We start from the raw sequence: 56,978 nt of genomic DNA, 5'->3' as shown, positions 1-56,978 counted from the left end.
CTGACCGGCGAGCTGCCCTCGATCTCCTGGACCCTGGTCCGCCTCGCGCGGGCCACCTCCTGATCGCTCCTGATCGCCGCCCGTCACCCTCACTGCCACGTCCACCTCGCCCCAGGAGATTCTCGTGACCACCCCCTCTCGTGACCTCGCCACCGGGCTGGTCTCCGCGCTGAGCGCGACCACCACCGGGACCAGCCCCGACACCTCGACCGGCCCCGGCAGTGCCCCGACCGACGGCCCCGCCCGCGTGGTGATCGACCTGGACCTGCCCGGAGCCACGATCAGCCGGCATCTCTACGGCCATTTCGCCGAGCACCTGGGCCGCTGCATCTACGAGGGGTTCTTCGTCGGCGAGGACTCGGCGCTCCCGAACACCCGCGGCATCCGAGATGACGTGGTCGCCGCGCTGCGTGCCCTGCGGATCCCCAACCTGCGCTGGCCCGGCGGCTGCTTCGCGGACGACTATCACTGGAAGGACGGCATCGGCCCCCGCGAGGAGCGCCCACGGATGGTGAACTCCCATTGGGGCGACATCGTCGAGGACAACTCCTTCGGCACCCATGAGTTCATGGACCTCGTGGAGCTGCTGGACACCGAGGCGTACGTCAACGGGAACGTCGGCTCCGGCACCGTGGCGGAGATGAGCGAGTGGATCGAGTACCTCACGCGCGCGGATGACTCGCCGATGGCCTCGCTGCGCCGCGAGAACGGACGTGACGAGCCGTGGAAGGTTCCGTTCTTCGGCATCGGCAACGAGGCCTGGGGCTGCGGCGGCAACATGCGCGCCGAGGACTACGCGGCCCTCGCCCGCCAGTACTCCACGTACGTGCGTGACCAGGGCGGTGACCCAGGAAATACAGTCACCCGGATCGCCGCCGGCGCGAGCGACGACGACTTCGCCTGGACCGAGGCGCTCATGCGTGCGGTGAAGAACCTCGAGGGTCGGGACGGCGAGGCCGGCCCCTACCAGGCGATCTCGATGCACTACTACACGATGTCCGGCCCGTGGGAGGACAAGGGGAGCGCCACCGAGTTCAGCCAGGAGGAGTGGTATCGCACGCTCTCCCGTGCCGCGCGCGCCGAGGAGCTCGTTGCGCGCCACTCCACCGTCATGGACCACTACGACCCGCACAAGAAGGTGGGTCTGGTGTTCGACGAGTGGGGCACCTGGTGGAACGTCGAGCCCGGCACGAATCCCGGTTTCCTGTACCAGCAGAACACCGTGCGCGACGCCCTGGTCGCCTCGATCCACTTCGATGGCTTCCATCGCCACGCGGATCGCCTGATCATGGCCAATATCGCCCAGACCGTGAACGTGCTGCAGGCGATGATCCTCACCGATCCTGAGTCGGGCGCTCTCGTGCTCACCCCGACGTACCACGTGTTCGCGATGAACGCCGGGCACCAGGACGCCCGCGCGCTCGACGCCCACGTGCTGCTGCCGGAGGAGCCCGCCGAGGTCGACGGGCGCGCCCTGCCGATGATCTCCGCCTCAGCGTCCACCACCGGCGCGACGGCCCTGGTCTCGCTGTCGAACCTCGATGCGGCCGAGCCCCGCACGCTCGTGCTCGACCTGCGCGGACGCTCGGTCACCGGCCACACCGCACGCGTCCTCACCGGCGCGAGCTCCGCTGCGCACAACACCCCCGAGCAGCCCGATGCGGTCGCCCCCGCCGAGCTCTCGGACGTGCGCGCGCATGAGCGCGGCCTCGAGGTCACGCTGCCGCCGCATTCCTTCGCGACCGTGGAGCTGCAGCTAGCTGACTGACCGGCGCTCGCCGCACCGCGTACTCGTACAACGAGGCCCGCCCGGGGCACTCCCGGGCGGGCCTCGTATCGCGGCCGACGACGGAAGGTCGGCGCAGCGCCCCGCTGATCCCAGCAGGTGGACGCTGTGTGCCGAATCACCACGTGGGAAGGAATCGCGAATAGGCTTTCCGGATGTTCTCGAATCTCTCGGCCGGCGCACTCGGCCTTCCCCTGGACCACACCACCTCGATCGACCTCGCGGCGAAGCACGGCTTCGGCGGCGTCGACCCGGACCTCGGATACTTCCGCTCGCTCGGCAGCACCACGGCGGTCGCCGAGCACGCCGCCGCCGTGCGCGATAAGGGCCTGGAATGGGGCATGACCGGACTGCCCGTCCCGCTGGACGGCTCCGCGGCCGAGTTCCGCCAGGCACTCGTCGACCTCCCGGAGGCCCTCGAGCTGCTCACCGCCGCGGGAGTCACCCGCGTGGGCACCTGGATGCGGCCGATGCACGACGACCTGGACTACCTGCGCAACTGGCGCCTGCACGTGGGGCGTCTGGCGCTGGTCGCCGAGCTGCTGGCCGACGCCGGCCTGCGCATCGGCCTGGAGTACATCGGGCCCAAGACCTTCTGGTCCACCGAGCGCTTCCCGTTCATCCACTCCCTGCGCGAGGCGCGCGAGCTGATCGCGGACTCCGGCGCCACCAACGTCGGGATCATCCTGGACAGCTACCACTGGTACACCGCCGAGGAGAGCGCCGCGGACCTCGCGGGCCTCACCGATACCGACATCGTCTCGGTGGACATCAACGACGCGCGCGCCGACCGCGAGCGCGATGAGCAGCAGGACCTCGACCGCCGCCTGCCCTACGACACCGGGGTCATCGACCTCGAGGGCTTCATGGGCGCCGTCCACGCGGCCGGCTACAGCGGTCCGGTGAAGGTCGAGCCGTTCATGAAGTCCCTCGCCGAGCAGCCGGTCGACGAGGTCCTCGCCGACATCTCAGCGCGGCTGGATCGCGCCGTCGCGGGAGCGTGATCCGTCCGGGGCGGGGCCCGGCGCGGCGAGGGCGCGCAGCACGGTCGGCGTGAGCAGCTCGGCGACGATCTCGGCGACGGTGATCGCACCGTCGACCGTGAAGTGCGTGTTGTCCTCGATCCCGTCGGGGTAGAGGGCGCTCGCGCCGGCGGGGAGCTGCGTGAACAGGCGCCGTGAGGGCTCCTCGCCGAGGGATTCGATGAGTTCGCGGGTCCGGGCGTTCAGGTCCAGCAGGGGCACGTCCCGGCGCTCCGCGAGGGCGATGACGGCCGCGGGATACTCGCCGTGGGTGTGCAGCAGCGCACCGTCGGCGTAGTGGCGACGAGCGACCGGGGTGCACAGCACCGGGAGCGCTCCGAGCGCTCGCACCTCGGCCACCATCCGGTCCAGCGCCGCGGTGTATCCGCCCCAGGGGTCGAGGAGCTCGCGCTTGGGATCGTTGTGGCCGAACTGGATCACGACGACGTCCCCGGTACCGGCCGCATCGAGCACCCCCGCCCACAGGCCGTCCTCGCGGTGGCTCTGCGTCGAGGCGCCGTTCTTGGCGAGGTCGACCACGTGCACCGGGCCGACGTCGGGTGCGGAGGCGACGACACGAGCTGTCAGCGCGGCCCCCAGATGCGCACCCCAACCGCACATCGGGTACGCGGTCGCCACATACGGCGCGACGGTCGAGTCCCCGGCGAGGACCACGCGCAGCGGTCGCGCCCGGGAACTCATGGGACTCATGGGGCTCACGGGGATCACGCGGGCATCGCCGCGATGATCCCGGCGACCTCGTCGGCGCTGACCAGATGATCCAGCACGGCGGCCCGGACCCTCACCTCGAGCGAGTCGTCGGCGGGGATGTCCCGCTGCTGCGACCACGCCAGGCTCGTGCCGACGCCGACGTAGTCCATGACCCGCACGAACCACGGATCGATCCGCCCCTGGATCGCCTCGTCCTGGACCAGCAGCAGGCTCGTCCAGTCCTCGCCGTGGCGTCGGCTGACCACGATGAACTCGCTGGTCGAGCCGTGGGCGATGGATTCTCCTCGGCCGCCCTCGACCACGATGCGGGTCTCGTCCGCAGTGGGCAGGCGCCAGAACAGACCGCCGTAGCCGGCGCCCAGCCGGCCGCGGGTGGCGGGGCTGTTCAGGTGCAGCGCCCCGGAATCCGCCTCGAGGCGGCTGTGCCACGACAGGCCCCATCCTCGGTGCTCGGGCAGCAGGAACGCGCCGGTCCGACGATGCTCGAGCAGCACGTCCGACCCGTCGTGAGTGCGCCACCGCACCTCGGCGTGCAGGTCACGGCCGTTCTCGGTGAGCTCCTCCGCGAGCGACTCCTGGCGGCCCTGGTTGGCCAGGAGCGTCGGCCCCTGGCCCTCGACATAGGTGCGGCCGCCCCAGTAGGTGGTGCCGTTGACGTCGGGGAGCGCGAGCGACACCCCGAAATGGTGGCGATGGTCGACCGGGTTGGTGACCGTCATCGCGTGGCCGGCGAGCGAGCGCACGGGGTGCAGGTGGGGTCTCGGGCTGTGCACCGGGGCCATCGACGCTCCGGTCAGCGCCGCGGAGAGCAGCACCCCTCCGTGCATCAGGGTCCAGTCGCGACCCTCCCGCACCCATCCCAGCGGCTTGTCCTCGAGCGCGACGGCGTCGGCCGCGGTGCGTGCGGGACGGGTCGACGCGGCCGGGATCCGCGACGGCGGCACCCTCCCGGTGCTGTCGCCCCGCAGGATCTGCGGCTCGAGCAGCACGCGGCGGGAGCTCTCCGCAGCGGACGAGCCCTCGGCGTCTGAGCCCTTGGAGCCCGAGCCCTCGATGCGGCTGCGCAGGAGGCCCCACGCGACCGCTCCGGCGTCGAGCTCCTCTTGGGCGACCGTGGTCAGGCTCGGCACCGCGAAGCGGGTCAGCGTGATGCCGTCGAAGCCGGTGACGGACAGATCGCCGGGCACGTCGACGCCGAACTCGTTCAGCCGCGCGAGCAGCCCGAAGGCCGCGAGATCGTTGAACGCCAGCGCCGCCGTGGCGCCGGAGTCGAGCACCTGCTCGGCCACCCGGTAGCCGTCGGCCATCGATGAGCCGCCGTGGATCGAACGCAGCGAGAGCGACGGGTCGGCGTCGGCTAGGGCGTTCAGCGCCCGGAGCCGCTCCCGGTTCGCGGAGCTGCGAGGCGGCCCGGCCACATACAGCAGGTCCCGGTGGCCGAAGCCCGCGAGATGGGCCACCAGCTGGCTCATGCCGGCCGCGTAGTCGATGCCGACCGACGCGATGCGCGGGTGGGCCGAGCGACGGTTGACGAGCACGACGGGCGAGATCTGCTCGACCAGGTCGTCCAGCGCGAGATCGTCCATGCGCGGCGAGACCAGCACCACCGCATCGCACCGTCGACGGGCATCCCGGGCGATGGCCGCCTCGCGCTCGGGCGAGGGGGCCTCGGCGACGAGCACGCTGTAGCCGTCGGCCTCGGCGGCGCGGGACAGGCTGCGCAGGATGGTCTGGAACATGGGATTGCCGAGATCGGGGATGACCAGGGCGATCGTGAGGGTGCGGCCGGTGGAGAGATAGCGGGCCGTGAGGTTCGGACGGTACTGCAGCCTGTCGGCGGCCTCCCTGACGCGCACCCCGATCGACGGGTCCACGCTGGGGCGGCCGTTGAGCACCCGGGACACGGTGGCGCGCGAGACCCCCGCGGCCTCCGCGACCTGCGTGATCGTCGGTCCTCCGCCGGCTCGAGCCATCAGGCCTCACGTCCCTCTCGTCGTACGGTCACCGGGCCGAAGTGTGCCCGGCGCTCGGAGAGATCATGACTCATCGGGGAGTCGACGGTCGCGAACAGCCCGATCTCGGCGCCGATCCAGTGCCCCTTGGTCGCCTGCCAGTCTGACAGCAGCACGTCCTGCTGCCCGATCTCCGCCCCGGATGCGGCGAAGGAGACCCGTCCTTCCGCGTCGACCGTGAGGTGCAGGCGCACCTCTGCCTCCGCCCCGGGATCCGCGCTGAGCAGGCGGTGCGTGGAGACGACCTCGTCGGCGCCGTCGGCCGCCATGGTGGCGTGCGCGAGCGCGATGCCGTCGGCGTCGCGCCGCAGTCCCGCCCAGGCGTAGGACGAGCCCAGGACGACGACTCCCGCCCGCTCGGTGCCGATCGCGGCGGAGGTCGCGACGCCGGGCAGGCTCAGCTCGACCGTCCAGTCCGAGGGCTGTCCCGGCAGCTGCTGGCAGAGGATCGCGCCCTGGTCCCGCAGGTCACCGCGGGGGCTGGGCGCGAAGGCGAGGTCCAGACGTCCGGTGCCGGTGCGCCACCAGTGCGGTTGCGGATTGGCCTGCCAGTGCCAGCGGGGGTGGAGCTGCGCGGAACGGAAGTCGTCGGAGCGCCGGGGTTCGCGGTAGAGGGCATCGGGGGCGTCCTCGTCGGCACCGGCACCGGCATCGCCCTCGAGCGGGGGCACGACGGCGACCGGCCTGCCCCGGACATCGTCGATGCGCTCGCCCAGGTGCGGCCAGCCCTCGGCGTCGAACTGCACCGGCTGCACATGGGTGACCCGGCCGAACACCCCGCGGTCCTGGAAGTGCACGAACCACCACCCGCCGGCGGGGTCGTCCACGAGCGCGCCCTGATGGGGACCGTTGACGGGGGTCGAATCCTGCTCGAGCACGATCCGATGCTCGTAGGGGCCGCGCAGGTCACGGGAGCGGAACACCACCTGATAGCCGTCGGCCACCCCGCCTGCGGGCGCGTAGATCCAGTACCAGCCGTCGTGCCGGTACGCCTTGGGGCCCTCGAGCGTGAGCATGTCGGGGATGGCCGCTCCGTCGATGATGATCTGCGAGGTCGACAGGGGAGCGGTGAGGTCGGGGGTGACCTCGAGCAGCGAGAGCCGGTTCTTGACGCGGGCTCGTGAGCGGGCCCAGCCGTGCACGAGATACGCCCGGCCGTCGTCGTCCCACAGCGGGCACGGATCGATCAGGCCGTGCCCGGGAAGCAGGAGCCGCGGCGCGCTCCACGGGCCGGCGGGATGCGGGGCGTCGAGCACGAAGATCCCGTGATCGGGGTCGGGGTAGACGAGGAAGAAGGTGCCCTCGTGCTCACGCAGCGATGGCGCCCAGACCCCGCTGCCGCGACGGGGGAGCGCGTAGTGCTCCGCCGGGACTAGGGCGGGCAGCGCGTTGGTGACGTGCTCCCAGTCCACCAGGTTCGTCGAGCGCAGCACCGGGAGCCCCGGGGCGCGCTGGAAGCTCGAGGCGATCATCCAGAACTCGTCGCCCACGCGGATCACGTCGGGGTCGGGCCAGTCCGCATCGAGGACGGGGTTCGCGCGATGCTCCACGAGGTCTCCTCCGGGTTGGGGTGCTGAGTGTCGGCGCGCCGGATCCGGAGACCGCGGAGCGACAGCGGGGAACCGGTTTCTCCCGGCCGAGATCAGACAGTACCAGGGGCTCCGACGGGGTGGTCCGGGACGACTGTGGACGACGGGCGCCGCGAGCGCTCCAGCGAGACCGAACTGTGATGTGGCTCTGACCTGCATGCATGAATGGGAGCGCGGCGTCCGTGGGTGTCTGGGCTGCGGCGGATCTCGACGAAGTCGTTGACAGCCGTCGGCGGCGACAGCACACTGGGCCTCAGTCGGGAACCGGTTTCCCGTGGAACGGTTTCTCGTCAGTGCCCGACGGTGCGAACGCCCAACGATGAGCAAGGATGGCCAATGGTGGCTGACCCCGCAGGTGACCCCCGGATGAGCTCCCCGGTGCTCGCGGCGACCGCGACCCCGGGCGCCGAGGCCTCGGCTCCGGCGCCGCTCCCCATGCCCCGGAAGCCGCTGGGCAGGACGCTCTGGCGCTACCGCTCGCTCTACCTGATGGCCCTGCCCGGGATCGTGTACTTCCTGGTGTTCAAGTACCTCCCGATGGGCGGCCTGATCATCGCCTTCCAGGACTACAAGCCGTTCCTGGGGATCCTGGACAGCCCATGGGTGGGCTTCGAGCACTTCGTGCGGCTGTTCACGCAGGACACCTTCTTCATGCTCCTGCGCAACACGCTGTTCCTGTCGTTCCTGCTGATGCTCATCTCGTTCCCGGTGCCGATCATCCTGGCCCTGCTGCTGAACGAGCTGCGCGGCATCGTCTTCAAGCGCAGCGTGCAGACCATCATCTACATCCCCCACTTCATGTCGTGGGTCATCGTGGTCTCGCTGTTCTACGTGATGCTCACGACCGACGGCGGCGCGATCAACAACCTCATCGTCTCCCTCGGCGGCGAGCCCGTCGGCTTCCTCACCGATCCCGACTGGCTGCGCCCGATGTACGTCTTCCAGCACGTGTGGCGCACCGCCGGCTGGGGCACGATCGTCTACCTGGCCGCGCTGACCGCGGTGGGCATGAGCCTGTACGAGGCCGCGGAGATCGACGGCGCGAACCGCTGGCAGCAGACCTGGCACATCACCCTGCCCGCCATCCGCGCGACCATCATCGTGCTGTTCATCCTCTCCATCGGCGACTTCCTCGAGCTCGGCTTCGAGCACATGTTCCTGCTGCTGAACTCGATGAATCGTGAGGTCGGCGAAATCTTCGACACCTTCGTCTACACGGCCGGCATCCAGAACGGGCAGCTCAGCTTCGCCACCGCCGTGGGGCTGTTCAAGGGCCTGGTGGGACTCGTCCTGGTGATGGGCGCGAACACCTTCGCCAAGAAGCTCGGCGAAGAGGGCGTGTACTGATGTTCGGATTCGAGCAGTTCGTGACGCTGAACCGGTGGCTCACCGGGTTCTGGCGCCTGGCCTGGCTGAACATCCTCTGGCTCGCGGTGACGGTGCTCGGACTCGGCGTGCTCGGCGCGGGTCCTGCCAGCTATGCCCTGGCGAAGTACCTCGACCGCTGGTTCCGCCACGGTGAGACCCCGCCCGCCGCCTCGACGTTCTTCCGGTACGCCCGGGAACTGCGCTGGCATCCGGTGCAGATGGGGCTGATCCTGCAGGCCGCCGGCGCCGTGATCCTGGTGAACCTGCTCGGCCTCACCGACTGGTACCTGCGGGCCGCGAACCTCCTGGCGCTCGCCGTGCTCTGGATCATCGCCGTGCACGTGTTCTTCGTGATGGCCGCGATGGACCTGCGCGGCCTGCGGGCGCAGCTCTCGGGCGCACTGCTGCTGGGCCTCGGCTCCCTGCACTGGACCATCCTTGGCACCACGGCGGTGCTCGCGGGCTACGGACTGATGATCCGCTTCGCCGTGCCGCTGCTGGCCCTGTTCGGCGTGGCCCTGCCCGCCGTCGTCTTCGCGGCGATCTGCCGTCGCATCCTGCGGGATCTCGAGGCCGATCCGGCTCCTTCCCGCACCGCTCGTCTCCCGCGCATCGCAGCGCGTTCCGCGGAGCGCACCGACGCGCTCCCGCGCCGCTCACCGTCGGCCTCCGACCGAGCGACCACCCTTCAGAAAGGAACCCCGGCATGATCTCTCGCAGGAATCTCCTCTCCTCCGTGCCCGTCGCCGCAGCAGGCGCCCTCGCCCTCTCCTCGTGCGGCAGCAGCTCGGGCAGTTCAGGCGGCGGCGACGACCCGCTCACCTGGATGGCGATGCTGCACACGCCGAGCACTCCGGATGCGAGCGGCCCGGTGCAGAAGGGGCTGACCGATCTCCTCGGCACCGACTTCACGATGCAGTGGGTGCCCGACGCCTCCAAGGAGGAGAAGATCAACGCGGCGCTCGCCTCCGGCTCCGTCGCGGACGTCACCTCGATCACGGAGCTGAACAACTCCTCCATCCGCAGCGGTGTGACGTCGGGGCTGTTCTGGGACGTCGAGCCGTTCCTGTCCGAGTTCGACCATCTCAAGGACATCGATTCGACGATCCTGGACGGCGCCCGCCTGGACGGTGTGCTGTACGGGGTGCCGTTCCAGAAGATCCTCGCGCGTTACGGAGTGCTGATCCGGCAGGACTGGCTGGACGAGCTGGGGCTCGAGGTGCCTCACACCATCGAGGATCTCGGCAAGGTCGCGAAGGCCTTCGCCGAGGGCGACCCGACGGGCACCGGGAAGTCCGTCACCGGGTTCATCGACCGCGAGGAGAGCTTCAAGGTCGGCTTCCGGTCGCTCGCCGGCTACTTCGGCGCCGGCGAGACCTTCCAGCTGGACGACTCCGGGACGATCATCCCCGCGATCATCAGCGATCCCTGGAAGGAGGCGATGGAGTGGTACCGCGGCGTGTTCGAGGCCGGCGGCGTGAACCAGGAGTTCATCACCACCCAGAAGGAGAATCAGCAGCAGGCGATCGCCCAGGACAAGGGCGGCATCGTCGTGACCGGTCTGTTCGAGGCGAAGAACTACGTGGCCCTCGCGGAGTCGATCAACCCCGACACGTCGGTCGAGTGGACCCTCATCAATGACATCACCTTCGAGGACGTGCCGCGCCGGATCGTCTCGGACACCGGCGGCGGCGTGGGCGGCCTGCTGGCCCTGTCCACCCAGACGGTGAAGACCGAGGAGGACGTGCGCCGGGTGCTCGGCTACGCGGATGCCCTGATGACCGAGGAGGCCCACGGACTGATGACCAACGGCATCGAGGGCACCCACTACGAGATCGACGGCGACGGCGCGGTCACGATCATCGACCAGGGGCTGTGGGAGCAGGAGGTGCAGCCGTACTCGAGCTCCCGCCTGGCGGAGAACGCGTTCACCTACAAGTCCTCGGACCCGTACGTGAACCTCGCCAACGAGATGATGGAAGAGAGCTCGCAGTACGCGATCACGAACCCGGTCCAGTCGCTGAACTCGGAGACCTTCAACTCCCAGTGGGCGACGATCGAGCAGACGATCCAGGACGCGTACAACAACTTCATGATGGGCCAGGCCTCGATGGCCGATTACGAGTCCGCCATCGAGACCGTCCGCTCGCAGGGCCTGGACGACATCATCTCGGAGTACACCGAGGCGTACGAGAAGTTCAACGACTGATCCCCTACCGCTCGCGAAAGGTCGCCTCCGTGCCCACCGTGGAGATCATCGAACACGCCCCAGCCCCCGAACTGGCGACGGCGTGGCTGCAGGACGCCATCGACGAGGCGGCCGGTCGCGGCGGCGGTCAGGTGCGGGTCCCCGCCGGGACCCACCGCACTGGGGCGCTGCGCCTGCGCTCCGGCATCGACCTGCATCTCGAGGCCGGCGCCGTGCTGCAGTTCGTGCCGGAGCCGGAGCTGTATCCCGCGGTCGAGGCGCGCTGGGAGGGCGCGGTGGGCACCGTGCACTCGCCGTGCCTGTACGCCCACGGTGCGACGGACGTGGCGATCACCGGCTTCGGCACGCTCGACGGGGGAGGGGCCGCCTGGTGGGACACGTTCCTGCACCGTCGTGGCGAGCTCGCGCATCCGCGGCCCACGCTGATCGGTCTGCACGAGTGCGAGCGGGTCACGATCCGTGACGTGGCGCTGCGCAACTCGCCGGCCTGGACGGTGCACCCGGCGCTGTGCGACGACGTGACGATCACGAACGTGCGCATCAGCAACCCGGCCGATTCCCCGAACACCGACGGCATCGATCCCGAGTCCTGCCGCAACGTGCGCATCAGCGACTGCCACATCGATGTGGGCGACGACTGCATCGCGATCAAGGCCGGCACGGAGCGCACCCCGAGCCGGGTGGCCAGCGAGAACATCGTGATCACGGGCTGCACGATGGTCCGTGGCCACGGCGGGGTGGTGATCGGCAGCGAGATGAGCGGCGGCGTGCGCAACGTCGTGATCAGCAACTGCGTCTTCCAGGGCACCGATCGCGGGATCCGGGTGAAGACCCGCCGGGACCGCGGCGGGACCGTCGAGGACGTGCGGGTGACGAACATCGTCATGGACGACGTGCTGTGCCCGATCACCGTGAATCCCTTCTACTTCTGCGGGCCCGACGGGAAGGACACCCATGTCGGGGACCGCTCCATGCGACCCGTCGACGCAGGGACCCCGCAGATCCGCGGCCTGCACCTGGCCCACCTCACCGCCCGCAACGTCCATGCCTCGGCCGGGCACCTCTACGGACTTCCCGAGGCTCCGTTGGCGGACCTCTCGATCCACGATCTGACCGTCTCCTTCGCCGCGGAGCCCCGGGCGGCCTCGCCCGAGATGGCCTCGGGCGTCGAGCCGCGCACCCGCTCGGGGATCGAGCTCGGATTCGTCCGGGGCGGGGAGCTCAGCCGCGTACGGGTCTCCGGGGCCGACGGCGAGGCCGTCACCGCGACCGCCTGCGAGGACCTCGAGCTCGACGTGAGGGGGAGTGATGAGCGTCATCGCTGAGACGCGTCGAAGGCCCGCGACCCGGATCCGCCGCACTGCGGAGCTGTGGCTGGTCGGGATCGCGATGGTGCTCTCCACCGTCGGCCTCGGCGGATTCTCCCTGGTGATGAACCAGGCCGATGCCCCCACCTTCGAGCGCGTCATCCTGCCGAGCCTGCTGGGCACCGAGTCCGGCATGGGCCTGGACCAGGCGTACGAGGCGGGCCGCACCCTCGGGGCGTGGTTCGGGGTGACCCTGATCGTCGTCCTGCTGCTGTCCGTGGTGGGCATCTTCTTCGCCCGTCGTCGGCCCTCGCGCCGCAGCACCGGCTGGTGGTTCCTCGCGGCAGGCCTCGCCTGCCTGCTGGGCAGCCAGCTGATCCTCTACCCGATCGCTTTCGTGTTCTTCGTCAGCGCCGGACTGTTCGCCCTGCGCACGGTCACCGATGGGAGCCCCTCATGACCACCACCTCCTCCAGCCCCGCGACCGACGACGCGGCCAAGGCCGTGCTCGGCAGCCCGCCGCCCGCGCCGGTGAGGCCCACAAAGCCCAAGAAGCCCACAGCGCGTCGGCTCACCCCGGGCGAGCAGGGGTTCCGGGTGGTCAACGTGATCATCCTCAGCGGCTTCTCGCTGATCTGCCTGATCCCGTTCGTCCACGTGTTCGCGAGCTCCTTCGCGACGCCGGGCGAGCTGGCCACCAGCAACTTCCTGCTGGTCCCGCGCGAGGTCACCCTTGATGCCTACCGCTACATCCTGTCCACGCCCACCATCTTCCGGGCGATGGGCGTCTCCACGATCGTCACCGTCGGCGGCACCCTGCTCAGCCTCGTGGTCACGGCCCTGATGGCCTACGCCCTGGCCAAGCCGTACCTGATGGGCCGACGGGTCATCAACTTCATGGTCATCTTCACCATGCTGTTCAGCGGCGGCATGATCCCCACGTTCATCGTGGTCTCGAAGCTGGGGCTGCTGGACTCCCTGTGGGCGCTGGTGCTGCCGGTGACCGTGAACGCCTTCAACTTCGTGATCATGCGGAACTTCTTCCAGGGCATCCCGGACAGCCTCGAGGAGGCCGCGCGCATCGACGGCTGCTCCGAGTTCGGCGTGTTCGTGCGGATCGTGCTGCCGCTGTCGGTCGCCTCGATCGCCACCATCGGCCTGTTCTACGGAGTCACCTACTGGAACACCTACATGCATGCGGTGCTCTACATCAACGACTCCTCGAAGTGGCCGATCCAGGTGCTGCTGCGCCAGATCGTCATCGTGGCCAGCGGCGTCAACGCCGACGCCTCGGCCGTGGACGTGGTGCCTCCGGCGCAGTCCGTGAAGATGGCCGTGATCACCGTGGCCACCCTGCCGATGCTCATGGTCTACCCGTTCATCCAGCGCTTCTTCGTCAAGGGCGCCCTCATCGGCTCCGTGAAGGGCTGACCACCGACCCGCCCACGCAGTTCGCCACGACAGATCGAGGATGATCATGCCTTCCGTGTCTCGCCGCCAGTTCGCCGCCGCCCTGGGAGTCGCCTCCGCGACGACGCTCGTCCCCCTCGCTCCTGCGACCGCCGCGCCGACCTCCCCGAGCACAGGGAGCGAGGTCCTGACGACGATGCGTGTCCCTCCGGGCAGAGGAACGGAGGATGGCCCCGTCTGGTCCCCGCAGGCCACGGGCTTCGCCGGCGTGAGCACTCCGGACGCACCGGACGGAGCGATCGGAGGTCTCGGCGGTGACGTCGTCGTGGTCCAGGATGCACAGGCGCTCGCCGAGGCGGTGCTCCGGGACGGGCCGACGGTCGTGCTCGTGGAGGGGACGGTCACCATCGAGCCGTTCGGGACCACCCTCAAGGTCTCCGCGGACACCAGCATCCTCGGCGTGAGCCGAGGCGCGGAGATCGTGGGCGGAGGATTCCACCTCGACCGTGTCGCGAACGTCGTGATCCGCAACCTCACCTTCCGTGATTCCTATGTGCCGGGGGACTGGGACGGGAAGAGCGACGACAACGACAACGACGGCGTCCGCGTGGACACCTCGCACCATGTCTGGATCGACCACTGCGAGTTCATGCGTCTGGGCGACGGGACGGTGGATGTCCGGAAGGACTCCACGAACGTCACGATCTCCTGGTGCGTGTTCCGCGACCACAACAAGACGGTGGGCGTCGGCTGGACGGAGAACGTCCTGACCACGATCACTTTGCACCACAACTGGTTCTCGAACACGTATCAGCGCAATGCGAGCATCGACAACGTCGCCGCCGGGCACCTCTACAGCTGCGTGTTCCAGGGGCAGGGCCAGTACGGGACCATGTCGCGCGGCGCCTCGCAGCTGGTCGTGGAGTCCTGCCTCTACGAGAACGGCGAGGATGCGATCGTCGCGAAGGATCCGCAGTCCCGGGTCGACTCCCGCGGCAATCGGTTCACCTCGATCCGCGGCCGGAAGGACCACACGGGCCCCACCTTCGAGCCGTCGGACCACTACTCGTACGCTGCCGAACCCCTCGACGACCTCACCGGGATCGTCACGAAGCACGCCGGGCCGCATGCACGACGCGAGCGGGCCGCGCGCCGGATCCGCGTCGCCCTGGACGGCACGGGTGATGTCGCCAGCATCGGGGCTGCGGTCGGGGCTGCATGGCGCTCCGCAGCCCCTGCCGAGATCGTCGTCGCTCCGGGCACGTACCGGGAGATCGTCCGGATCTGGCCGGGTGCCCCGGCGGGGCTCGTGCTGCGCGGGGAGACCGGCGTCGCGGAGGACGTCCGTCTGACCTACGACCTCTCCGCGGGCACCGAGAAGTTCTACGGCGGCGACTTCAGCGCGACAGGGGCGGCCACGCTCGCCGTGCTGGCCGACGACGTGACGCTCCGCGATCTGACGGTCGAGAACGGCTACGACGAAGCCGCCCACGGGGGAAGCCAGGCGCAGGCGCTCCGCACGGTCGGGGACCGGATCCTGCTCGACGGCGTACGACTGCTCGGCAACCAGGACACGTTCCTCGCCGAGACGCCCTCGAAGGACCATGCCGGCCGGGTCTATGTCACGGGATCGTTCCTCGAGGGCGATGTCGACTTCATCTACGGCCGGGCCACGATGGTGCTCGAGGACTGCGAGATCAGCTCGTTCGACCGCGGAGAGGAGAACAACGGGTACGTCTGCGCCCCGAGCACTGCAGGGGGCGAGCGGGGCCTGCTGTTCGTGAACTGCCGTTTCACCTCCGCTGCGGCTCCCGGGACCGTCCACCTCGGACGACCCTGGCATCCCAGCAGCGATCCCGAGGTCGAACCGGCGGCCGTCGTGCGCGACTCGCACCTCGGTGCGCACATACGGACCCCGGCATGGTCAGACATGGGCGGCTGGCCCTGGCAGGACGACTTCCTGCGCGAATACGGAAACACGGGCCCCGGCGCGGGGCCGGGCGATGCCGAGGGCCGCCCACAGCTCACCGAGCAGGAGGCCGCGAACCACACCCGCGAGACCTATCTGCTCGGCGCCGACGACTGGGCCCCCTGGGCCTGACCCCTCACAGATCAAGGACGATCATGCACTCCATCCCCCGTCGGGCTCTGCCGGCCCTCGCCGGTCTCACCCTCAGCGGTGCCGCTCTCCTCGGCGCCGCGAACCCCGCCATCGCGCGGCCCCGGGAGTCACGATCCCCGGCCGACGAGCTGCTGCGCCTCATGCGCGTCCCGGCAGGCCGCTCGACGGCGTCCGGACGCATCTGGTCCCCGCACGCGACGGGCTTCGCGGCCCTCCCCACCGACGAGCTGCCGCACGGCACCACCGGTGGTCTCGGTGGTCGCGTGGTCACCGTCGGCTCCGCCGAGGAGTTCGCCGGCGCCGTCGGCGCGGAGGAACCGACGATCGTCCTCGTCGAGGGCACGATCGCCTTCCCGGTGGGCACGATGACCGACGTCGCATCGAACACGAGCATCCTCGGGATCAGCCGTGGGGCAGAGCTCGTCGGCGGCGGTCTGCGCCTTCCCGAGGTGTCCAACGTCGTGATCCGCAACCTCACCGTCCGCGACTCCTTCGTCGCGGGCGACTGGGACGGGAAGTTCTATACCAACGACAATGACGGCATCCGCGTGGACACCTCGCACCATGTGTGGATCGATCACTGCGAGTTCGCTCGGCTGGGGGACGGCCAGGTCGACATCCGCAAGAACTCCACGAACGTCACCGTGTCGTGGTCCGTCTTCCGTGACCACAACAAGACACTCGGAGTGGGCTGGACCGATGACCTCGTCACCACCCTCACCCTGCACCACAACCGCTTCTCCAACGTGCATCAGCGCAACGGCAGCATCGACCAGGTGAAGATCGGGCACGTCTACAACTGCTGGCTGGAGGGTGCGAGCTCCTACGGCATGGCGTCGCGTGGGGCCACCCAGCTGCTCGTCGAGCACAGTGTCTTCGACTCCGTCCGCAACCCGATCGGAACGAGCGATGAACTCTCCCGGGTCGCCCAGAACGGCAACCTGAACGCGGGCTCCTGGGGCAGCTGGGAGGACACCGGCATCGAGGCGGACCCGGCTGATCACTACGACTACGAGCTCGATCCCGTCGACGCGGTACGAGACCTGCTGTCCCGCGATGCCGGGCCGCACGCCCGCAGAGAGCACATTCCGCGCACTCTCCATGTGGCCCAGGACGACAGCGGCGATCTCGCCTCGATCCACGCGGCGATCGGTGCCGCCTGGCGGAGCCCGCACGAGGTCGAGATCGTCGTCCATCCCGGCGTCTATCGGGAAGTCCTCTCGCTGTGGCCCGGCTGCGACGGTCTCGTGATCCGCGGGGCATCAGGGAACCCCGAGGACGTCGTGGTCACGTATGACAAACCCGCACACGACTGGGCGACGGTCACGGTGCTCGCCCAGGACGTCTCCCTCCGCGCCCTCACGCTGGAGAACGCGTACGACGAGGCGCAGGGAGGAGAGGCTCCGGCCTATCCGCTGCGGTCCCTCGACGACAGCCTCCTGCTCGCGGACGTGGTGATGCGCGGTGGGCCCCACGAGGTCTCCGACCCGCGCACATGAGTTCAGCCGCCTGTTCCCTGCCCCCTGACGACAGATCGAGGAAGATCATGATCATCCGCACGTCCCCGCGACCCCTGCACGGCCTGACCAGCCTGGCCAGCACAGGCCGACACCTCGCCTGCGTCGCCGCCGCGGCCGCCCTGGTAGCCACGGTGCCGGGCGTCGCTGCCGCAGCCCCCACCGCCGACGCCGCGCGGGCCACGGCGATCACGGAGCGTCAGGTGCTCGGCGACGGCGACGGCTGGGGGAGCGCGGACGGCGGCACCACGGGCGGCTCGGCCGCCTCCTCCGAGCACGTGTACGACGTCTCCACGCGCAGCGAGCTGCTCGCCGCCCTCGACAGCGCCGGCGACGAGCCCGCGATCGTCCGCGTGCACGGGAACATCCCGATGAACGCGGACGAGGACGGAGCTCCGATCACCTGCGAGGAGCTCGCCGCGGGCACCGGGTTCGACCTCGACGCCTATCTGGAGGCCTACGACCCCGAGACCTGGGGAACCGATCGTGAGCCCGAGGGCGCCCAGGAGGACAGCCGTCGGGCGGCGGCCGCGAAGCAGAGCGCCCTGATCGCCGTCCCCGTCCCGTCGAACACCACGATCATCGGCGCGACCGGCGGCGCGGGATTCACCGGGGCATCGCTCTCGGTGAAGGGCGTCGACAACGTCATCCTGCGCAACCTGGAGTTCGCCGACACCTACGACTGCTTCCCCTCCTGGGACCCGACCGACGGCGCCGACGGCAACTGGAACAGCGAGTACGACAGCGTGAGGATCGTGGACGGCTCCACGAACATCTGGGTGGACCACAACGCCTTCACCGACGAGCCGATGACGGACGACCAGCTGCCGAGCTACTTCGGGCGGATCTATCAGCGTCATGACGGAGCGCTGGACCTCACCAACGGCTCGGACCTGGTCACCGTCAGCTGGAACACCTTCCGAGACCACGACAAGCTGACCCTGGTCGGCTCGACCGACAGCCCTGATCGGGGCGACCCCGGCAGGCTCCGGGCGACCTTCCACCACAACCTGTACGAGGGCGTGGGCCAGCGCGCCCCGCGAGTGCGGTTCGGGCAGGTCGACGTCTACAACAACCACTACGCCATCAGCGAGGACCAGACCGTGGGCTACGGATACTCCCTCGGTGTCGGCTACGACTCGCACCTGTGGGTCGAGGCGAACAGCTTCACCACCGGCGGCGCGGCCGAGCCCGGCGACCTGATCTCGGTGCTCAAGGGCACGGAGATCGCCACCCATGGGAACCTCGTGGACCGCCGTGAGGTGGACCTGCGCGAGGCCTACAACGCCCAGGCCCCTGAGGACTCGCAGCTGGCGGAGGACACCTCCTGGGAGCCCGCTCTGCGCGCCTGCGTCGACGAGGTCACCCGCGTGGACGCCGCGGTCCAGTCATGGTCCGGTCCCCGCTTCGGGCCCGTGCGCGGCCGGATCGGGGCAGACTGCCGCTCATGATGATCACCCCCGAGAGCCGACGAGAACGGCTGCGCGGCCTGCTCGGCCTCGCGATGCCCACGCCCGGCGACGACAGCGCGCATCTGGTGGAGGAAGCGGACGGCGCCGCCCCGGCCGACGAGCACGGTGCGATCACGACGCGCCTGGTCACGGCCGACGGAGAGGCGATCCCCGCCTTCCTCCTGCGCCCGGCCCCGGAGGTCGCCACCGGCGCCGCGGTGGTGCTCGTGGCCGGACATGGCGGCGGCATCGACGATCTGGTGGCCACGGATCCGGCCGACGACTACCACGACGGCCTCGCCCACAAGCTGGTCCGGGCCGGGCTGACGGTGCTGTGCCCGGAGATGATCAGCTTCGGTCGTCGGCGCTTCCCACGGCCTGCCGGCGCGGTGCCCTACGAGCCGACGGAGAACTCCTGCGGCATCGACGCGGCGCGGTATCTGCTGCGCGGGCAGCCGCTGATGGGGGCTCGAGCGGCCGACGCCCAGGCCGCAGTGCACGCCCTGCGCCGACTGCCCGGCGTGGATCCGCAGCGGGTGGGCGTGGCCGGCGGATCCGGCGGCGGAGCGGTCTCCCTGCTCCTGGCGGCAGCGGATCCGACGATCGCGGGAGCCCTGGTCGCGAGCTATTTCTGCAGCTTCGAGGCGAGCCTGTGCTCGATCCGGCACTGCCCCTGCAACATCATCCCCGGAGTGCTTCCGGACCTCGAGATGGCGGACATCGCCGCTCTCATCGCCCCGCGTCCGCTGGTGCTGGAGGCGGGGGAGCGCGACCACATCTTCCCGATCGAGGCGACCCGACGCTCCTTCGCGCAGCTCGCCCCGGTCTGGGAGGCGATGGGGGCGCCCGCGCCGGAGCTCGTCGTCACCGACGCCGGGCATGCGTTCCGCGCCGAGCGGTCCCTCGAGGCGCTGGTGCAGCGACTGGGCTGAGCAGTCGTCGGCCGCGGGAGACCGTCGGCCGCAGGCGCGGATCGCCGTGACAAACGTGGCCTTTACGGCATGAGCGCGGTTCGGAGGCCTCTCCTGCCGTACCGTGAATGCTGTGAACGCTGCTGCGGCCCCTGCGCCGCGCGCGACACCCGACTCTTGAGACCCTGACCGTTCAACGATTGAGATTCCTCCATGCCCTCTCCCGCACGCAAGCTCACCGCACCCCCGCGCCTGGCCAAGCGAGGCATGCGCATCACCCCGCTCGGCGGCCTCGGCGAGGTCGGCCGCAACATGACGGTGTTCGAGCATGCCGGCAAGCTGATGATCGTCGACTGCGGCGTGCTCTTCCCCGAGGAGCACCAGCCCGGCATCGACGTGATCCTGCCGGACTTCACGTCCATCCGTGATCGCCTCGACGACATCGAGTGCATCGTCCTCACCCACGGCCACGAGGACCACATCGGCGGCGTCCCGTACCTGCTCAAGGAGCGGCCGGACATCCCCCTGATCGGCTCCGAGCTGACGCTCGCCTTCATCACGGCGAAGCTCAAGGAGCACCGCATCACGCCGAAGACCATCCAGGTCGAGGCCGGGGAGCACCGCAAGATGGGGTCGTTCGACCTCGAGTTCGTCGCGGTCAACCACTCGATCCCGGATGCCCTCGCGGTCATGATCCGCACCAAGGCCGGCTCCGTGCTGCACACCGGCGACTTCAAGATGGACCAGTTCCCGCTGGACAACCGCATCACCGACCTGCGCGCCTTCGCGCGGCTCGGCGAGGAGGGCGTGGACCTGTTCCTCACGGACTCCACCAACGCCGAGGTCCCCGGGTTCACGATGTCCGAGCAGGACCTCAACCCCGCGATCGACCGAGTGTTCACCACCTCCCCGCGACGGATCATCGTCTCCAGCTTCGCGAGCCACGTGCACCGCATCCAGCAGGTGCTCAACGCCGCCCACGCCAACGGTCGCAAGGTGGCCTTCGTGGGCCGCTCGATGGTGCGCAACATGGGGATCGCGCGCGACCTCGGCTACCTGGAGATCCCCAAGGGCCTCGTCGTCGACTTCCGCAAGATCCAGTCGATGCCGGACCACAAGATCACGCTGATCTGCACCGGTTCACAGGGTGAGCCGATGGCGGCGCTCGCGCGGATGGCCAACGGCGACCACCAGATCCAGGTCGGCGAGGGCGACACCGTGCTGATGGCGAGCTCGCTGATCCCCGGCAACGAGAACGCCATCTACGGGATCATCAACAAGCTCACCGACCTCGGCGCGAACATCGTCCACAAGGGCAACGCGAAGGTGCACGTCTCCGGCCACGCGAGCGCCGGCGAGCTCGTGTACTGCTACAACATCGTGCGCCCGAAGAACGTCATGCCGGTGCACGGCGAGTCCAAGCACCTGCACGCCAACGCCGAGCTGGCCCGTCGCACCGGTGTCCCGGAGAACCGCATCGTCGTGGGCCAGGACGGCGTCACCGTCGACCTGATCGACGGCCACGCGAAGATCTCGGGCAAGGTCGAGGCCGGACTGGTCTACGTCGACGGCCAGACCATCGGTGCGGCCACCGAGGACACGCTCGCAGAGCGTCGCCTGCTCAGCGGCGGGGGCGTGGTCACCGTCGTCGCGCTGATCGACCCCAAGACCAACCAGCCCACCGAGCCGCTGGAGTTCCTCACCAAGGGGTTCGTGCACGATGCACGCACCTTCGACGGTGCCGAGACCCAGGTGACCAAGGCGCTGGCCCGCGCGAAGCAGGACAAGATCGACGACATCGGCGAGATCGAGAACATCATCGTCGAGGCCGTCAGCAACTACCTGCGCCGCATCTACCGCCGCGAGCCCGCAGTGATGGCTGTGGTCGTCGACGCCTGATCGCGTCCGCCGGCAAGGCCCCTCCTGTCCCGCTGAGAGGTGAGACAGGAGGGGCCTTCGTCGTCAGCGGTGCTGGGCCCGATAGGCCGACGGGCTGGCGCCGTGCCGGCTGCGGAAGCGGCGCGAGAAGTACAGCGCGTCCTGGTAGCCGACGCGCCGGGCCACCTCCGCGACCGGTTCGCCCGTCATCTCCAGCAGCCGCGCCGCGAGCTCCATCCGCTGGTCCTGCACGTAGCGGGTGATGGACGTGCCCACCTGCTCGGTGAACAGGTGGGAGAGGCGTGAGGGCGAGAGGTGGGCGACGGCGGCGAGCTGCCTGACCTCGAGCTCCTCGGTGAGGTGCGCGTCGAGGTGCTCGAGGACCCGCAGCACCCGGTCGTCGAGCTGCTGTTGGCGCTGCCGCGGGTTCTGCGTGTCGTACCAGAGCAGAGCCGCCTCGATCCCGTTGAGGGCGAACAGCTCGGGGCGGCCGACGGCGAGGCGCGTGGCGCGGGCTGCGCTGCGCAGATGCTCCTGGACGCGGCCGGCCACCCCCGCCCCGAGCCGGATGCGGCCGACGCCGGGTGCCGCCTCGGGCCAGTCCAGCAGGGCGAGCCAGGTCGCGGGCGGGTGGACATGGCAGTACTGCAGGTGCCAGGTCCCGACGGTGGGATCGGTGCCGTAGTCGTGCAGCGCTCCGGGCCGCAGCAGCACGGCGTCGCCAGGGGCGGTGACCAGTGCCGTGCCGTCGGACGCGTGCACGATCCCGCCGCCGCCGACGGTGTGCAGCAGCAGCCAGTCCTCGGTGCCCCGGGAACGACGCACGCGATATGCGCTGTCCTGCTCGAACTCGCCGGCGAGCACCCGGCCCGTCCGGGGAGCAGGGACCTCGACCGCCGCCGCCTGGCGGGGCACAGCAGGATCGTCCATGTGCCCGCCCTCCGATCACCTGGTCCGTAGAGGTCCAGGGAACCAGACTGACAGCATGACCACCACCCAGCACACCACCCAGAACACACCCGTGGGCCCTCCGGACGTCTCCGAGGTGACCGGGCTCCAGCTGCTCGACGGAGCGGGCCCGGATGCTCGACAGCTCGCAGACGCCTATGAGCGCAACGGCGCCGTCCACCTGCGCGGAGTGCTCAGCGACGAGGAGGTCCGCGAGCTCCGCGACGTCTTCACCGGCCATATCGAGACCGACGGCAGCGGCGGGGCGTTCGACGAGACCGGCGAGGACGACCCGCTGCACGCCTACCCGCGGATGATCCAGCCCCACCGCGACGATCACCAGCCGGGTCGGCTCGCCCGCCGGTGGCTGCTCGAGCAGCGTGTGATGGGACGCGTGATCGAGGCGGTGGGCCCGGTGTGGGCGGCGCAGTCGATGTTCTACTTCAAGCCGGCCGGCGCCCGCGGCCAGGCGATGCACCAGGACAACTACTTCCTGCAGTCCCATCCCGAGACGTGCGTGGCGGCGTGGATCGCGGTCGATGACTGCGATGCCGAGAACGGTGCGCTGGGCGTTGTGCCCGGCACTCATCGCTATGAGATCGAGTGCCCCGAGGAGGCCGATGCGAGCGAGTCGTTCACGTCGATCACCGTGCGCATCCCCGAGCACCTCGGCGTCGTCCAGACCGACATGAAGGCGGGCGACATGCTCATCTTCCACGGCAGCCTGGTCCATGGGTCCCGGCCCAACACCAGCGCCGACCGCTTCCGGCGGTCGCTGATCTTCCACTACATCCCCGAGGGGAGCCACGAGGTGGCCGCCAGCTACCAGCCCCTGCTCGACGCTGCAGGTGACGAGGTCACGATCGAGAACTCCGAGTACGGCGGTCAGTGCGGCGAGGGCTGGGTGCCGCTGAACCACTGAGCTGCTGAACCACTGAGCTGCTGAATCACGGCGGCTTGCGGCGATGCGGCTCAGTACGTCGGGTCGGGGTATGACTCCGGGTCGAAGGGCGGTGCAGCGTCGACGGGCGCTGCTGCCTCGACGGGCGGGGCTGGATCAGCGTCCTGGAGCAGGCCTCGGGTCCGGGCGCTGTCCCACATCATCATCTCGTCGTAGAACTCCCACGAACGTTGCAGGGCATCGGCGAGCTCAGGCGTCAGCAGGTCCCGGTTCGGGTGCGTGGTGAGGCGTGCTTGCCCGCCGATGTACCAGGTAGTGGTTCCATCGGGCTCGCGGACGGGATCGAGCAGTCCCCGGGTCTTCATGTCATGGTGAGTCCAGCACAATCGGTGGAGATTCTCTATCGAGGTCTGTCCGCCTTGTTCCGGATATCGATGATTATATTCTTCGATGTGGTCGGCTTCGCCGACGGTGCATACATTTCGTGTACAGCCCGGAACAGCACATACCGGATCGAGAAGGCGAAGATGCTCTCTCATCGTGGCTGTCGGAGAGTATCGCGAGGGCGGTAAGGGGAGGAAAGCCCCGCTGGTGGGATCGGTGAGGATCCGGTACCAGGTGGATTCGTCGGCCGCGAGATGCCGAGCCAGACGGGCCGGCAGCGGGATCGTGCCGTCGATGGTGCCGGGGGCATCGGTCTCCCCGAGCAGGGTCAGCGCGGGGACGACCACCTGCAGCCGGAGGCGGCTCTGCGGCACCTCGATGCCGCCGGTATCGAGCATCGTGCGGGACACGATGGCGTAGCGCAGGGCGGCGAGCGTCATCTGGCGGCCGTCCCGAGCGACGTCTCCGTCGATGTCGAAGGGGGCGGGCCGGTTCTCCTCGAGGGCTCTGCGCTGCTGGCTCTGGACCTCGCGGGCGGCGAGATCCAGTCGGCGCGTGAAGCCGAGGATCTCGTGGATCGGGCCGGTGATGACGACGCGTGCGGTGCCGTCATGGTCCGGATTCAGCTGGAGTGCGACGTCCCTCTGCTCCGCCGGGGTGGCGTGCACGGCGGCAGCGCCGAACCAGGCGACCAGCTTCCCCAGCTCGCGCGTGAACCGGTCGCAGGGGATGTTCGCCAGGTCCCACCGGGAGACCCGGTCGTCGACCTGTATGCACTGGTCAGGGGTCAGTCGGCGGACTCGACGAAGGAGCAGCTCGAACCAGGTGACCGGGAGATCGCCCACTTCGAGGCGGGCAAGCGTCATCGGAAGGGCGGTGACCGCGGTGCAGGCGTCGTGCAGCAGGGCCCGGGCCTGGTGGAGGGTGATGCGGCGTGCGTCGGCGATGAGGATCACGTAGAGCTCGCCGCCGTCGGGGTCTTCGTCGGAGTCATCCCAGAGGGCTGCGAGCTTCCGCAGACGCTCCGCATAGGCGCGGGCCTCGTCACGAAGCGTGGAGAAGAGGTCGTGGGCGATGAGGACCTCGGTGCATCCGGGCTCGACATAAGAACGGGCGGCGAAGTCTTTCGGGTCCAGTGGCTTGCGCGCGAGGACCTCCTTGCGGGGAGGTTCGATGCCGCGTGCAGGCCCGGGCGCGGGGACGGGTGCCTGTGCCGATTCGGGGGCGCGGCTGAGGGCGGGGTCAGGGGCGGCGACGTCGGTCGCGGAACTCGTCTCCACCGGCGGACGGAATGCAGAATACGTTGACATTTCTCCACCCCGTTTCGCGTGATAGTGCAGTTTTTGATGTGGTCGTTGTCAGTCTTCCTTCAGTATATGAGCCGACACGGCGTAACGCGAGGGTAAGAACGCAAGGGAGCGAAAATGTGGATAACTCTGGGCGGTGGAGGAAGGGTGGTTGAGCTGAGTGTGGATAACTGCCCGCGGTGGAGGAAAGGTTCATGACGAAATAGTGGATAACCGTCTGCTGTGGAGGAGAGGTGCGCCGGAAACGGGCGCGGCGGCCTCTGCCTGCAGCCGCCCGCCGGGTCGGGTCGGGTCGGGCTGAGCCCGCCCGCCCGGGGTCCTCCGCGTCGTGCCTCCTCGGTCTCAGTTGCCCGCTGGGGCTCCCGAGCGCGATCACGGCACGGAAGAATGATGGGCATGCCTCACGCTCTCGACTCCCCTCGCGTTCCCGGAGCACTCGCGAAGGAAGCTCTGCCCTTCCGCGGGGTCGCCCTGGCCTGGGTGATCACCGGAGGTCTGGTCGCCGCGGTGACGGGCCCGCTGGGTCTTGACCACGGCTCCTGGTGCGCTGCATTCCAGGTGCTGGTCGGAGGAGTGCTGCAGGCTGGGCTCGGGGTGGCGCAGAGTGCGCTCGCTGGGCGGCCGATCTCGCGCCGAGTGCTCGCCGCCGAGCTGCTGACCTGGAACCTGGGCTGCCTGGCGGTCATCGCCGGCACGGTGCTCGCCGCGCCGCTGATCGTCGACGCCGGCGGGCTGCTGCTGGTGGTCGCGATGGCCTTCATGATCCGGGCGGTGGGCCGAGGGGCGAAGGGGCCCGCCTGGGCGCTGTGGACCTACCGCGCGTTCCTGGTGCTGGCGTTCGTGAGCATCCCGATCGGGCTGTTCCTGGCCCACACTCGGGCCGGCTGACTCCCAGCTCAGGAGGGACGCCGAGCTAGCTGGGCTCCCAGTCCAGCACGTCCTGGACGAGCAGCCCGCTGGGACGCGCGCTGTCCAGACGCAGGACGGGCTTCCCGAGAGCGCCGAGCCATGTCTCGTGGGCGGACCGGCTGCGACCGGTGAACGTCGGATCGTCATATCCGAGCGCCCATCGACGGAACTTCTCCCATGCGGCCACGTCGACCGGCTGTCCTTCTCGTCGGACGCTCTCCCGGTTCTCGAGGCGCCGCAGCCGTTCCGTCGGATCCAGCGTCAGGAACACGACCGCATCGCACCGCTCGATGACGCTCTCTCCCCAGCCGAGCATCGACCCGGACAGCACCCATGCTTCGCGTGGCGCGAACACGTCGTGCATGAGCGCGAGGCGCTCCGGAGCAGGACGCTTGTCGGTATACGGAGGGGACGTCGGCACCCAGAAGTAATCGTCCGCATCGGCGTGCGGCACCGACCAGTGATCGGCCAGAGCGCGGGCGAGCGTCGTCGTCCCGGAGCCGCTGGCCCCCATGACATGGATGCGGGAGCGCTGCATGGCTCTAGTGTCGCTTCGCTGCTCGGTCTCTGACACCGAGGCGACCCGAGTGCCCGCGCGCACTCACTGGTACGACACGAACCATGGGCGCGGCTCGACCTCGTAGGTCTGCTCCGGGGAGAACGTCGGGGTGTCCTCGTCGTAGAAGTTCTTCCACGCCATGAAGACCCCGTCGGGCAGATCGGTCTGCAGGGCGTTCCAGGTCTCGAGCTTGGCGTCGGGAGTGCCATGCCCGTCGGCGTGCACCGTGACGGCGAGCTCCGGATGCGAGGCGTCGATGTCCTGCCGGTCCGTGATCATCGAGAGGCTGAACTGGTGGAGGATGAACGCCTTCTGCGGGAGGTCGTTCTCCGTGGTGAGGTCCGCGAGCCACTGGGCGGTCTCGTCGACCTCCTCGGCGGAGACCGAGCCGATCTGGGCCAGATGCTTCTGGCCGGGCTCCAGCCGCCATTCGGCATCGAGCGCGAGGCCCACGTGCGGCTCCTTGAGCAGGTCCTCGTACTGCTTGGCCTGCGTGAGGAAGTCCGTGGTGCCGGGCTGGAGGTCCAGGACGACGTACACCCCGGCCTCGCCCGCCGCGTCGACCCATTCGCGGATCGTCTCGGGGTCGAGCTCGCTCGAATAGTTCCCGTCGGCCCCCGGTTCGGAGGAGGCGACCGTGGTGATGATCTCGAACGCCGGGACGACGGGCTCGTCGGTCAGCGGCGCGTAGTCCTCGGCGAGGCCCTTCACCCGCTCGATGGAGGCGTCGAGGTCCTGCTCACCGAGGATCCCGAGCGAAGGAATCCCGGGGGAGCCGTACGCCGCGATCATGCGCCGGCCCGGGAAGACCGTCTGGCCGCCGCCGGGCAGCTCGGGGGCCGTCACGGCCGTGTGCAGGGTGGGGGCCCACTGGTCGGCCGGCCCGAAGGTGCCGCCGAGGGCGAGCATGCCGGCCGACGGATCGTCCCCGACGGCCTCCTTCGTCGCCGCGACGCTGTCGCTGCTGCGGCCGGGATCACCACCGGGGATCTCGGTGACGGTGCCGCCGGCTGCGGCGATCTCCGCGCGGGCGACCGTCTGGGCGGTGCCCTCCTGCGAGGGGTCGACGAACATCGAGACCGCGAAGGCGTCCTCGTCCTCGTCGGCCGACGGGACCTCCTTCTGCGCGTCCTCGTCGGCGGGATCGATCTCGACCACGTCGAGGTCGTCCCCGAGGGCCGAGAGGTCGGTGCCCTCCGCTGTGACGACGGTGGTCGCGCCGAGACGCTGGAGCTCGTCGGCGACCGCCTGGTCGGTGCCGATCAGCAGCGGGAGGCCGGCGGCGGAGGCCACGGCCGCGAGGGGCTCGGCGGTGTCCTCGGTGGCGATCACGGCACCCTCGGCCGAGGTGAACAGGGTCGAGCTCAGGGCGAGGGCGGTCTCCGCGCCGTCCCCGTCAGGCACCACGGTCGATGCGGGTGCCGTGTCGACGATGTCCACCGTGAGGCCGTCCTCCCCGAAGACGCAGGCCCCGAGGCCCACGACCAGCGCCGCGACCGCAGTCACCGAGGCAGACGTCCGCACGAAGGTGGCGCGTCGGCCCGGGCCCATGCTCGTGCGGTCGGGGGAGGGGAGGGTCTGGTGAGCTCGCATGTTCTGGTTCGGTGCCACGGACCCAGACTGCCGTGCCGGGGCCCCATCGGGCGAATGACGTGGCCGCGGGCGGACACCTTCCCTTCCGCAGGGCGCCGGGGATACTGGGCGGATGACGGAGACTGATCTGCACCTGATGCTCGGCGGACGCTCCCGGGACGAGCTGCGATCGATGCTGGCGGCCCAGGGGGTCAAGCTGAACGGGTACGCGGAGGAGCTGCTCACGCACAGCAGCGTCGATGCCCACGCCCCGCAGGCTGTCGTGCTCACGCAGCGCACCGTGGCCGAGCTCGGGCTGCCCCGCGGAGGGACCCTGCCGCAGATCTTCACCGCCTGTGAGGAGAGGGGCCTCCTGCCGTGCCCGCTGGAGACAGGCCCCTACCTGCGGCTCGCGCTGAGCGATCAGGAGCAGGCGCCTGACTCCGTGCTGTCCGCCGGCCGGGTCCCGACCGGATCGCTCCACGTCCTCTCGGCACCGCTCAGCGAGGATCACGAGGTGCCCAAGGGCTTCTATCTCCGGGTCGTCGACGGGGTCGGGTGGCTGCGGGGGTATCGCTGCGACGACGAGTACGTGCTGCCGCCCGAGAGCGCACTGGCGCTTCGTCGGCCGACGACGGAGGAGCTGTGAGCGACGGTCGACCCGCCAGAATTCTTGCCCGGGCCGTGGTGGTGGACCTCGACGACACCCTGTTTGACCATCGGGAGTCGGCTCGACGTGGCCTGGCGCGGCTGATCCACGAGCTCGGCGGGACGGCCACGGCGGAGATCATCGATACCGCAGAGATGACAGCGGAGCGGCTCATGGGCCGCCGTCGCGCAGGCGAGATCGGCCGGGCCGACTACCGACGGCTACGGATCCGGCATCTCCTGGCCGATATCGATCAGCGCCTCGAGGCGGGGCGCCTGGAGGACGAGCAGTGCGATCTGCTCTACGAGAGGTTCCTCGAGGTGTACGAGGAGGAATGGGTGGGCTTCGCCGATGCCGTCCCCATGCTGCGAGGTCTGCACGACCGGCGCATCCCGGTCGCAGTTCTCACCAACGGACCCGAAGAACGACAGCAGCGTAAAGCCCGTGTGCTCGACCTCGAGCCCTGGGCGCTCGGCGTCTGGACGAGTGAGCGTCTTGCGGCGAAGAAACCTGAGGCGAGCACGTACCTGACGGTGTGCGGGGCACTCGGCATCGAACCCGGTGCGGTTCTCCATATCGGCGACAACGTGGAGCATGACCTGCACGGAGCCCGGGCTGCTGGATTGCAGGCCCTGCACCTCGATCGGGGGCAGGCGTTCGCGGAGTCATCGCAGCGGATCACGACCCTGGACGCCGTGCTCGGCATGCTCTGACGATTCAGACGGCCGCCAGGGCCTCGAGCGCCGCGATGAGCTCGACGCGCAGGCCGTCGTGCTGCCTGGAGAGCTGCGTGGTGGGATCCGACCACCGCTCGCGAGGATGGAGCCAAACGGGCTTGGTGACGATGTCGGCGGGTTCCCAGTCGTAGCGGGGCCAGACGTGGGCGTGGAGGAAGGCGTCCGTGTTCCCGAGGATCTCCAGGTTGACACGGCGGAACGCCGCATCGCGCGCAGAGCACACCCGTTCCACGGCCTCGCCGAGCAGGTCCATGCTCGTCAGGAACTCGGCGCGTTCCGATCGAGGCAGGTCGGAGAGACGATCCGCACCGGGCCGATCGGTGAGCAGCACGCTGTATCCGGGGAGGAACTGCACGTCACCGATGACGGCGAAGCCACCGGACAGGCGAGTGAGCACCGTCGGGTTCTCTCCGGCCAGGGCGCTGCCGACCCGGTCCTGGCGCCACTGGGACCCTGGGCCCGGCACTACGCCCACGGCTCCAGCTCGTCCGCACGGAAGTACATCTGCTGCGCACCGCCGAACCGCACCAGGTAGGTGCCATCGTCCTCGCGGAGGAAGACGACCGTTCCGTACTGATGCGTCATCGGCCCGTCCTTCGCTCGGACGCCGTCCCCGATCGCGTACTCGTCCATGGTTCTCCTCCGTCGACTCGTCATGGCCGGAATCGACCGCTGACACCAGGATCCCGCAGAGGAGGCCGGTTCGGGCGGGAGAGGTGCCTCCGGATCCGATTCAGGGCAAGTCCTCATCCGAGACATAGGAACGGCATAGCTTCCGTTCCTAGTGCCCTCGGCATGAGCACCGGAACCACGTCCGGGAGAGCCCACCCGCAGCGGTGGGTCCCGCTCTCCATCTCCACCCTCGCACCGTCTCGAGAGGACCCGATCATGCCCCGTCCCGACCTGCACCGCACCGATCTGCACCGCACCGATCTGCACCCCACCGACCCGCACGACACCCGCCGTCGCGCCTTCCCCGCCGCCTCCGAGGGCGACGACTCTCCGCATGCCGCGAACAGATCGAGCACCTGGCATGGGCGGCCGCTGGACCGGCCCGGGGAGGACGTCGAGGACCAGGGGCTCGCCTTCGATCTGGGCACGCTCGTCACGCGGCGCCGCACCTTCGGCGCGCTCGGGACCGGCGCCGCGGCGATGGTGCTCGCGGCCTGCGGCACGGGATCCGAGGACTCCGCGAGCGGTGGCACCACGTCCGCGTCCGACGGCGGCGGCGACACCGCCAGCTCCGGGGAGGAGATGCCCACCGAGACCGCCGGCCCGTATCCCGGTGACGGCTCCAACGGGGCCGACGTGCTGGAGATCAGCGGCGTCGAGCGCAGCGACATCACGTCCAGCATCGATACGGACACGACCGCCGAGGGCACGCCGATCACCCTGACGATGACCGTCACGGACCTCGCCGAGGACGGTGCCGCGATGACCGGCGCTGCCGTGTACGTGTGGCACTGCGACGCCGAGGGCGAGTACTCGATGTACGGCGACGGGCTCGAGGACGAGACCTATCTGCGTGGCGTGCAGGTGGTGGGCGACGACGGCACCGTCACCTTCACCTCGATCTTCCCGGGCTGCTACTCGGGCAGGTGGCCTCACATCCACTTCGAGGTGTTCCCGGACATCGACTCGATCACCGACGCGGGCAACGCGGTCCTCACCTCTCAACTGGCCCTGCCGGAGGACGTCAGCACCGACGTCTACTCGTCATCTCTCTACGACGGCTCCGCGCAGAACCTGGACGCCATCACGCTCGAGAGCGACAACGTCTTCTCCGACGGCTGGGACCTGCAGCTCGCGACCGTCACCGGCGACGTCGACGCCGGCTACCAGGTGAGCATCGACGTCCCGATCGACACGAGCACGGAGCAGGAGGCGCCGGAGCAGCCCGGCGGTGAGGGACCGGGCGGCCCCGGCGCGTCGGATGGCGGCGGCGCACCTCCCGCAGGGGGAGCGGGTGAGCCACCGGAGGGCGCGCCCGACATGCCGTCCGACGGGGGCTCCGACCAGGGGTGACCCCATATCGATCCGGCTGCCGACGGGCGACGCGTCCGGGCCGATGCGGTAGACCGGCCGGTCGGACTCAGGCGAGCTGTTCGAGAGCGAACTCAGCGCAGTGCCGCGACGTCGACCTCCACCGTCTGCGTGTCGGGCAGGTCGATGGTCATCGCACGTTCCCCGAGACGTATCCGGTGCGTGCCCAGCGCGCCCGGGCCGACGGCGCGCAGGCTCAGGGCGGTGAGCGCGCCATCGCTCCAGGCCATGTCGACCTCCACGCCGGGTCGGGCACGCAGGGCGCGCACGGAGCCGGTCGCCAGGATCGGAGCCGGGGCCGGCAGCAGCTCGATCTCCCTGCGATGGCTCTGGATCAGGCATTCGGCGATCGCCGCGACGATGCCGATGTTGCCGTCGATCTGGAACGGGGGATGGGCCGAGAACAGGTTCGGGTAGAGCCCGCTGCGCTCGCCGGCCTCGGTCTCGGCGGGCCGCAGGAACAGCTGCAGCAGGTCCTGGACCTTGTCGGGGCGATGCAGGCGCGCCCACAGCGAGGTCTTCCAGGCGAGGGACCAGCCGGTGGCCTCGTCGCCACGGGCCTCCATCGACGCGGTCACCGCCTCCGACAGCTCCGGGGCGAGGTGCTGTGCGCCGGGGTACTCGAATCCCAGGTGGGAGACATGGCGATGGGCTGGCTCGACCTCGTCCGCACCGTCCCGGTGCCACTCCAGGATGCGGCCGTCGGCCCCGATCCGCGGGCCGGGGATCCGCGTGAGCGCGGCGGCCGCTCGGCGCACCACGTCGTCATCCGTGACGCCCAGCAGCTCGGCCTTTGCGACGAGGGACTCGAAGACCTCGCGCAGCAGCCACCGGTCCATCCCGGAGCTCTCGGTGAGTGCGACGGGGGCCCCGTCGGTCGTGATCCACTCGTTCTCCGGCGAGGTGGAGGGGAAGGTGACCAGCGTGCCGTCCGGCCCCTCGTGCAGCAGGTCCAGGGCGAAGGTCGCAGCCTCCCGCAGGGCCGGCAGACGGTGCTCGGCGAGCACGGCAGGGTCCTCGCCGCTGAAGGAGGCGAGCGAGTCGAGCTCGCGCTCGAGCCACAGCCCGCCCATCGGCCAGGTCGCCCACTTCGGGTCGCCCGCGACCGGATCGGTGTACCCCCAGGGGTCGGAGTTGTGGTGCACGGTCCAGCCGCGTGCCCCGTACAGGCGCCGGGCGGTCTCCCGGCCGGCCTGCCGGAGCATCGCGACGTAGCCCTCGAGCGCCTCGGCGGCCCCGGGGACGTGCGCGACGCCTGCGGCCCAGTGGTTCATCTCCAGGTTGATGTTCACCGTGTAGTTCGAGTTCCACGGCGCGAGCACCTGCTGGTTCCAGATGCCCTGCAGGTTCGCGGGCGGCAGCCCCGCTCGGGACGAGGCCGCGAGCAGATGGCGACCGTAGGCGAACATGGTGGACAGCAGCTCGGACTTGGCGGAGCCGGTCAGCTCGAGGCCGACGGCGTCCGCTCCCGGCAGCGGGGTTCCCTCGTGCCGCTGACGCAGCTCGCGCTCGCCGCGGACCAGCGCGGCCTCCGCCTGCGCGGTCGCGTCCGTGAGCGCCTCGGCGACGGGACGGTCCGGCTGCTCGCCGAGCCCCTGCCAGGTGGTGGCGATCGCGCAGACGACGAGCAGCCGTCCGTGCTCGACGCGCGTGCGCACGACGACCGCGGCGCGGCTCGCGCCCGCGGGATCCCAGGCGAGCTCGGCCATGTCGTCGTGGCGGGTGGGGACGCCGTCCGACGGGGCGCGCAGCACCGTGGTGAGCCCGTGCTCATCGACCTGCCGCCGCTCCTCCACCAGGGGCGAGGTGAACTCGAGCGCCGTCGGGGCGCCCGGGGCGACGGGCGCCGCGTGCACCAGGACGTCGTCGGCCACGCTCACGAAGGTCAGGTGCTCGCCGGCCTCCGTGCGGACCGAGTGCTCCGCACGGGCGAGATCGAGGGCGCGTTCGCCGCCGTCGCCGACGTCGCCGGTGGTCGCCACGACTAGCTCTCCGACCGGCTGGTAGGCCTGTGACCAGGAGGAGCCGAGCCCCTCGAGCGTCGCCTGCGCCTCGGCGACCTGCCCGGCGAGGAACTGCGCCCGAGCCCGCTCGCGGATCCCCGTCGCGTCCTCGGCGGAGGTGTTCCAGTGCTGCGTGGTGGTGGGGGAGCCGGACCACAGCGTGGACTCGTTGAGGCTGAAGCGAGCCCGTTCGGGATCGCCCCAGACCATCGCACCGATCCGACCATTGCCGAGCGGGAGCGCCTCGAGCCAGCGGGTGGCGGGGCAGGAACGGCGGATGAGCGTGCTCGATGACATGGGGGCGTCCTTGCGGGAGCGGGAGCGGTAGGGGTGCGGTGCTCGCAGAGCGGGGAGGACTGCTCGCCGCTGCGAATCATCCTAGGTCTGAGGGTGGGAGGTGTCGAGGGTGTGTCCGCTCCGACAAGCGCTTGCCCGCACGCGCCGAACATGCTTGACTGGATCCCAGGAAAGCGGTTGCCTCAGGATGGCAGCGGTCGACGCAGACCGCGTGCGCCGCCGAGCCGCCGCCCGGGACCCGGGCGACCCACACGAACCACAGGAGCACGGACACATGGCAGAACGCAGGATCGGGATCATCGTCAACGGGGCCACCGGCCGCATGGGGTATCGCCAGCACCTGGTGCGCTCCCTGCTCGCGATCCAGGAGCAGGGCGGCGTGGAGCTCGCCGACGGTGACCGGCTGGTCCCCGATCTGCTGCTGGTGGGCCGCAACGAGGAGAAGCTGGCCGCGGTCGCCGAGCGCCACGGCCTGGCGAACTGGACCACCGACGTGGAGGAGGCGCTGGACAACGACGACTACGAGGTCTACTTCGACGCGCTGGTGACGAACCTGCGCGTGGAGAACCTCAAGAAGGCCATCGCTGCCGGCAAGGCCATCTACACCGAGAAGCCCACCGCCGAATCCTTCGAGGACGCGCTCGAGCTGGCGCGCCTGGCCAGGGAGCACGGCACCGTCAACGGCGTCGTGCACGACAAGCTCTACCTCCCCGGCCTGCTCAAGCTGCGCCGCCTCATCGACTCCGGCTTCTTCGGCGAGATCCTCTCCGTGCGCGGCGAGTTCGGGTACTGGGTCTACGAGGGCGACTGGCAGGAGGCCCAGCGCCCCTCCTGGAACTACCGCACCGAGGACGGAGGCGGCATCGTCGCAGACATGTTCCCGCACTGGAACTACGTCATCGAGGAGCTGTTCGGCCGCATCGAGGACGTCTACGCCCAGACCGCCACCCACATCGGGCGGCGCTGGGACGAGAAGGGCGAGCAGTACACGGCGACCGCCGATGACGCGGCCTACGGGGTGTTCCGTCTCGAGGGCGGCACCGTCGTGCAGATGAACTCCAGCTGGGACGTGCGCGTGCACCGCGACGAGCTGGTCGAGTTCCAGGTCGACGGCACCAAGGGCTCGGCCGTCGTGGGGCTGCACGGCGCACACATCCAGCCGCGTGAGGCGACCCCGAAGCCGGTGTGGAACCCCGACGTCAAGGATCCGCACAACTACTACGACGACTGGATCGAGGTACCCGACAACGAGCAGTTCGACAACGGCTTCAAGGTGCAGTGGGAGGACTTCCTGCGCCACCTGGCGGAGGGGGTCGAGCGGTCCTCGTATCCCTTCGACTTCCTCTCCGGCGCACGCGGAGTCCGCCTCGCCGAAGCCGGTCTCACCAGCTCGGCCGAGGGCCGCCGCATCTCGCTCGACCCGCTGACGGAGGCCTGAGCATGACCGACGCACTGCAGCTCACCCTGCTGGACGAGGACGGCTCGCTGCGCCGGATCGCCGTGGACGAGGCGGCCGCCTTCGCGCGTCCCACCTCCCCGCTGCGCTCTCGCGTGGTCTACGCCGCCGTGCACGTCGTGCCGCAGGCGCACGGCGACAACACCCCCGGCGCCCCGGCGGACATCGACTGGGACGCGACGCTCGCCTTCCGGCGCACCATGTGGTCGCGCGGCCTCGGGGTGGCCGACGCGATGGACACCGCCCAGCGCAACATGGGCCTGGACCCGGCCGCGACCCGCGAGCTGATCGCCCGCACGGCCGACGCCGCCCGCGAGGCGCTGGAGGACCCGCAGATCGCGGCGGTCTTCCCCGACGGGGCGGGCGTGCGCGATCTCGTCGTCGCCGGGGTCTCCACCGACCAGCGCAGCGAGCACGAGCTCAGCCTGGACCAGATCGTCGAGGCCTACCGCGAGCAGCTCGAGGCCACCGAGGCCACGGGCGCGGGCGCGGTGCTGATGGCCAGCCGCCATCTGGCCCGCGTCGCGACCAGCGCCGCCGAGTACGAGGACGTCTACCGCCGCGTGCTGGACGCCGCCACCGAGCCCGTCGTGCTGCACTGGCTGGGCACCGCCTTCGATCCTCAGCTGGAGGGTTATTTCGGAGACGCCGACACGAGCGTCGCCGCGAAGACCCTGCTCCGGATCATCGAGGCGGACCCGGCGAAGATCCGCGGCGTGAAGATGAGCCTGCTGGACGACGCCGCCGAGATCGCCGTGCGCGAAAAGCTCCCGGCCGGCGTGCGGATGCTCACCGGCGACGACTTCCACTTCTCCCATCTCATCGTGGGCGACGGCACCGGCACCACCGAACCCGGCGCGGCGCAGGTGCCCGGCGAGTACTCCGACGCCCTGCTCGGCGCCTTCGCGGCGACCGCCCCGGCGGCGTCGGCCGCGGTGCAGGCGCTGGACGCCGGCGACCCCGAGGAGGCACGACGCATCCTGGATGCCTCCGAGGAGCTGGGCCGGCACGTGTTCTCCACGCCCACCTTCCACTACAAGACCGGCGTCGCCTTCCTGGCCTGGCTCAACGGTCACCAGAGGGCGTTCACGATGGTGGGCGGCATGCATTCCGCCCGCAGCCTCCCGCACCTCTCGCGCGCCATCGAGCTCGCCGCCACCACCGGCAACCTCGAGGACCCGGCGCTGGCCGCCGAGCGCTGGCACGCGATGCTGCGTCTGGCCGGCTATGACATCCCGATCCTGGACGGAGCCACCGCATGAACACCCCGCACACCCCCCATGCCTCGCTGGCGGCCCCGCGCCTGTCGATCAACCGCTGGACCTGCCGCAGCACCCCGATCCAGGAGTTCCTCGAGGCCACCGCAGCGCGCGACATCGAGGCCGTGGGCCTGTGGCGCCAGGACGTCGAGGAGATCGGGGTCGACGCCCTGAAGCGACGGGCGGACGACGCGGGCCTGCGCGTGAGCAGCCTGTGCCGCGGCGGCTTCCTCACGGCGGCCGACGAGTCCGCACGCGCCGCGTCCCTGGAAGAGAACCGTCGGGCGATCGACGAGACCGCGGCACTCGGTGCGCCGACGCTCGTGATGGTCGTCGGCGGGATCACGCAGGAGGACAAGGACATAGCCGGCGCCCGCGCCCGGGTCGCCGAGAACATCGCGACGCTGGCCCCCTATGCGGAATCCGCCGGGGTGACCCTCTCGCTCGAGCCGATGCACCCGATGTTCACCGCGGACCGCGCCGTGATCGCCACCCTCGACCAGGCGCTCGACATCGCCGAGGGCACCGGCAGCGACGCCGTCGGCGTCATCGTGGACACCTATCACGTGTGGTGGGACCCGACGCTCGAGCAGGCCATCTCCCGGGCCGGGCGGAGCGGGCGGCTCTTCAGCTACCAGGTGTGCGACTGGAACCTGCCGCTCGCCGCCGAGCCGCTGTTCTCCCGCGGCTACATGGGGGACGGCTACATCGACTTCCCCGCGATCACCCGGATGGTCGAGGCCGCCGGGTACACCGGCGACATCGAGGTCGAGATCTTCAACGAGGACGTGTGGGCGACGCCCGCGCATGAGGCGATCGGCATCGTGAGGCAGCGGTACGAGGAACTCGTGCTGCCGTACGCGTGAGCGGAGGTCAGCTCTTCTTCCAGTAGGCCAGGGAGTGGATCCGCTCCTTGGGGACGGCCAGCTGCCTGCGCAGGCCGGACGTCAGCGCACGGGTGGGCGCTCCCTCGAGGGCGACGAAGAACGTCGACCCCGTGGGGGCCGCCCCGGCGGTCGCCAGCGCCGTGTGCACGAGGGATCCGTCGCGGTCGATCCAGCGCATGCTGAGCCCCTCGCGCGCGGGGAGCGTGAGCACCTGCTCGTCGTCGGCGTATCCGCGCTCCAGGAGCACGGTCGCGGGAACCTCGGGAAGGCGGCGCAGGGTGTCCGCGATCGCCGGGTAGGAGGCGCCGTCGCCCACCATGACCAGATGTGTCGGAGTCTCCGCGACCGGGTTCCGGCCGTTCAGCACGGTCGCGTCGATCTCGTCGCCCGCCGTGGCGCCGCGCGCCCAGTCCGAGGCGATGCCGGGGTGGAGATAGAACTCGATACAGGCCGTGCCCTCGGCCGGGTCGGGGTCCACGAGCGTGTAGCCGCGCTGGTGGCCCTTGCCGGCAGGCGTCGTGAACCACAGACGCAGCCAGTAGGTCGGGTAGACGGCGTCGCGGGCCAGGAGCCCGTCGAGATCGACCTTCAGTCGCACGAAGTTCTCTGCGACCTCCTCGCGGTCGATCACCCGCAACCGCAGATCCTTGCCGCCCCACATCCTGATCAGGGCGCCGTCGACGCCGCGTCGGGGTGAACTGGTGCGCGTCGGGTTCGACGAGTCGGTGGTCACGAGGCTCTCCACGGGCAGGCGGTATGAGGTGAGCCTTACCTTAGTGTCTCGCCGTCGGGTAGCGCCAGGGGGATCGGTCGTGCATTCGCGGAACGTCGGGGCGGTCAGGCCTTCGCGGCCACGGCAGTGGATTCGCGCAGCAGCACGTCGCCGCGCACGTGCACCTCGGTGATGGCGTCGTCGGCCGCGTTCTCATGCTGCCCGCCCTGCTCGTCGCCCCCGCCCTGCTCGTCCTGGACGGGGTGCTCCAGCACCCACTCCACGGCCTGGCGGGCCATGTCGTGCAACGGCAGCGCGATCGTGGTCAGGGTGGGGTGGGAGTCGGCGCCGTCGGGCACCCCGCCGAAGCCCGCCACGGCCACTTGGCCGGGCACGGAGATCCCGCGGCGGCGCAGCTCGCCGAGCGCGCCGAGGGCCATGACGTCCGCTGGGGCGAACACGCACAGCGGTGCGTCGTCGGCGGCGGCGGTCTCGAGGTGCTCCTCGATCCGCTCGGCCAGCTCGTAGCCGCCGTCGCGGGTCAGGCCCGCCTCGATGCTCAGCTCGGGCTCGATGCCCGCCTCGGTGAGGGCGGCGACGAAGCCGCCGGTGCGCGAGCCGGCCGACGGGATCCCGGCGATGCCCTGGACCACGGCGAAGCGCCGGTGACCCTCGACGATCAGCGCGGTGGCGAGCTCATGGGCCGCGGCGGCGTTGTCCGGCACGATGGTGCGGCCCACGCCCACCGACTGGCCCATGCCGACCACCTTGCCGCCGTTGCGGGCGAAGCCCTCCAGCAGCGTGCTGATCGCGGCGTCGGAGTCGTTGCCGTAGCGATGCGAGCCCACCAGCACGAGGGCATCGACCTGCTGGGCGATGAGGGAACGCAGTGCACGCACCTCGGTGTCGATCTCGCGATCGGTCTGGGTGAGCAGCACCTGCGACTGCGAGGCGAAGACCTGCTGCTGGACCTCGCGGGCGATGGTCGCGAAGTACGGGTCGGCGATGTCGTGCACGACCAGACCGATCAGGCCCGAGCGGGAACGGGCCAGCGCCTGTGCCTGGGCGTTGGGCACGTAGCCGAGCCGCGCGGCGGAGGCCTCCACCTTCTCGGCGACGGCCTTGCCGGGCACCCGGGCCGAGCCGTTGAGCACGCGGGACGCGGTGGCCAGGGAGACCCCGGCATCCTGGGCGACATCGCTGAGACGCACTGCGGGCATCGGGGCTCCTACGTGGCGGGGGACTGCGGCGGTCGTGCAGGCCGAACGGATCATGCGGGGTGTGCGGACCATGCGGGACGGGGAAACGCTGTCCCGTCCCCGTCAGCATAACCAGGACGGCGCCGCCCGACCGGGGAATCGGCCCGTCCGGACGCGTGATCTTCCTCCTGGGTGACGGGCGACGCTCGGCTCAGGCGGAGATGTCGAGCCGGGCGGGGTCCACTGGGAAGCGCGCAGGCTCCCCGGCGGCGAGCCGGCGCACCTCCTCCAGGGCGTGCTCGCCCATCCGGCGCAGCTCGTTGCCCTGGGAGCCGGCGATGTGCGGGGTGAGCGAGACGTTCGGCAGGTCCCAGATCGGGTCGTCGTCGGCCAGGTCGTCGTGGACGTCGAGCACGGCGGAGAGTCGCCCGGAGACCAGCTCGTCGCGCAGCGCGTCCGGCTCCACGAGCGCCGGGCGGGCGGTGTTGAGGAAGGTGGTCCCGTCCCGCATCAGGGCGAGCAGGTCGCGGCTGACCATCCCGCGCGTGGAGGGGACATCGGGCGCATGCAGGCTCACCACGTCGCTGCGGGAGTACAGCTCCTCGGCCTCGACCTTCGTCGCGCCCAGTGCGGCGACCTGCTCGGTGCTCGCGTACGGGTCGGTGATCAGCACGTCGAGGTCGAAACGCCGCAGATGCTCCGCCACCAGGACGCCGATGCGGGAGGCCCCGATGAGGCCGACGACGCCGCCGTAGTTGCCGATCCCCGGATCCGCCGCCGTGCCGCCGTGCACCGTGTGGTCCGTGCGGTAGCGCGCCTCGCGGGCAAGGCTGCGCTTGCCGGCCAGCAGGAGGTGGGCGAGGGTGAACTCCGCGACCGGCACCGCGTTCGCCTCGGTCGCCGACGTCACCGTGATGTCGCCGCGGGCCCACACCGCGTCGGAGACCACGAAGCGCACCGTGCCCGCGGTGTGGACGATCCCTCGCAGGCGGGGCAGCCGCACGAGGGCCGCAGCGTCGAGGAGGGGTGATCCCCACCCGGTGACCAGCACCTCCGCTGCGGCGAGCTCCGCGTCCGAGGCGGCGTTGAGGTCCGGCAGCGTGCGCCCTGTGTCGATCTCGGCCAGTCGGGCCAACCGCTCGAGCTGGGTGGGGTCGAACAGGTGGTGCTGGAGCCCCTGGGGCATCGCCAGCAGCGCCCTCATCGCGCGGCGTCCTCTCCAGCGGCGATCAGGGAGCGCAAGGTCTGCGCCTCGCGGGACAGGAGAGCGGGGTCGTCGCCGGGGATGAACTCGAGCAGTGCGTCGCGGTCCGAGCCCTCGGCGGCGAGCACCGTGAACACCTCGCGCCAGAGATCCTCCCGCGCGGAGAGCGGATGACGCTGATGATCCGGCCACCAGGAGAAGACATGGATGGTCGACAGGAACGGGAGCGCCTGGCGCAGGGTGCCCACCGCGTCGGCCGCGGGCATGTCCTGGTGGGGCTGCCAGTAGCTGAGCACGGTGCCGCGGCCCACCTCCTCGAGCAGGCGCAGGGTCGAGCCGATCTCGTCGGTCAGGGTGCCGCCGTGGAACTCGAGGCCCACCTCGAGACCGTGCTCGGCCGCGCGGTCGGCGAAGTCCTGGACACGGCCGACGAGACGCGCACGGTGCGGCTCCGCGACCTCGGCCGACCCCCGACTGCCCGCCCACACCCGGATCCTCGGCGCGCCGAGCATCCGGGCGGAGGCGATCACCGCATCACCCTCGGTGCGGTTCTCGTCGTCGGCCCCCTCGAAGCGCAGGTAGGAGCCGTAGGAGGCGACGGACAGGCCCGCGCTCTCGGTCAGCTCGCGCGCGCGAGCTGCGGCGACGGCGTCCCCGGGCGGCACATGCGCGTCCCCGGCCCATTCGATGCATGCGAGGCCCGCATGGTCCGCGAGGGCGACGACGTCCTCGATGTCGAGCCCGCGGAAGGTGACGGAGCAGAGGCCGGGCCGGATCATCGGGAGTCCTTTCGGAGGGAGGTCGGGGAAAACGGTTCCCCGGAGGCTACTCTAGAAGCTCTCGACGCCACGTTCGCCGTCGACCCGCTCGACCCGCTCGACCCGCCCGCACAGGAGGCGCCCGATGCCCGCTCCGGAGCTCGCACCGCCCGGCGACCCGGCACACGACGATCCCGCACGGCCCAACGTCCTGCTCCTGGTCACCGACGACCAGGGCGCCTGGGCGATGGGGTCGCGCACGCCCGAGATCCGCACGCCGACGCTGGACCGGCTCCAGCGGGAGGGCACCACGCTGTCGCAGTTCTTCTGCGCCTCGCCGGTCTGCTCGCCGGCCCGGGCGAGCATCATGACCGGCCGCATGCCGTCGGCCCACGGGGTGCACGACTGGATCGCACCCGAGGCGCTGGCCCGCGCCGAGCAGCCCCGTCGGCAGCAGGATCCCGACTTCCTCGAGGACCTGCCCGGTGCGGACACCCTCGGTGCCCTGCTCGCACGCAACGGCTACCGCTGCGGCATGGTGGGCAAATGGCACGTGGGCTCCTCCGAGCGGGCCGCGGAGGGATTCGAGTACTGGTATGCCCACCAGCTCGGCGGCGGTCCGTACTACGGCGCGCCGATCTGGGAGCAGGATCCGGCGACCGGACGGCCGACGAGCCCGCCGACCCCGGCCACCGAACCCGGCTACCTCACCGACGCGATCACCGAGCACGGGCTCGACTTCCTGGACCGGGGAGCGGACGACGACCGGCCGTTCTTCCTGCAGGTCACCTGGACCGCCCCGCACGACCCCTGGTTGGGCGACGAGCACCCCGCCGAGCTGCGCGACCTCTACCGGGACACCGACTTCCCCTCGATCCCCGAGCCTCCCGCGCATCCCTGGTTTCGGCGCGAGCACTTCGCCGGTGCCGTCGCGCACCGGCAGGAGGCGCTGACCGGATACTGCGCCGCCGTCAGCGGGGTGGACCGCAGCGTCGAGGCCCTCCTGGCCCACCTCGAGGAGCGCGGCGAGCTCGAGGACACGCTGGTCATCTTCACCTCGGACAACGGGTTCTCCTGCGGCCACCACGGCTACTGGGGCAAGGGCAACGGGACCTGGCCGCTGAACTTCTGGGAGCCGTCGATCACCGTCCCCTTCATCGCCGCGTGGCCAGGGCGGATCCCCGCCGGGCAGGTCGACGAGCGGCCCGCGTCGGCGACCAGCATCTACGAGACGATCGCCGAGCTCACCGGATCCCCGCCCGCGCTGGACCCGCTGCGCGCCGGCCGGTCGCTCGCGCCGCGCCTGCTCGGGAGCGAGGCCGATGGCGGCGAGGATCGGGCGGACGCGGCCGACGACCCGATCGTGATCCACGACGAGTACGGTGCCGCGCGCATGATCCGCACCGGCGGCTGGAAGCTCGTGCTGCGGCGCGAGGGCCCCACGGAGCTCTATGACCTCGTCGCGGACCCCCTCGAGGAGACCGACCGCTCCGCGGACCCGTCGTGCGCCGTGCGGCTGCGCGAGCTGACCGACATGATGTCCACCTGGTTCGCGCGCCACGAGAGGGAGGGGCTGAGCGGCTGGGAGACCGAGGTCGACGGCCTCGGGCAGCGCGCACCTCTGCACCCCCGCCCGGAGAAAGGCCCCTGATGACCGCCACGACCGACCGCCCGAACATCCTGCTGATCGTCTCCGACGACCACGGGTACGCCGACCGCTCCGCCCGCAGCAGCGCGGACGCCCGCACCCCGCACCTCGACCGGCTCGCCGACAGCGGGACGACCTTCGACAACGGATACGTCACCGCTCCGATCTGCTCGCCCTCCCGCGCCGGCCTCATCGCCGGTGCGCACCAGCAGCGATGGGGTGCCCGGTGGTTCGACTCCTCGGCGTTCCCGCCCGCAGAGCGCCAGGTCATGCCCGAGATCCTGGCGGGCGCCGGCTATCGCACGGGCTACTTCGGGAAGGTGCACTACGGCCCCGAGCAGCCCGGGGACCGGGCCTGCCCCGACCGCCACGGCTTCGGCAGCAGCCTGTACGGCCTGGCCGGCCTCAGCATGGGGCGCCTGCACTACCTGCACCACTCCGAGCAGGCGCGCGAGGAGTACGGGGAGGCGGCGTCGCGCCACGGGGTGAGCCCGCTGTTCGAGAACGGGGTCGAGGTGGACTGCGAGCAGCACCTGACCGTGGAGTTCACCGATCGCGCGATCGACTTCATGGGCGAGGCCGCGGACGCCGCCGCCGAGACAGAGGCAGAGGCAGAGGCCCCGTTCTTCTGCATGGTCGCCTACAACGCGGTGCACAACTTCGCCTGGCAGCTGCCGGAGGACGAGCTCGCCGCGCGCGCCCTGCCCCACCACGACGACTTCGACCCCGAGGCCGCGGACTACGTCGACTGGTACGACGGAGCGATCTCCCCGCACCTCGAGCACGGCCGGGACTACTACCTCGCCCAGCTCGAAATCATGGACCGGGAGATCGGGCGGATGCTCGACCACCTCGAGGCCACCGGTCGGCGCGAACGCACCCTGGTCGTCTACCTCACCGACAACGGCGGCTCCACCTGCAACTACGGGGACAATGCACCGCTCGTGGGCACCAAGTACAGCCTCTTCGAGGGCGGGGTGAGGGTGCCGTTCCTGGTCTCCTGGCCCGGCACCGTCCCGGCGGGCGAGCGCTCGCAGGCCCTGGTCTCCGCTCTCGACCTGCTGCCCACCTTCGCGGCGGCGGCCGGCGCGGACCTCTCGCAGGCCGCGCCGCTGGACGGGCGCGATCTGCGCGCGGCGTGGGAGGTTGCGGCGTCAGCCCCGGCAGGAGCGCCGGGCGGGGCCGACGGCGGGGGCCACGACGTGCTGCACTTCGACACCGGCTTCCAGTGGGCGGTGCGCACACCGGAGTGGAAGCTGCGCTGGGTCGACGCGAGCACGGGGCATCGCGAGCAGCTGCTCGCGGTCGAGCACACCGACATCGGCGACGGGCTCACCCTGGTGCCGCTCGGCCCCGGGGAGCATGACGAATCCGCCGCGGCCGATGTCTCCGCGCAGCACCCCGAGGTGGTCGCCGAGCTCACCGCCCTGCACGAGCAGTGGGCGGGGCAGCTCGCGTCGGCGTGAGGCGAGGCCCGATCGCTCACGCGGAGCGGCGCCGCCGAGGATGCGTGCGCTCAGTCGCGACCGAGCAGCTTGCCCATCGGCACGAAGTCGGAGAACTCCGCGTCCAGGGTCGAGGCCGGCTCCTCAGGAGTCCCGTCGGCTGCACTCTCGGAGGTCTCCGCGGTGACGGCCGAGCTGCCGATCCCGGCGCTCAGCATCGTGGCGAGCTCCGTCGCGGCCCGGCGCACGCGCGCCGCGAGCGGCTGCTCGTCGGCCTGGCCGTCGGTGTCGGCACCGAAATCGGCCGACGCCGCGAACACGACCGTGGGGACGACCTCCGCCTTCAGGTACCCGAACAGGGGACGGATCGCGTAGTCGATCGCCAGGGAGTGCCGTGCGGTGCCGGCGGTCGCGCCCAGCAGCACCGGCTTGTTCCTCCAGACCTCGACGTCGACCGCGTCGAAGAAGGTCTTGAACAGGCCCGAGGGGCCGACGTTGAACACCGGGGTCACGGCGATGACCGCGTCGGCCGCGCGGACGGACTCGATCACCATGGACAGCCGCTCGTCGGGGAAGCGGGTGAGCAGGGCATCGGTGATGGCGTGGGCGTACTCGCGCAGCTCCACCGTGGTGACGTCCACCTCGGCGCCGTCACGGCCGAGGGCGGTGGCGGCGGCTCGGGAGAGCTGGTCGGTGAGCATGCGCGTCGAGCTGGGGGTGGACAGTCCGGCGGACAGGGCGACGAGGCGAACGGTGTCGGTCATGGGGCGAGCCTCTCAGAGTGCGGGGTGAGCGGTGGCGGCTGAGCGGTGGCTGGCGCCGGCCGCGCGGCCGGTCAGCGGGTGCGGTTCTCGGCATCCTCGGCGCGCAGACCGGTCCAGTTGTCGCCGGTCTCGAACTTGTAGGCGTCGTCGAACGCGCCACGTCGTGATTCTGACTCGGCGACCCGGGCGGCGTGGGTCGGCGCCTCGGGGACGTCGGCCGGCTTGCGGGCCTCGAGCTCGCGGCGCAGCACCGGGACCACCTCGGTGCCCAGCAGCTCGATCTGCTCCAGGACCGTCTTCTGCGGGAGGCCCGCATGGTCCATGAGGAACATCTGGCGCTGGTAGTCGCCGACGCCGTCGGCCATGGTCAGGTAGCGCTCGACGACCTGTTCGGGGGAGCCGACGGTCAGCGGCGTGGCCCGGGTGAAGTCCTCCATCGAGGGGCCGCCGCCGTACACCGGGGCGTTGTCGAAGTAGGGGCGGAACTCGTTCCAGGCGTCCTGGGAGTTCTTGCGCATGAAGGCCTGACCGCCCAGGCCCACATAGGCCTGACGGGCCGTGCCGTGGCCGTAGTGCTCATAGCGCTCGCGGTACAGCTGGACCATCTGCTGGGTGTGGCTCATGGGCCAGAAGATGTTGTTGTGCAGGAAGCCGTCGCCGTAGTACGCGGCCTGCTCGGCGATCTGCGGGGAGCGGATCGAGCCGTGCCACACGAACGGGGCGACGCCGTCCAGCGGGCGCGGGGTCGAGGTGAACTGCTGCAGCGGCGTGCGGAAGCTGCCCTCCCAGTCCACGACGTCCTCGGTCCACAGGCGGCGCAGCAGATCGTAGTTCTCGATCGCGATCTCGACGCCCTTGCGGATGTCCTGCCCGAACCACGGGTAGACGGGGCCGGTGTTGCCGCGGCCCATCACGAGGTCCACCCGACCGCCGGTGAGGTGCTGCAGCATCGCGTAGTCCTCGGCGATCTTCACCGGGTCGTTCGTGGTGATCAGCGTGGTCGCGGTGGACAGGATCAGGTCCGTGGTCCGCGCACCGATGTAGGCGAGCGTGGTGGTGGGCGAGGAGGTCACGAACGGCGGGTTGTGGTGCTCCCCGACGGCGAACACGTCCAGGCCCACCTGTTCGGCGAGCGTGGCCTGCTCCACCATCGAGCGCAGGCGCTCGTTCTCGGTGGGCACCCTGCCGGTGGTGGGGTCCGGCGTGATGTCGGCGATGGTGAAGATTCCGAACTGCATGATCGCTCCTCGCGGTAGGTCTCGTGGATCGGGAGGTGCCCGGCGTCCTGACGGGATGCCGGAGTGCGTCTCGATCGATAGTTCAAAAGTAAACTAGATTGGGCGCGGACGCAAGGCAGGGGTGACCGCCGTCCCGTCGGCCGTGCTGTCGGCCGTGCTGTCGGACGCTCTGTCGTGACCCCGTCGAGACCTCGTCGAGACCTCGTTGGGGCGCCTCCCGTGCGCGGGGGTGACAGGATGGTGAACCATGACACTCGAGAGCATCGAAGCCCTGTTGGACGCGACCCGATTGGCGGGTTTGGAGACCACGGATGGGGGCAGGATCCTCGCGAAGGTGTCGTCACCGAACGCGAAGGGCACCGCGTACCGCAGCTCCCTCGTGGAGCTCGACGGTGGGCGGACCGTTCCCCTGACCAGGGGAGAGGCCTCCATCGGAGCGGTCGTCGCCGCCGAGGATGGCACCACCTGCTTTACCTCCCAGCGCGTGGGCGAGGACGGCGAGGAGGCCGAGGACGCCCAGCTCTGGGCGCTGCCCGTGCGCGGCGAGGCCCGCGAACTCGCCTCCCGGCCCGGCGGATTCGGCGGCCTCCACCTGGCCGGTTCCCATCTCGTCGCGGAGCTCGAGGTGCACTCCCAGGCGGCCGACGAGACCGAGCACGCCCGTCTGATGAAGGAGCGGACGACGGCCAAGGTGACCGCCGCCCTCCATTCGAGCTTCCCGACCCGCTACTGGGATCACGACCTGGGGCCGACCCGTCCCGTGCTCGCGATCGCCGCAGTCCCCGAGGACCTCTCCAGTGCGGAGGCCACGCCCGCCCCGGGGACGCGCGCCACGGACGGTACCGGCGCAGGCGGCAGCGCCGGCGTCAGTGCCGGCGGAAGTGCCGGAACGAGCACGTCGTCGGACGCCGAGGGCTCCGGGGGGTCTGGGCGCTCCGAGGGCTCCGAGGATGCCGCGCACGAGCAGGTGCTCCACTTCCGGTACGTCACGATGCCCGCGGGTCGGCTCGTCGAGTGGAGCGTGGACCGCACCGGATCCCGGGCGCTGGTGGCGATGCAGGACTCCCGCGGCGACCTGCTCGCCACGGCAGACCTCTACCTGCTGGATCTCATCGGCGGTCAGCCCCCGCGTCTGCTGCGCGAGGCGACCGCGGAGGTCGAGTTCGAGCCCGGCGAGTTCAGTCCCGACGGCATGCGGGTACTGATCGGCCGCGGTCGCACCTGGACCCAGCACGCGAGCCTCTCGAGCACCGTCGAGGTGCTCGACCTGGCGACCGGTGACTCCGTGCAGGTGTGGCCCGAGCTGGATCAGTGGGTGGAGCCGATCTGGCTGGACGACGCCACGCTCGTCGCCACCAGCGACGACCAGGGGCGCGGCTCCGTGTGGATCGGCGGGATCGACGACCCCGCCCCGCGACGACTGGCCGGAGGCCCCGAGCAGGATCTGGCCTTCTCCTCCGCCTCGATCGCCGGGGGAGCCGTCAGCGCCGTGGCCTCCGGGATCGCCGTCGCTCCCCATCCCGTGCGCATCGATCCGGCGACCGGCGCGGTGGAGGAGCTGCCGAACCCGGCCGACGCCGTCGAACAGGTCGGCAGCCTCACCGAGATCACCGCGACCGCCGAGGACGGCACCGACCTGCGCGCCTGGCTCCGGGCGCCCGAGGGCGACGGCCCTCACCCGCTGGTGGTCTTCGCCCACGGCGGCCCCTGGGGGTCCTGGAACGCGTGGACCTACCGCTGGAACCCGAACCCGTTCGTGGCCGCCGGCTACGCGGTGCTGCTGCCGGATCCGGCGATCTCCACCGGCTACGGCCAGGCGATGATCGACCGTGGCCAGCACGAGCTGGGCGGCGCGCCGTTCACCGACATCATGGCGCTCACCGACCGTGCCGTCTCCCGGGATGACGTCGACGCCGAACGGACCGCCTTCGCCGGCGGCTCCTACGGCGGCTACATGGCCAACTGGGTGGCCGGCCACACCGGCGATCGCTTCCGCTGCATCGTCACCCACGCCTCCCTGTGGGACACCGCGACCATGGGCCACACCACCGACAACGCCGGATGGGAGCGACCGATGCGCGAGCAGAACGCCCGTTACAACCCCAAGGACTCGGTCGGCGACATCGTGGCGCCGATGCTGGTCATCCACGGGGACCGGGACTACCGCGTGCCGATCGCCCAGGGCCATGCGCTCTGGTACGACCTGCACGAGTTCTCGTCGACCCCGCGCGATGCCGACGGCCGTACCCAGCACCGCTACCTCTACTTCCCGGACGAGGGCCACTGGATCCAGGGACGGGGGAACGCGCAGGTCTGGTACGAGACCTTCCTCGGATTCCTCGACACCCACGTGCGCGGCGAGGACTGGGAGCGTCCCGCGACGCTCGGCTGATCGCGGCGCGCGGCTGGCCGGTGCGCTGGGCTGGGCTGGTCGGGGCACGCGGCTGGTCGGTGCGCTGGGCCGGGCTGGTCGGGGCGCGCGGCTGACGGGGGTGTTCGGCTGACGGGGCGTACGGCTGGCCTGGCGGCTGCGCTGAGCTGATCAGCGCGCGCGGCGTCGACAAATGTGAGCTGGGGACTCATCCAAGGGGGTCACATGAGTCCCCAGCTCACATTTGCTGCCCGCGGGGCGTGGCCGGCCCTCGGGGTGTGGCCGGCCCGCGGGGCGTGCCCGGGCCGCGGGGCGTGGTGCGCGGGGTCAGAAGGAGGGCAGCAGGGTCTCGCTGTGCTCGTCCTCGAGGAAGGTGCGCACGGTGTCGCTGGTCATCGCGCGGCGCAGCACCTCGATCTTCTCCGAATCCTGGTTGTCCTCGCGGGCCACCAGGGAGATCGCGAAGCGCTGGTCGACGGTCTCCTCGAGCAGGATCGCGTCGGCCGGAGTGAGTCCCACCTTCGAGATATAGGTCGGGTAGTTGTAGACCATCGCGATGCCGTCCTCGTCGTACGCGGAGGCGAGGTTCAGCAGATCCACCTGCACGAACTCGAGGTCCAGGGGGTTGTCGACGATGTCGCCGATGCGGCCCTCGAAGCCGGCGTCCTCCGGGAGGCTGAGCAGGCCCTGCTCGTGGAGGATCGCCAGCGCGCGGCCCTCGTTGGACGCGTCGTTGGGGATCGCGACCTTCGCGCCCGCGGGGATCTCGTCGGCGCTCGCGTAGGCCTTGGAGTAGTAGCCCACCTTCGCGTCGTAGATCGGCTCGAGCAGCACGAGGTCCGCGTCGTTCTCCGCGTTGAAGGCCTGCATGTACGGCTCGTGCTGAGCGAAGTTCGCATCGACCTCGCCGTCGGCCAGCAGCCGGTTGTACTGCACGTTGTCGCTGACCTGGACCAGCTCGATCGTGTAGCCCTCCTTCTCGGCGACCTCGGCCGCGGTGGTGACCACGTCGGTCATCGGCGGGAGGTGGGAGGCGACCTTGATCAGGGTGTCGGCGTCGGATCCACCCGAGCCCGAGCCCGAGCCCGAGCCGGATCCGCCGACGCCGCAGGCGGCGAGGCCCAGCGCGGCGGCGCCGGTCAGGGTGGAGAGGGCGAAGAGGCGACGGTTCATGAAGGGACTCGTTCCTGGTCGGGGCGGGCCCGAGAGGGGCCGCCGAGGCGCGGGGTGCGGGGACGTGTGGGTACGGGTTGGGACGTGCGGGTCCGGGGGCGGGTGCGCGTGTGGGTCAGGCTGCGGCTGCGGCTGCGGCTGCGGCTGCGGCTGCGGGTCAGGGTGCGGGTACAGGCGGGGGAGTGGGACGCGTCGGGGCGCGGCGGGGCCGATGGGCCCGACAGGTCCGGGGGCGGGGCACGGCTCAGCGGGCCCGTTTGTCGAGGACGCGGGCGAGCAGGGTGCCGGCCCCTTGGATGAGCATGACGGCCACGATCATCAGCGCGATCGTGGTGTACATGAGGTCGTATTCGTAGGTCTGATAGCCGTAGCGGATCGCGAAGTCGCCCACGCCGCCGCCCCCGACCACACCCATGATCGTGGAGTAGGAGACGATCGAGATCGTCACCGTGGTCAGGCTCAGCACCAGGCCGGAGCGGGCTTCGGAGAACACGAAGCGGGTGACCATCTGCCAGGGGCTGGCGCCGAGCGACCGCGCGAGCTCGATGGTCTGCTCGGGTACGTCCAGCAGGGTCTGCTCGGAGAAGCGGGCGTACAGCGCGGCGGCGACGAAGGCGAGGGGCACCGAGGCGGCGGTGGTGCCGAAGGACGTCCCCACCAGCCATCGCGTGAACGGGATGAGGGCGACGACGAACAGCAGGAAGGGCACCGAGCGCACCACGTTGACGTAGGCGTTGACCACCGAATGCAGCCAACGGCGCTCGTAGGGGCCGCCCGGACGCGCGAGGTAGAGCAGGGTGCCCAGCGGCAGGCCGACGAGGATCGCGGCCAGCAGGGAGTTGCCGATCATGTACCCCGTCTCGACGATCGAGGTGATGATCTCCGAGCGGTACTCGGTCAGGCGTGCCAGCAGATCGCTCATGCCAGGAACTCCGTGGCGCGCTCCGCATAGCTGCCGCCCTGCTCGCGAGGCGGCGGCGGGGTCACGTCGGTGAGCGCGGCCAGACGCCCGTGCTCGAGCACGGCGGCGCGGTCGCACGACGACTTCACGACGTCGAGGGCGTGGCTGACCAGCACGATCGTGGTGCGGAACTCGGTGCGCACCTCGCGCAGCACGGCCATCACGTCGTCGGAGTGCCCGGAGTCCAGTGCTGAGGTGGGCTCATCGGCCAGCAGGATCCGCGGGCGGGTCACGAGCGCCCTGGCGATCGCGACGCGCTGCTTCTCGCCGCCGGAGAGACGGGCGGGATGCTTGTCGCGGTGGTCGGCCATCCGCACGAAGTCGAGCATCTGCAGGGCGGTCTCGCGGCGGGCGGCGCCCCGCCCGCCCTGCAACCGCAGGGGCATCAGGACGTTGTCGAGCACGGTCGAGTTCGCGAGCAGGTTGAACTGCTGGAAGACCATGCCGATGCCACGGCGGCGCTCACGCTGCGCGCGTGGGGGGAGAGTGGAGAGGTCCTCACCGCCGACCATGACGGTGCCGGACGTGGGGGTCTCGAGGTGATTGATCAGGCGCAGCAGGGTGGACTTGCCGGAGCCGGAGGCCCCGACGATCCCGACCATCTCGTTCTCGGCGATGGTGAGGTCGATGTCCTCCAGGGCCGTCACCGTGGACCGGCCCTGCGGGAAGGTCTTCGTGACGTGGCGGAACTGGATCATGTTCTCTCGGAGAGGAGGAGGCCCGGCGCCGCCGCCCGACAGACGGTGCGCAGAGGCGAGATCAGGACCCGTTCAGCGTACCGAGCGCCCAGTGCGGGGAGTTATGCCATCCATCACGTCGGCTCGGGGGTGTGGGCGGCGCCGGGTGTGGAGGGAGCCTCGGGGGTCTCGGGGGCGTCGCCCGTGTCGGGCCTGTCGGTGGCCCCGGGGACGTCGGTAGCACCGGTAGCGGCGGGGGCGTCGGTCGCACGGGAGGTGTCGGTGGCGTCAGCGACGTCGACGATCTCGAGGACCGGCTCGCCCTGCCCGGTCAGCAGCTTCGAGACCGGGCAGCGCGCATGGGCGGCCGCTGCGATCTCGCGGGCCTCGTCGGCCGCTATCTGCTCGATCGTGACCCGTGCGCGCGGCACGAATCGATAGCCGCCGGCAGGGTCGCGGTGCAGCTCCACCTCGACGCTCACCGAGCTCTCGTGCGGCAGGCGGCGTTCGCGGAGGACCACGCGGAGCGTCTCCCCGAGGCAGGTGGCCCACGCCATCGCGAGGAACTGTTCGGGGTTGAATCCGCTCCCGGAAGGCGTCGGAGCGCCGGTGGGGAGCACGACGTCCGACCCCGTCGGGCCCGACTTCGCTGAGTCCGACCCGGCCAAGTCCGACCCCACGAGGCCGGATCCCGCGGCGTGAGAGCCCGAGGCGGCGCCGGCCGTGTCGGGGCACGGGAGGATGGGTCCGTCGTGCACCCGCACGTGGCCCGAGGTGCCGCCCGAGTTATCCACCCGGGCCGTGTAGAGAGCGTCGTCGGTCATCAGGCGACCTGCTCCGCCGGCGCGACCCACGTGTTGCAGACGCCGAGGTCCCCGTCGGACTCGAAGCCCGCCGTCAGCCAGCGCGCCCGCGAGGCGGGAGCGATCGGACGGGACCCTTCGTCCGGATCCCAGTACGACTCGTCCATCAGCTCATCGCGCAGCTCCGGCGCGGGCCGGGCCTCGGCAGGCTGCTGCACCGAGGCGGCGGCACCGAGGCACTGCATCTGCAGAGAATGGCGGCGCCAGACCTCGTCGGCCTGCTCCTGGTCCGCCTCGAGCTTGTCCAGGAGCGTCCCGTAGTAGACGATCGTCGAGCTCTGCCATGCCACCGGGCTCATGTACACGGCGGCCAGATCCCACAGGTAGGCGCCCGGGACGAGCTCGGGGTCGGCCTGCGAGGCGCCGACACCGTAGCCGACGGGCCAGTAGATGACGTTGTTGAGGTTGCAGACCCGCGGGTAATCCGGCTCGAAGGTGTCCGCCTCGCAGGTGGAGTTCGGCACGTCGGGGTAGGTGTAGACCTCGACCGTCGGTGGCTCCCAGGGCAGGCCGCGATCAGACATCGCCGAGGCCCACACGCTGTTCAAGCACGACGCCGACGCATCGAGGACGGCCTGCAGCTCCTCGGTCGACTGTTCGACCGGGGTGGCCGGGAGATCGCAGGAGGAGACGTCCGGCAGGGAGCCGGCGGTCAGAGGATTGTTGGCCAGGACGGCGCGCAGGTCATCGGCGTCTCCCGGGGGTTCCTCATAGATGGCGATGCCCTCGAACTGGGAGTCGGCCGGGTCGGTCGAGAGGCTGGTCGGATCCACAGGCCCGTCGGTCTCGCTCTGGACCTCGGCGTTGCTCGCAGTGCCCGACGCGGCGGACTGCTCACGGTCACCCAGTTGGTTCAACACCAGGAACAGGAGACCGCCGCCGATGGCGAGCAGCAGAATCACGATGCAACCGAGCGCCACGCCGATCAAGGCCCAGGAGCGCTTGCGGGAGGGCTGCTGGGCGGGGTCGGAGCCGGCGTCGCCTGGGCCGCCTGGAGTAGTGGGGCCGCCGGGGCCGCTGTAATCGGCGGGCTCGCTTGGGTCGCTTGGGTCGACGGGGTCGCTTGGGTCGATGGGGTCGACGGGGCTGACCGGGTCGGCGGGGTTGCCCGGGCTGACTGGGCTGACTGGGCTGACTGGGCCGACGCGGGTGGTGGGAGCGGCCGACGGCGACACCCCGTACGAGGAGCTGGGCGCCGGAGCTCCCGAGGCGGAGGGGGCGTGAGGGGTGCCCGCAACATGGGTCGCATCGGGATCGGTGCCCTGTGCGGGCGGTCGCTGCGCAGGCTGCTCGGGCTGCTCGGGCTGCTCGGGCTGCTCGGGCTGCTCGGGGTCCTGCGGGTCGTGGTGAGACCCCTGTCCGGCCCGGTCGCCGTCCGACCCGCCTGTCCCGCCCGTCCCTGCGATCGACATGCGATCCCCTCGCGTCTTCGGTGCTGTTGCCGAAGGCAGGATAGCCGCGCGGGACATGGCAGGGGAGGGGGAGAGCGTTCCGATGCGGTCACGGGCGGGCCGTGCATGTAGCGATGCCGGCCTGCCTTGATCAGCCTTGACCTGCGTGGGCCCGTCTTGGTCTGCCATGACCTGCCATGACCTGCCTTGCCTGTCTTGACCCGTCTTGGTCTGCCTTGACTTCGGTTCGAACGAGTGTTCGACTATGCGACATGCGATGGAGCGGGCAGGAGATCGACCAGGAAGCCGCCGGCGGGCCGACGAATCCCGCGCTGCTGAGCCTGTCGGGCCTGGTGCGCAGCGTGACCACTCCCGAGTTCCGGGGCGTCACCTTCCATGAAGTCACCGCGAAATCCGCGTTGAACAAGGTGCCGGCGGCGAGCTCGATGCCCTTCGACTGGACCGTGAACCCGTACCGCGGCTGCTCCCACGCCTGCGTCTACTGCTTCGCGCGCAGCAGTCACCGCTATCTCGACCTTGACGCGGGTGCCGACTTCGACCAGCAGGTCATCGTCAAGGTCAACGTCGCCGAGGTGCTGCGCACCGAGCTCGCCAAGCGTTCCTGGGCGCGGGAGCTCGTCGCGCTCGGGACGAACACCGATCCCTACCAGCGCGCCGAAGGACGCTATCGGCTGATGCCCGGGATCATCGACGCGCTCGGCGAATCGGGCACGCCGATATCCATCCTCACCAAGGGAACGCTGCTGCGCCGTGACCTGCCGCAGCTGGGAAGAGCGGCCGAGAAGGTCCCGGTGGATCTGTCGATGTCGATCGCCGTGTTCGACGACGAGCTGCAGAAGGCGGTCGAGCCCGGAACGCCCAGCACGGCGGCGCGCCTGGCGACCGTCCGGGCCGCGGCCGATGCCGGCTTCCGCGTCACCGTGTTCCTCATGCCGATCATGCCCTGGCTGACGGACTCGAACGCCCAGCTCGAGTCGGCCCTTGCCCAGATCGCCGAGGCCGGCGCGGTGCGAGTCGTCTTCGGCGCACTGCATCTGCGCCCCGGAGCGAAGGAGTGGTTCCTGGAATGGATCCAGCGGGAGCATCCCGAGCTCGCCGTCGGATATCAGCGGTTCTACGGGAATGCCTCCTATGCCCCGTCGGGCTACCGGAAGGACCTCGCTCGTCGGGTGCGACCGCTGCTCGCACGGCACGGGCTGGACCCCCATGAGGACGAGGATCAGCCCGAGCAGCGGAGGCTCTCGGCAGGCCGTGCGGCGAGACGGGCCGAGGCTCCAGCCGCTCTGGATCTCACGCCCCAGCCGGCGCTGTTCTGACGCCCGACGCTGATCTGGGGCGGAGTCGGGCTGAGCGGGCGGGCTGCGGACTGCGGGCCAGACTTCGTCGGCGTCGGCCTGTGGTCGTCGCCGTATAAGCCCATCACGGGGTGAGCGCCCCCAGAAACGGGCGTTGGCCCATACACTCTGGCCGCGCTGCCTCCGGATGCAGAAAAGTGCCCCGCACCTTGAGGTGAGGGGCACTTTCACTGGCGGAGGATAGGGGATTTGAACCCCTGAGGGCGTTAACCCAACACGCGTTCCAGGCGTGCGCACTAGGCCGCTATGCGAATCCTCCAGCGCTCGTAAGAGCAGGCATCAGCGTACCTGACGGCTGGGAGTGGTGCGAACCGGGCGGGCGCAGGTCACACTCGCCTCTGTTCACGGCTCGAGTTCCTCGAGCTCGACGAGCCGGAGATCGTATTGAGCAGTGCCCAGCGCGGTGCGCAGCGGCATCTCATGACTGGAACCGACGACGAAAAGTATTCGGCCCCCGGGAACAGCGGCGCTCGCCGATCTCAGACGTGCCGCGATCGCCAGGTTCCTCGCACGCCAGTTCGCGAGCATCACGCGGCGCAGGTGAGGAGTGTGCTCGCCGCCGGAGAGGCGCTCCGAGCTCTCCAGGCGCTCGGTCATCGTCCGCACGGCCTCCGATGCGTAGAAGCGCCATTGGGCCCATAGGTCGTCAGCAAGGTGGGGTGGTGCGACGGCTTTCTCGAGGAGCCCGGAGATCTCGCGTCTGTAGTCCTGGAGCTCCGCCTCGAAGCCGTCGGGCAACGGGTCGATGTTCTCGACCCCGGCATGATCGTCGACGTGGGCAACCTGATCGTGGCCGAGCTCTCGGGCGATGTGCGCACCGATGGAGATGGTTTCGCGACGTCGGCCTGCGAGTTCATCGAGGAATTCCCTGACCGGGCCGTCGAGGTCGGCCTCGTGGTGGGGAAGAAGCAGTGCGTTGACCGGTTCGCGCGCACGGAGCCAAGCGAGGACTCGTTCTGTGGCCGACCTGTCGGGCGAGCAGGCTTCGCGCCGCGCCGACCAGACGTCGCTGGGCGGAGAATCCACCAACGACGCTCCGCGTCGTGCGTCGGCAGCTCCGCCGACCTGGAAGTCTGCGAACGTTCCTCCGCGCTGCTCGTACTCGACGACAAGACTCCCCGGGAGGGCCTCGATCGCCACCAGCTCCGGCCTCCACGACATCCGCCGGTCACGAGCCCGGGCTACGGCAGCTTCCGGTGTGGCCGCGGAGAGATGCGCCGTCGGCACGATCAGGAGTTCAGTGCTCGGTACGGGAGGGGGCATCATCGACCTTTCTCAGCGCTGGAGCACCGCTGAGCGTATAGGTCGACGTTCCCGCCGGATCAGATCTGGTACTCGAGCAGCTGGTGGTACGTGCGGTTGCGGTACACTAGCGGCTCCTCCTGCGCGAGCTCCGCGCGGTCGGCGGCCACGAGGATCAGGTGGCTGCTCCCGGCAGGGACCCGTTCCAGGACGCGGCCGCTGATCCACCCGGAGGTTCCGTCGAGCACGGCTTCGCCGGTGGGCTCCCGATGCCAGTCGACCTGGGAGAACCGATCGATCCCCGAGGTGGCGAACACCGTCGAGACCTGCTGCTGATCCGCGGCCAGGAGGTTCACCGTCACGGTCTCCGCGACGCTCAGTGCGGGCCAGGACGAGGACGTGTCGTTGATCGAGAACGCGAGCACGGCCGGCTGCGCGGACACCGAGATGACCGACGTGGCCGTGAAGCCGATCGGCTTCTCCCCGTCATCCAGCGAGATCACGGCGACGCCCGCGGGGTGGCGGCGGAACAGCGCAGCGAAGGTGTCCCGGTCGAGCACGCCGTCGGAGTGGGCGGGGTGATGGGCGGGTGCGGTGTCGGCAGACATGCAGCCCCTTCCTGCGGAGGTATTGGGAGACATAAGCCAGGCTAAAGCGTGTGTGCGTCGAATCCAGCTGAGTGACGAAGGATGACCAGTTCGTGGACTGTCGCGGGTGCGGCGGGTGCGGCG

General features: G+C 70.4%; 49 protein-coding genes and 1 tRNA gene (1 of these 50 running past the window's edge). 26 read left to right on the top strand and 24 right to left on the bottom strand.

The features are described 5' to 3' along the window. From arfA to CIK71_RS07385, 3 genes are all read left to right on the top strand, one after another. Nucleotides 1-63: the 3' portion of an arabinosylfuranosidase ArfA gene (arfA, locus tag CIK71_RS07395; protein ID WP_096164556.1), read on the top strand. It extends 1,461 nt beyond the left edge of the window; only the last 63 of its 1,524 coding nucleotides appear in the window; the start codon falls outside the window, past its left edge; its stop codon occupies nt 61-63. A gap of 61 nt (nt 64-124) precedes the next feature. Beyond that, entirely contained in the window at nt 125-1,768 is a 1,644-nt protein-coding gene (locus CIK71_RS07390; protein ID WP_217990152.1) for an alpha-N-arabinofuranosidase, read from the top strand. Nucleotides 1,769-1,941: 173 nt separating this feature from the next. Continuing rightward, on the top strand, nt 1,942-2,790 hold the full coding sequence (locus CIK71_RS07385) for a sugar phosphate isomerase/epimerase family protein (RefSeq protein ID WP_096164554.1): 849 nt from the start codon (nt 1,942-1,944) through the stop codon (nt 2,788-2,790). Here CIK71_RS07385 and CIK71_RS07380 read toward each other — a convergent pair. Genes CIK71_RS07380 through CIK71_RS07370 form a run of 3 tightly spaced genes read right to left on the bottom strand, consistent with a single transcriptional unit; the run spans nt 2,755 to nt 7,102 of the window. Then, entirely contained in the window at nt 2,755-3,510 is a 756-nt protein-coding gene (locus tag CIK71_RS07380) for a rhamnogalacturonan acetylesterase (RefSeq protein WP_096164553.1), read from the bottom strand. The genes CIK71_RS07385 and CIK71_RS07380 overlap by 36 nt on opposite strands. Nucleotides 3,511-3,533: 23 nt before the next feature. Then, on the bottom strand, nt 3,534-5,513 hold the full coding sequence (locus CIK71_RS07375) for a DUF6807 family protein (RefSeq protein ID WP_096164552.1): 1,980 nt from the start codon (nt 5,511-5,513) through the stop codon (nt 3,534-3,536). Then, nucleotides 5,513-7,102, bottom strand: coding sequence for a glycoside hydrolase family 43 protein (locus tag CIK71_RS07370; protein ID WP_096164551.1), 1,590 nt, complete (start codon nt 7,100-7,102; stop codon nt 5,513-5,515). The genes CIK71_RS07375 and CIK71_RS07370 overlap by 1 nt, the downstream gene beginning before the upstream one ends. A gap of 375 nt (nt 7,103-7,477) precedes the next feature. Between CIK71_RS07370 and CIK71_RS07365 the strand changes: the two genes are divergently transcribed. The 11 genes from CIK71_RS07365 to CIK71_RS07315 all read left to right on the top strand — a co-directional run bounded on the left by CIK71_RS07365 (nt 7,478) and on the right by CIK71_RS07315 (nt 21,335). Beyond that, nucleotides 7,478-8,488 (top strand): ABC transporter permease, encoded by a 1,011-nt coding sequence (locus CIK71_RS07365; protein WP_096164550.1) that lies wholly within the window; start codon nt 7,478-7,480, stop codon nt 8,486-8,488. Next, on the top strand, nt 8,488-9,219 hold the full coding sequence (locus CIK71_RS07360; protein WP_096164549.1) for a YesL family protein: 732 nt from the start codon (nt 8,488-8,490) through the stop codon (nt 9,217-9,219). Before CIK71_RS07365 ends, CIK71_RS07360 begins: the two co-directional genes overlap by 1 nt. Further along, the gene (locus CIK71_RS07355) at nt 9,216-10,718 is read left to right on the top strand and encodes an extracellular solute-binding protein (protein WP_096164548.1); all 1,503 of its coding nucleotides are present in this window, start codon (nt 9,216-9,218) and stop codon (nt 10,716-10,718) included. Before CIK71_RS07360 ends, CIK71_RS07355 begins: the two co-directional genes overlap by 4 nt. A gap of 29 nt (nt 10,719-10,747) precedes the next feature. Next, entirely contained in the window at nt 10,748-12,043 is a 1,296-nt protein-coding gene (locus CIK71_RS07350; protein ID WP_096164547.1) for a glycoside hydrolase family 28 protein, read from the top strand. Continuing rightward, complete coding sequence (locus CIK71_RS07345) at nt 12,027-12,485, top strand: DUF4064 domain-containing protein (protein WP_096164546.1); 459 nt, start codon at nt 12,027-12,029, stop codon at nt 12,483-12,485. Before CIK71_RS07350 ends, CIK71_RS07345 begins: the two co-directional genes overlap by 17 nt. Beyond that, nucleotides 12,482-13,456: a carbohydrate ABC transporter permease gene (locus CIK71_RS07340; RefSeq protein WP_245857381.1), complete on the top strand. Its 975-nt coding sequence runs from the start codon at nt 12,482-12,484 to the stop codon at nt 13,454-13,456. The genes CIK71_RS07345 and CIK71_RS07340 overlap by 4 nt, the downstream gene beginning before the upstream one ends. A 46-nt stretch (nt 13,457-13,502) precedes the next feature. Then, nucleotides 13,503-15,536: a pectinesterase family protein gene (locus CIK71_RS07335; RefSeq protein ID WP_176485581.1), complete on the top strand. Its 2,034-nt coding sequence runs from the start codon at nt 13,503-13,505 to the stop codon at nt 15,534-15,536. Nucleotides 15,537-15,559: 23 nt separating this feature from the next. After that, nucleotides 15,560-17,056, top strand: coding sequence for a pectate lyase family protein (locus CIK71_RS07330; RefSeq protein ID WP_096164544.1), 1,497 nt, complete (start codon nt 15,560-15,562; stop codon nt 17,054-17,056). A gap of 47 nt (nt 17,057-17,103) precedes the next feature. Next, nucleotides 17,104-18,525, top strand: coding sequence for a pectate lyase family protein (locus tag CIK71_RS07325; protein WP_141393700.1), 1,422 nt, complete (start codon nt 17,104-17,106; stop codon nt 18,523-18,525). Then, the gene (locus CIK71_RS07320; protein WP_096164542.1) at nt 18,522-19,457 is read left to right on the top strand and encodes a dienelactone hydrolase family protein; all 936 of its coding nucleotides are present in this window, start codon (nt 18,522-18,524) and stop codon (nt 19,455-19,457) included. The genes CIK71_RS07325 and CIK71_RS07320 overlap by 4 nt, the downstream gene beginning before the upstream one ends. A 192-nt stretch (nt 19,458-19,649) precedes the next feature. Next, on the top strand, nt 19,650-21,335 hold the full coding sequence (locus tag CIK71_RS07315) for a ribonuclease J (protein ID WP_096164541.1): 1,686 nt from the start codon (nt 19,650-19,652) through the stop codon (nt 21,333-21,335). A 63-nt stretch (nt 21,336-21,398) separates the two neighbouring features. On the opposite strand, the gene CIK71_RS07310 is transcribed toward CIK71_RS07315, so the two are convergent. Further along, the gene (locus tag CIK71_RS07310) at nt 21,399-22,244 is read right to left on the bottom strand and encodes a helix-turn-helix domain-containing protein (RefSeq protein WP_096164540.1); all 846 of its coding nucleotides are present in this window, start codon (nt 22,242-22,244) and stop codon (nt 21,399-21,401) included. 55 nt (nt 22,245-22,299) lie between these two features. Here CIK71_RS07310 and CIK71_RS07305 point away from each other — a divergent pair, with 55 nt between their 5' ends. Further along, nucleotides 22,300-23,184: a phytanoyl-CoA dioxygenase family protein gene (locus CIK71_RS07305; protein ID WP_096164539.1), complete on the top strand. Its 885-nt coding sequence runs from the start codon at nt 22,300-22,302 to the stop codon at nt 23,182-23,184. A gap of 50 nt (nt 23,185-23,234) precedes the next feature. On the opposite strand, the gene CIK71_RS07300 is transcribed toward CIK71_RS07305, so the two are convergent. Beyond that, nucleotides 23,235-24,827: an HNH endonuclease signature motif containing protein gene (locus tag CIK71_RS07300; RefSeq protein ID WP_176485580.1), complete on the bottom strand. Its 1,593-nt coding sequence runs from the start codon at nt 24,825-24,827 to the stop codon at nt 23,235-23,237. Between the two features lie 423 nt (nt 24,828-25,250). Here CIK71_RS07300 and CIK71_RS07295 point away from each other — a divergent pair, with 423 nt between their 5' ends. Further along, the gene (locus tag CIK71_RS07295) at nt 25,251-25,742 is read left to right on the top strand and encodes a hypothetical protein (RefSeq protein WP_096164572.1); all 492 of its coding nucleotides are present in this window, start codon (nt 25,251-25,253) and stop codon (nt 25,740-25,742) included. A 25-nt stretch (nt 25,743-25,767) separates the two neighbouring features. On the opposite strand, the gene CIK71_RS07290 is transcribed toward CIK71_RS07295, so the two are convergent. Together CIK71_RS07290 and CIK71_RS07285 are read right to left on the bottom strand one after the other, a co-directional pair. Beyond that, nucleotides 25,768-26,301 carry an AAA family ATPase gene (locus tag CIK71_RS07290; protein WP_096164537.1) on the bottom strand — a complete coding sequence of 178 codons (534 nt, stop codon included), beginning with the start codon at nt 26,299-26,301 and terminating at the stop codon, nt 25,768-25,770. A 63-nt stretch (nt 26,302-26,364) separates the two neighbouring features. Beyond that, a complete protein-coding gene (locus CIK71_RS07285; protein ID WP_245857374.1) occupies nt 26,365-27,933 on the bottom strand; it encodes a hypothetical protein in 1,569 nt (522 codons plus the stop codon). Between the two features lie 94 nt (nt 27,934-28,027). Between CIK71_RS07285 and CIK71_RS07280 the strand changes: the two genes are divergently transcribed. Next, complete coding sequence (locus CIK71_RS07280) at nt 28,028-28,543, top strand: hypothetical protein (RefSeq protein ID WP_096164535.1); 516 nt, start codon at nt 28,028-28,030, stop codon at nt 28,541-28,543. After that, nucleotides 28,540-29,256 carry an HAD family hydrolase gene (locus CIK71_RS07275; protein ID WP_158541904.1) on the top strand — a complete coding sequence of 239 codons (717 nt, stop codon included), beginning with the start codon at nt 28,540-28,542 and terminating at the stop codon, nt 29,254-29,256. Before CIK71_RS07280 ends, CIK71_RS07275 begins: the two co-directional genes overlap by 4 nt. 4 nt (nt 29,257-29,260) lie before the next feature. On the opposite strand, the gene CIK71_RS07270 is transcribed toward CIK71_RS07275, so the two are convergent. Both CIK71_RS07270 and CIK71_RS17685 read right to left on the bottom strand, forming a co-directional pair. Continuing rightward, complete coding sequence (locus CIK71_RS07270) at nt 29,261-29,755, bottom strand: HIT family protein (protein WP_245857372.1); 495 nt, start codon at nt 29,753-29,755, stop codon at nt 29,261-29,263. Beyond that, nucleotides 29,746-29,913, bottom strand: coding sequence for a hypothetical protein (locus CIK71_RS17685; protein ID WP_176485579.1), 168 nt, complete (start codon nt 29,911-29,913; stop codon nt 29,746-29,748). Before CIK71_RS17685 ends, CIK71_RS07270 begins: the two co-directional genes overlap by 10 nt. Before the next feature lie 255 nt (nt 29,914-30,168). On the opposite strand from CIK71_RS17685, the gene CIK71_RS07265 reads away from it, so the two are divergent. Beyond that, complete coding sequence (locus CIK71_RS07265) at nt 30,169-31,305, top strand: dioxygenase family protein (protein WP_096164571.1); 1,137 nt, start codon at nt 30,169-30,171, stop codon at nt 31,303-31,305. 92 nt (nt 31,306-31,397) lie between these two features. On the opposite strand, the gene CIK71_RS07260 is transcribed toward CIK71_RS07265, so the two are convergent. Continuing rightward, nucleotides 31,398-33,623: a glycosyl hydrolase family 95 catalytic domain-containing protein gene (locus CIK71_RS07260; RefSeq protein WP_096164532.1), complete on the bottom strand. Its 2,226-nt coding sequence runs from the start codon at nt 33,621-33,623 to the stop codon at nt 31,398-31,400. 274 nt (nt 33,624-33,897) lie between these two features. Here CIK71_RS07260 and CIK71_RS07255 point away from each other — a divergent pair, with 274 nt between their 5' ends. The 3 genes from CIK71_RS07255 to CIK71_RS07245 are packed head-to-tail and all read left to right on the top strand — an operon-like array spanning nt 33,898 to nt 37,204. After that, complete coding sequence (locus tag CIK71_RS07255) at nt 33,898-35,061, top strand: Gfo/Idh/MocA family protein (RefSeq protein WP_096164531.1); 1,164 nt, start codon at nt 33,898-33,900, stop codon at nt 35,059-35,061. Nucleotides 35,062-35,063: 2 nt separating this feature from the next. After that, complete coding sequence (locus CIK71_RS07250) at nt 35,064-36,341, top strand: DUF993 family protein (RefSeq protein ID WP_096164530.1); 1,278 nt, start codon at nt 35,064-35,066, stop codon at nt 36,339-36,341. Next, nucleotides 36,338-37,204: a sugar phosphate isomerase/epimerase family protein gene (locus tag CIK71_RS07245; protein WP_096164529.1), complete on the top strand. Its 867-nt coding sequence runs from the start codon at nt 36,338-36,340 to the stop codon at nt 37,202-37,204. Before CIK71_RS07250 ends, CIK71_RS07245 begins: the two co-directional genes overlap by 4 nt. 7 nt (nt 37,205-37,211) lie before the next feature. Here the strand turns inward: CIK71_RS07245 and CIK71_RS07240 are convergent, their stop codons facing one another. The 4 genes from CIK71_RS07240 to CIK71_RS07225 all read right to left on the bottom strand — a co-directional run bounded on the left by CIK71_RS07240 (nt 37,212) and on the right by CIK71_RS07225 (nt 41,119). Continuing rightward, complete coding sequence (locus tag CIK71_RS07240; RefSeq protein ID WP_096164528.1) at nt 37,212-37,958, bottom strand: siderophore-interacting protein; 747 nt, start codon at nt 37,956-37,958, stop codon at nt 37,212-37,214. Nucleotides 37,959-38,062: 104 nt separating this feature from the next. Beyond that, nucleotides 38,063-39,157, bottom strand: coding sequence for a LacI family DNA-binding transcriptional regulator (locus tag CIK71_RS07235; protein WP_096164527.1), 1,095 nt, complete (start codon nt 39,155-39,157; stop codon nt 38,063-38,065). A 190-nt stretch (nt 39,158-39,347) separates the two neighbouring features. Beyond that, nucleotides 39,348-40,340 carry a hydroxyacid dehydrogenase gene (locus CIK71_RS07230; protein ID WP_096164526.1) on the bottom strand — a complete coding sequence of 331 codons (993 nt, stop codon included), beginning with the start codon at nt 40,338-40,340 and terminating at the stop codon, nt 39,348-39,350. Then, complete coding sequence (locus tag CIK71_RS07225; RefSeq protein WP_096164525.1) at nt 40,337-41,119, bottom strand: sugar phosphate isomerase/epimerase family protein; 783 nt, start codon at nt 41,117-41,119, stop codon at nt 40,337-40,339. The genes CIK71_RS07230 and CIK71_RS07225 overlap by 4 nt, the downstream gene beginning before the upstream one ends. A 124-nt stretch (nt 41,120-41,243) precedes the next feature. Between CIK71_RS07225 and CIK71_RS07220 the strand changes: the two genes are divergently transcribed. Next, nucleotides 41,244-42,749 carry a sulfatase-like hydrolase/transferase gene (locus CIK71_RS07220; RefSeq protein WP_096164524.1) on the top strand — a complete coding sequence of 502 codons (1,506 nt, stop codon included), beginning with the start codon at nt 41,244-41,246 and terminating at the stop codon, nt 42,747-42,749. Next, the gene (locus tag CIK71_RS07215) at nt 42,749-44,212 is read left to right on the top strand and encodes a sulfatase family protein (protein WP_096164523.1); all 1,464 of its coding nucleotides are present in this window, start codon (nt 42,749-42,751) and stop codon (nt 44,210-44,212) included. The genes CIK71_RS07220 and CIK71_RS07215 overlap by 1 nt, the downstream gene beginning before the upstream one ends. Before the next feature lie 50 nt (nt 44,213-44,262). On the opposite strand, the gene CIK71_RS07210 is transcribed toward CIK71_RS07215, so the two are convergent. Beyond that, nucleotides 44,263-44,955: a CE1759 family FMN reductase gene (locus tag CIK71_RS07210; protein WP_096164522.1), complete on the bottom strand. Its 693-nt coding sequence runs from the start codon at nt 44,953-44,955 to the stop codon at nt 44,263-44,265. 71 nt (nt 44,956-45,026) lie between these two features. Next, nucleotides 45,027-46,193, bottom strand: a complete 1,167-nt coding sequence (locus tag CIK71_RS07205) for an LLM class flavin-dependent oxidoreductase (RefSeq protein ID WP_096164521.1) — start codon at nt 46,191-46,193, stop codon at nt 45,027-45,029. Nucleotides 46,194-46,440: 247 nt separating this feature from the next. Here CIK71_RS07205 and CIK71_RS07200 point away from each other — a divergent pair, with 247 nt between their 5' ends. Beyond that, nucleotides 46,441-48,585 carry a S9 family peptidase gene (locus CIK71_RS07200; protein ID WP_096164520.1) on the top strand — a complete coding sequence of 715 codons (2,145 nt, stop codon included), beginning with the start codon at nt 46,441-46,443 and terminating at the stop codon, nt 48,583-48,585. A 306-nt stretch (nt 48,586-48,891) separates the two neighbouring features. Here CIK71_RS07200 and CIK71_RS07195 read toward each other — a convergent pair whose 3' ends face one another. The 5 genes from CIK71_RS07195 to CIK71_RS07175 form a co-directional block, all read right to left on the bottom strand. Beyond that, nucleotides 48,892-49,737: a MetQ/NlpA family ABC transporter substrate-binding protein gene (locus CIK71_RS07195; RefSeq protein ID WP_096164519.1), complete on the bottom strand. Its 846-nt coding sequence runs from the start codon at nt 49,735-49,737 to the stop codon at nt 48,892-48,894. 244 nt (nt 49,738-49,981) lie between these two features. Then, nucleotides 49,982-50,659 (bottom strand): methionine ABC transporter permease, encoded by a 678-nt coding sequence (locus CIK71_RS07190; RefSeq protein WP_096164518.1) that lies wholly within the window; start codon nt 50,657-50,659, stop codon nt 49,982-49,984. Next, a complete protein-coding gene (locus CIK71_RS07185) occupies nt 50,656-51,396 on the bottom strand; it encodes a methionine ABC transporter ATP-binding protein (protein ID WP_096164517.1) in 741 nt (246 codons plus the stop codon). Before CIK71_RS07185 ends, CIK71_RS07190 begins: the two co-directional genes overlap by 4 nt. Before the next feature lie 113 nt (nt 51,397-51,509). Beyond that, nucleotides 51,510-52,199 carry an OsmC family protein gene (locus CIK71_RS07180; protein ID WP_217990151.1) on the bottom strand — a complete coding sequence of 230 codons (690 nt, stop codon included), beginning with the start codon at nt 52,197-52,199 and terminating at the stop codon, nt 51,510-51,512. Continuing rightward, nucleotides 52,199-53,140: a hypothetical protein gene (locus tag CIK71_RS07175; RefSeq protein WP_141393699.1), complete on the bottom strand. Its 942-nt coding sequence runs from the start codon at nt 53,138-53,140 to the stop codon at nt 52,199-52,201. Before CIK71_RS07175 ends, CIK71_RS07180 begins: the two co-directional genes overlap by 1 nt. Nucleotides 53,141-53,901: 761 nt before the next feature. Here CIK71_RS07175 and CIK71_RS07170 point away from each other — a divergent pair. Beyond that, a complete protein-coding gene (locus CIK71_RS07170; protein WP_096164515.1) occupies nt 53,902-54,966 on the top strand; it encodes an Rv2578c family radical SAM protein in 1,065 nt (354 codons plus the stop codon). A gap of 210 nt (nt 54,967-55,176) precedes the next feature. Here the strand turns inward: CIK71_RS07170 and CIK71_RS07165 are convergent. The 3 genes from CIK71_RS07165 to CIK71_RS07155 form a co-directional block, all read right to left on the bottom strand. Continuing rightward, nucleotides 55,177-55,264, bottom strand: a tRNA-Ser gene (locus tag CIK71_RS07165). An 83-nt stretch (nt 55,265-55,347) separates the two neighbouring features. Then, nucleotides 55,348-56,145 (bottom strand): DUF5694 domain-containing protein, encoded by a 798-nt coding sequence (locus CIK71_RS07160; protein WP_096164514.1) that lies wholly within the window; start codon nt 56,143-56,145, stop codon nt 55,348-55,350. Nucleotides 56,146-56,327: 182 nt separating this feature from the next. Further along, on the bottom strand, nt 56,328-56,855 hold the full coding sequence (locus CIK71_RS07155; protein WP_096164513.1) for a flavin reductase family protein: 528 nt from the start codon (nt 56,853-56,855) through the stop codon (nt 56,328-56,330). Nucleotides 56,856-56,978 lie beyond the last annotated feature (123 nt).

Origin of the sequence: Brachybacterium alimentarium (assembly GCF_002332425.1) — a bacterium.
GTDB lineage: Bacteria > Actinomycetota > Actinomycetes > Actinomycetales > Dermabacteraceae > Brachybacterium > Brachybacterium alimentarium.
The sequence above is the reverse complement of the archived record's forward strand: the minus strand, read 5'-3'. Positions and strand labels throughout refer to the sequence as shown.

Coding starts and splice junctions, on each gene's coding strand:
- CIK71_RS07385 (WP_096164554.1), top strand. CDS start 1,942: ATGTTCTCGAATCTCTCGGCCGGCGCACTCGGCCTTCCCCTGGACCAC.
- CIK71_RS07380 (WP_096164553.1), bottom strand. CDS start 3,510: ATGAGTTCCCGGGCGCGACCGCTGCGCGTGGTCCTCGCCGGGGACTCG.
- CIK71_RS07375 (WP_096164552.1), bottom strand. CDS start 5,513: ATGGCTCGAGCCGGCGGAGGACCGACGATCACGCAGGTCGCGGAGGCC.
- CIK71_RS07365 (WP_096164550.1), top strand. CDS start 7,478: ATGGTGGCTGACCCCGCAGGTGACCCCCGGATGAGCTCCCCGGTGCTC.
- CIK71_RS07360 (WP_096164549.1), top strand. CDS start 8,488: ATGTTCGGATTCGAGCAGTTCGTGACGCTGAACCGGTGGCTCACCGGG.
- CIK71_RS07355 (WP_096164548.1), top strand. CDS start 9,216: ATGATCTCTCGCAGGAATCTCCTCTCCTCCGTGCCCGTCGCCGCAGCA.
- CIK71_RS07345 (WP_096164546.1), top strand. CDS start 12,027: ATGAGCGTCATCGCTGAGACGCGTCGAAGGCCCGCGACCCGGATCCGC.
- CIK71_RS07340 (WP_245857381.1), top strand. CDS start 12,482: ATGACCACCACCTCCTCCAGCCCCGCGACCGACGACGCGGCCAAGGCC.
- CIK71_RS07335 (WP_176485581.1), top strand. CDS start 13,503: ATGCCTTCCGTGTCTCGCCGCCAGTTCGCCGCCGCCCTGGGAGTCGCC.
- CIK71_RS07330 (WP_096164544.1), top strand. CDS start 15,560: ATGCACTCCATCCCCCGTCGGGCTCTGCCGGCCCTCGCCGGTCTCACC.
- CIK71_RS07325 (WP_141393700.1), top strand. CDS start 17,104: ATGATCATCCGCACGTCCCCGCGACCCCTGCACGGCCTGACCAGCCTG.
- CIK71_RS07320 (WP_096164542.1), top strand. CDS start 18,522: ATGATGATCACCCCCGAGAGCCGACGAGAACGGCTGCGCGGCCTGCTC.
- CIK71_RS07315 (WP_096164541.1), top strand. CDS start 19,650: ATGCCCTCTCCCGCACGCAAGCTCACCGCACCCCCGCGCCTGGCCAAG.
- CIK71_RS07310 (WP_096164540.1), bottom strand. CDS start 22,244: ATGGACGATCCTGCTGTGCCCCGCCAGGCGGCGGCGGTCGAGGTCCCT.
- CIK71_RS07305 (WP_096164539.1), top strand. CDS start 22,300: ATGACCACCACCCAGCACACCACCCAGAACACACCCGTGGGCCCTCCG.
- CIK71_RS07295 (WP_096164572.1), top strand. CDS start 25,251: ATGCCTCACGCTCTCGACTCCCCTCGCGTTCCCGGAGCACTCGCGAAG.
- CIK71_RS07290 (WP_096164537.1), bottom strand. CDS start 26,301: ATGCAGCGCTCCCGCATCCATGTCATGGGGGCCAGCGGCTCCGGGACG.
- CIK71_RS07280 (WP_096164535.1), top strand. CDS start 28,028: ATGACGGAGACTGATCTGCACCTGATGCTCGGCGGACGCTCCCGGGAC.
- CIK71_RS17685 (WP_176485579.1), bottom strand. CDS start 29,913: ATGGACGAGTACGCGATCGGGGACGGCGTCCGAGCGAAGGACGGGCCG.
- CIK71_RS07265 (WP_096164571.1), top strand. CDS start 30,169: ATGCCCCGTCCCGACCTGCACCGCACCGATCTGCACCGCACCGATCTG.
- CIK71_RS07260 (WP_096164532.1), bottom strand. CDS start 33,623: ATGTCATCGAGCACGCTCATCCGCCGTTCCTGCCCCGCCACCCGCTGG.
- CIK71_RS07255 (WP_096164531.1), top strand. CDS start 33,898: ATGGCAGAACGCAGGATCGGGATCATCGTCAACGGGGCCACCGGCCGC.
- CIK71_RS07250 (WP_096164530.1), top strand. CDS start 35,064: ATGACCGACGCACTGCAGCTCACCCTGCTGGACGAGGACGGCTCGCTG.
- CIK71_RS07245 (WP_096164529.1), top strand. CDS start 36,338: ATGAACACCCCGCACACCCCCCATGCCTCGCTGGCGGCCCCGCGCCTG.
- CIK71_RS07235 (WP_096164527.1), bottom strand. CDS start 39,157: ATGCCCGCAGTGCGTCTCAGCGATGTCGCCCAGGATGCCGGGGTCTCC.
- CIK71_RS07230 (WP_096164526.1), bottom strand. CDS start 40,340: ATGAGGGCGCTGCTGGCGATGCCCCAGGGGCTCCAGCACCACCTGTTC.
- CIK71_RS07225 (WP_096164525.1), bottom strand. CDS start 41,119: ATGATCCGGCCCGGCCTCTGCTCCGTCACCTTCCGCGGGCTCGACATC.
- CIK71_RS07220 (WP_096164524.1), top strand. CDS start 41,244: ATGCCCGCTCCGGAGCTCGCACCGCCCGGCGACCCGGCACACGACGAT.
- CIK71_RS07215 (WP_096164523.1), top strand. CDS start 42,749: ATGACCGCCACGACCGACCGCCCGAACATCCTGCTGATCGTCTCCGAC.
- CIK71_RS07210 (WP_096164522.1), bottom strand. CDS start 44,955: ATGACCGACACCGTTCGCCTCGTCGCCCTGTCCGCCGGACTGTCCACC.
- CIK71_RS07205 (WP_096164521.1), bottom strand. CDS start 46,193: ATGCAGTTCGGAATCTTCACCATCGCCGACATCACGCCGGACCCCACC.
- CIK71_RS07200 (WP_096164520.1), top strand. CDS start 46,441: ATGACACTCGAGAGCATCGAAGCCCTGTTGGACGCGACCCGATTGGCG.
- CIK71_RS07195 (WP_096164519.1), bottom strand. CDS start 49,737: ATGAACCGTCGCCTCTTCGCCCTCTCCACCCTGACCGGCGCCGCCGCG.
- CIK71_RS07190 (WP_096164518.1), bottom strand. CDS start 50,659: ATGAGCGATCTGCTGGCACGCCTGACCGAGTACCGCTCGGAGATCATC.
- CIK71_RS07185 (WP_096164517.1), bottom strand. CDS start 51,396: ATGATCCAGTTCCGCCACGTCACGAAGACCTTCCCGCAGGGCCGGTCC.
- CIK71_RS07180 (WP_217990151.1), bottom strand. CDS start 52,199: ATGACCGACGACGCTCTCTACACGGCCCGGGTGGATAACTCGGGCGGC.
- CIK71_RS07170 (WP_096164515.1), top strand. CDS start 53,902: ATGCGATGGAGCGGGCAGGAGATCGACCAGGAAGCCGCCGGCGGGCCG.
- CIK71_RS07155 (WP_096164513.1), bottom strand. CDS start 56,855: ATGTCTGCCGACACCGCACCCGCCCATCACCCCGCCCACTCCGACGGC.